Origin of the sequence: Nocardia cyriacigeorgica, from assembly GCF_029868385.1 — a bacterium.
In the GTDB taxonomy this organism is placed as follows: domain Bacteria; phylum Actinomycetota; class Actinomycetes; order Mycobacteriales; family Mycobacteriaceae; genus Nocardia; species Nocardia cyriacigeorgica_F.
On record NZ_JARWNX010000060.1, the window covers coordinates 57002 to 114672 of the forward strand.

The 57671-nt window shown below is 67.6% G+C and carries 51 protein-coding genes (2 of these 51 running past the window's edge); 20 read left to right on the plus strand and 31 right to left on the minus strand.

Going from position 1 to position 57671, the window contains the following annotated elements; genetic code table 11:
• From QH168_RS21025 to QH168_RS21035, 3 genes are all read right to left on the minus strand, one after another.
• Nucleotides 1-151, minus strand: the beginning of a protein-coding gene (locus QH168_RS21025; RefSeq protein ID WP_280236472.1) for a TetR/AcrR family transcriptional regulator. It extends 452 nt beyond the left edge of the window; the window shows 151 of its 603 coding nt (coding positions 1-151); the start codon lies at nt 149-151; the stop codon falls past the left edge of the window.
• Between the two features lie 382 nt (nt 152-533).
• Complete coding sequence (locus QH168_RS21030; protein ID WP_280236473.1) at nt 534-734, minus strand: hypothetical protein; 201 nt, start codon at nt 732-734, stop codon at nt 534-536.
• A 111-nt stretch (nt 735-845) separates the two neighbouring features.
• Complete coding sequence (locus tag QH168_RS21035) at nt 846-1817, minus strand: hypothetical protein (RefSeq protein WP_280236474.1); 972 nt, start codon at nt 1815-1817, stop codon at nt 846-848.
• 2445 nt (nt 1818-4262) lie between these two features.
• Between QH168_RS21035 and QH168_RS21040 the strand changes: the two genes are divergently transcribed.
• The 4 genes from QH168_RS21040 (at nt 4263) to QH168_RS21055 (ending at nt 8710) form a co-directional block, all read left to right on the plus strand.
• Nucleotides 4263-4724, plus strand: a complete 462-nt coding sequence (locus QH168_RS21040) for a hypothetical protein (protein ID WP_280236475.1) — start codon at nt 4263-4265, stop codon at nt 4722-4724.
• Between the two features lie 19 nt (nt 4725-4743).
• Nucleotides 4744-5862, plus strand: a complete 1119-nt coding sequence (locus tag QH168_RS21045) for a hypothetical protein (protein WP_280236476.1) — start codon at nt 4744-4746, stop codon at nt 5860-5862.
• A gap of 764 nt (nt 5863-6626) precedes the next feature.
• The gene (locus QH168_RS21050) at nt 6627-7436 is read left to right on the plus strand and encodes a hypothetical protein (protein WP_280236477.1); all 810 of its coding nucleotides are present in this window, start codon (nt 6627-6629) and stop codon (nt 7434-7436) included.
• A 176-nt stretch (nt 7437-7612) separates the two neighbouring features.
• Entirely contained in the window at nt 7613-8710 is a 1098-nt protein-coding gene (locus QH168_RS21055; RefSeq protein ID WP_280236478.1) for a hypothetical protein, read from the plus strand.
• Between the two features lie 18 nt (nt 8711-8728).
• Here QH168_RS21055 and QH168_RS21060 read toward each other — a convergent pair whose 3' ends face one another.
• Nucleotides 8729-9247: a hypothetical protein gene (locus tag QH168_RS21060; RefSeq protein WP_280236479.1), complete on the minus strand. Its 519-nt coding sequence runs from the start codon at nt 9245-9247 to the stop codon at nt 8729-8731.
• A 463-nt stretch (nt 9248-9710) separates the two neighbouring features.
• On the opposite strand from QH168_RS21060, the gene QH168_RS21065 reads away from it, so the two are divergent.
• Complete coding sequence (locus tag QH168_RS21065; protein WP_280236480.1) at nt 9711-9998, plus strand: hypothetical protein; 288 nt, start codon at nt 9711-9713, stop codon at nt 9996-9998.
• A 96-nt stretch (nt 9999-10094) separates the two neighbouring features.
• Here QH168_RS21065 and QH168_RS21070 read toward each other — a convergent pair whose 3' ends face one another.
• Nucleotides 10095-10961: an alpha/beta fold hydrolase gene (locus QH168_RS21070; RefSeq protein ID WP_280236481.1), complete on the minus strand. Its 867-nt coding sequence runs from the start codon at nt 10959-10961 to the stop codon at nt 10095-10097.
• A 164-nt stretch (nt 10962-11125) separates the two neighbouring features.
• Between QH168_RS21070 and QH168_RS21075 the strand changes: the two genes are divergently transcribed.
• A complete protein-coding gene (locus tag QH168_RS21075; protein ID WP_280236482.1) occupies nt 11126-12541 on the plus strand; it encodes an amidase in 1416 nt (471 codons plus the stop codon).
• A 204-nt stretch (nt 12542-12745) separates the two neighbouring features.
• On the opposite strand, the gene era is transcribed toward QH168_RS21075, so the two are convergent.
• The 8 genes from era to hrcA all read right to left on the minus strand — a co-directional run bounded on the left by era (nt 12746) and on the right by hrcA (nt 20569).
• On the minus strand, nt 12746-13672 hold the full coding sequence (gene era, locus QH168_RS21080) for a GTPase Era (RefSeq protein ID WP_280236483.1): 927 nt from the start codon (nt 13670-13672) through the stop codon (nt 12746-12748).
• On the minus strand, nt 13665-14015 hold the full coding sequence (locus tag QH168_RS21085; protein ID WP_280236484.1) for a cytidine deaminase: 351 nt from the start codon (nt 14013-14015) through the stop codon (nt 13665-13667). Before QH168_RS21085 ends, era begins: the two co-directional genes overlap by 8 nt.
• The gene (locus tag QH168_RS21090; protein ID WP_280236485.1) at nt 14008-15342 is read right to left on the minus strand and encodes a hemolysin family protein; all 1335 of its coding nucleotides are present in this window, start codon (nt 15340-15342) and stop codon (nt 14008-14010) included. The genes QH168_RS21085 and QH168_RS21090 overlap by 8 nt, the downstream gene beginning before the upstream one ends.
• On the minus strand, nt 15339-15887 hold the full coding sequence (ybeY, locus tag QH168_RS21095) for an rRNA maturation RNase YbeY (RefSeq protein WP_280236486.1): 549 nt from the start codon (nt 15885-15887) through the stop codon (nt 15339-15341). Before ybeY ends, QH168_RS21090 begins: the two co-directional genes overlap by 4 nt.
• Before the next feature lie 64 nt (nt 15888-15951).
• The gene (locus QH168_RS21100; RefSeq protein ID WP_280236581.1) at nt 15952-17040 is read right to left on the minus strand and encodes a PhoH family protein; all 1089 of its coding nucleotides are present in this window, start codon (nt 17038-17040) and stop codon (nt 15952-15954) included.
• A gap of 423 nt (nt 17041-17463) precedes the next feature.
• Nucleotides 17464-18207 carry a 16S rRNA (uracil(1498)-N(3))-methyltransferase gene (locus QH168_RS21105; RefSeq protein WP_280236487.1) on the minus strand — a complete coding sequence of 248 codons (744 nt, stop codon included), beginning with the start codon at nt 18205-18207 and terminating at the stop codon, nt 17464-17466.
• A complete protein-coding gene (gene dnaJ / locus QH168_RS21110; RefSeq protein ID WP_280236488.1) occupies nt 18208-19362 on the minus strand; it encodes a molecular chaperone DnaJ in 1155 nt (384 codons plus the stop codon).
• Nucleotides 19363-19537: 175 nt separating this feature from the next.
• A complete protein-coding gene (hrcA, locus tag QH168_RS21115) occupies nt 19538-20569 on the minus strand; it encodes a heat-inducible transcriptional repressor HrcA (RefSeq protein WP_280236489.1) in 1032 nt (343 codons plus the stop codon).
• 233 nt (nt 20570-20802) lie between these two features.
• On the opposite strand from hrcA, the gene QH168_RS21120 reads away from it, so the two are divergent.
• Nucleotides 20803-21270 (plus strand): YbaB/EbfC family nucleoid-associated protein, encoded by a 468-nt coding sequence (locus QH168_RS21120; RefSeq protein WP_280236490.1) that lies wholly within the window; start codon nt 20803-20805, stop codon nt 21268-21270.
• A gap of 75 nt (nt 21271-21345) precedes the next feature.
• On the opposite strand, the gene hemW is transcribed toward QH168_RS21120, so the two are convergent.
• The gene (gene hemW / locus QH168_RS21125; RefSeq protein ID WP_280236582.1) at nt 21346-22506 is read right to left on the minus strand and encodes a radical SAM family heme chaperone HemW; all 1161 of its coding nucleotides are present in this window, start codon (nt 22504-22506) and stop codon (nt 21346-21348) included.
• Between the two features lie 360 nt (nt 22507-22866).
• Nucleotides 22867-23295 (minus strand): SgcJ/EcaC family oxidoreductase, encoded by a 429-nt coding sequence (locus QH168_RS21130; RefSeq protein WP_280236491.1) that lies wholly within the window; start codon nt 23293-23295, stop codon nt 22867-22869.
• A 215-nt stretch (nt 23296-23510) separates the two neighbouring features.
• Here QH168_RS21130 and QH168_RS27745 point away from each other — a divergent pair, with 215 nt between their 5' ends.
• The 6 genes from QH168_RS27745 to QH168_RS21155 all read left to right on the plus strand — a co-directional run bounded on the left by QH168_RS27745 (nt 23511) and on the right by QH168_RS21155 (nt 29412).
• The gene (locus tag QH168_RS27745) at nt 23511-23603 is read left to right on the plus strand and encodes an Ms4527A family Cys-rich leader peptide (protein ID WP_369008998.1); all 93 of its coding nucleotides are present in this window, start codon (nt 23511-23513) and stop codon (nt 23601-23603) included.
• A gap of 152 nt (nt 23604-23755) precedes the next feature.
• Complete coding sequence (locus QH168_RS21135; RefSeq protein ID WP_280236492.1) at nt 23756-25531, plus strand: nitrite/sulfite reductase; 1776 nt, start codon at nt 23756-23758, stop codon at nt 25529-25531.
• A gap of 31 nt (nt 25532-25562) precedes the next feature.
• A complete protein-coding gene (locus tag QH168_RS21140; RefSeq protein ID WP_280236493.1) occupies nt 25563-26282 on the plus strand; it encodes a phosphoadenylyl-sulfate reductase in 720 nt (239 codons plus the stop codon).
• 73 nt (nt 26283-26355) lie between these two features.
• A complete protein-coding gene (gene cysD / locus QH168_RS21145) occupies nt 26356-27285 on the plus strand; it encodes a sulfate adenylyltransferase subunit CysD (protein ID WP_280236494.1) in 930 nt (309 codons plus the stop codon).
• A 1-nt stretch (nt 27286) separates the two neighbouring features.
• Nucleotides 27287-28582, plus strand: coding sequence for a sulfate adenylyltransferase subunit 1 (locus QH168_RS21150; RefSeq protein WP_280236495.1), 1296 nt, complete (start codon nt 27287-27289; stop codon nt 28580-28582).
• Entirely contained in the window at nt 28582-29412 is an 831-nt protein-coding gene (locus QH168_RS21155) for a sirohydrochlorin chelatase (protein WP_280236496.1), read from the plus strand. Before QH168_RS21150 ends, QH168_RS21155 begins: the two co-directional genes overlap by 1 nt.
• 40 nt (nt 29413-29452) lie before the next feature.
• Here the strand turns inward: QH168_RS21155 and QH168_RS21160 are convergent, their stop codons facing one another.
• Nucleotides 29453-30418, minus strand: coding sequence for a helix-turn-helix transcriptional regulator (locus QH168_RS21160; protein WP_280236497.1), 966 nt, complete (start codon nt 30416-30418; stop codon nt 29453-29455).
• Nucleotides 30419-30508: 90 nt separating this feature from the next.
• Here QH168_RS21160 and QH168_RS21165 point away from each other — a divergent pair, with 90 nt between their 5' ends.
• Complete coding sequence (locus QH168_RS21165; RefSeq protein WP_280236498.1) at nt 30509-30925, plus strand: VOC family protein; 417 nt, start codon at nt 30509-30511, stop codon at nt 30923-30925.
• A gap of 153 nt (nt 30926-31078) precedes the next feature.
• Here the strand turns inward: QH168_RS21165 and QH168_RS21170 are convergent, their stop codons facing one another.
• Nucleotides 31079-31882, minus strand: coding sequence for an HAD family hydrolase (locus QH168_RS21170; RefSeq protein WP_280236499.1), 804 nt, complete (start codon nt 31880-31882; stop codon nt 31079-31081).
• Nucleotides 31883-31984: 102 nt separating this feature from the next.
• On the minus strand, nt 31985-32551 hold the full coding sequence (locus QH168_RS21175) for a QsdR family transcriptional regulator (RefSeq protein WP_280236500.1): 567 nt from the start codon (nt 32549-32551) through the stop codon (nt 31985-31987).
• Nucleotides 32552-32719: 168 nt separating this feature from the next.
• Between QH168_RS21175 and QH168_RS21180 the strand changes: the two genes are divergently transcribed.
• From QH168_RS21180 to QH168_RS21190, 3 genes are read left to right on the plus strand one after another with little or no spacing between them, the layout of a single operon-like run.
• Nucleotides 32720-33691, plus strand: a complete 972-nt coding sequence (locus QH168_RS21180; RefSeq protein ID WP_280236501.1) for a phosphotriesterase family protein — start codon at nt 32720-32722, stop codon at nt 33689-33691.
• Nucleotides 33688-34746: a phosphotransferase family protein gene (locus QH168_RS21185; RefSeq protein ID WP_280236502.1), complete on the plus strand. Its 1059-nt coding sequence runs from the start codon at nt 33688-33690 to the stop codon at nt 34744-34746. Before QH168_RS21180 ends, QH168_RS21185 begins: the two co-directional genes overlap by 4 nt.
• Nucleotides 34747-34779: 33 nt before the next feature.
• Nucleotides 34780-36303 (plus strand): class I adenylate-forming enzyme family protein, encoded by a 1524-nt coding sequence (locus QH168_RS21190; RefSeq protein ID WP_280236583.1) that lies wholly within the window; start codon nt 34780-34782, stop codon nt 36301-36303.
• 761 nt (nt 36304-37064) lie between these two features.
• Here QH168_RS21190 and QH168_RS21195 read toward each other — a convergent pair.
• On the minus strand, nt 37065-39596 hold the full coding sequence (locus QH168_RS21195; RefSeq protein WP_280236503.1) for an Hsp70 family protein: 2532 nt from the start codon (nt 39594-39596) through the stop codon (nt 37065-37067).
• Between the two features lie 496 nt (nt 39597-40092).
• On the opposite strand from QH168_RS21195, the gene QH168_RS21200 reads away from it, so the two are divergent.
• Entirely contained in the window at nt 40093-40854 is a 762-nt protein-coding gene (locus QH168_RS21200; protein WP_280236504.1) for an SDR family NAD(P)-dependent oxidoreductase, read from the plus strand.
• A 136-nt stretch (nt 40855-40990) separates the two neighbouring features.
• Here QH168_RS21200 and QH168_RS21205 read toward each other — a convergent pair whose 3' ends face one another.
• The 8 genes from QH168_RS21205 to QH168_RS27600 all read right to left on the minus strand — a co-directional run bounded on the left by QH168_RS21205 (nt 40991) and on the right by QH168_RS27600 (nt 49306).
• The gene (locus QH168_RS21205; protein ID WP_280236505.1) at nt 40991-42577 is read right to left on the minus strand and encodes an FAD-dependent oxidoreductase; all 1587 of its coding nucleotides are present in this window, start codon (nt 42575-42577) and stop codon (nt 40991-40993) included.
• A 7-nt stretch (nt 42578-42584) separates the two neighbouring features.
• On the minus strand, nt 42585-43595 hold the full coding sequence (locus tag QH168_RS21210) for an AurF N-oxygenase family protein (RefSeq protein ID WP_280236506.1): 1011 nt from the start codon (nt 43593-43595) through the stop codon (nt 42585-42587).
• A 178-nt stretch (nt 43596-43773) separates the two neighbouring features.
• The gene (locus QH168_RS21215; protein WP_280236507.1) at nt 43774-44904 is read right to left on the minus strand and encodes an Hsp70 family protein; all 1131 of its coding nucleotides are present in this window, start codon (nt 44902-44904) and stop codon (nt 43774-43776) included.
• A 285-nt stretch (nt 44905-45189) separates the two neighbouring features.
• Complete coding sequence (locus QH168_RS21220) at nt 45190-46185, minus strand: sulfate/molybdate ABC transporter ATP-binding protein (RefSeq protein WP_280236508.1); 996 nt, start codon at nt 46183-46185, stop codon at nt 45190-45192.
• A 49-nt stretch (nt 46186-46234) separates the two neighbouring features.
• On the minus strand, nt 46235-47041 hold the full coding sequence (gene cysW / locus QH168_RS21225) for a sulfate ABC transporter permease subunit CysW (protein ID WP_280236509.1): 807 nt from the start codon (nt 47039-47041) through the stop codon (nt 46235-46237).
• Nucleotides 47038-47838, minus strand: a complete 801-nt coding sequence (gene cysT / locus QH168_RS21230; protein ID WP_280236584.1) for a sulfate ABC transporter permease subunit CysT — start codon at nt 47836-47838, stop codon at nt 47038-47040. The genes cysW and cysT overlap by 4 nt, the downstream gene beginning before the upstream one ends.
• A gap of 142 nt (nt 47839-47980) precedes the next feature.
• Nucleotides 47981-49027 (minus strand): sulfate ABC transporter substrate-binding protein, encoded by a 1047-nt coding sequence (locus QH168_RS21235; RefSeq protein ID WP_280236510.1) that lies wholly within the window; start codon nt 49025-49027, stop codon nt 47981-47983.
• Nucleotides 49028-49216: 189 nt separating this feature from the next.
• The gene (locus QH168_RS27600) at nt 49217-49306 is read right to left on the minus strand and encodes an Ms4533A family Cys-rich leader peptide (RefSeq protein WP_324192512.1); all 90 of its coding nucleotides are present in this window, start codon (nt 49304-49306) and stop codon (nt 49217-49219) included.
• Between the two features lie 70 nt (nt 49307-49376).
• On the opposite strand from QH168_RS27600, the gene QH168_RS21240 reads away from it, so the two are divergent.
• Nucleotides 49377-50435, plus strand: a complete 1059-nt coding sequence (locus QH168_RS21240; RefSeq protein WP_280236511.1) for a M48 family metallopeptidase — start codon at nt 49377-49379, stop codon at nt 50433-50435.
• Nucleotides 50436-50523: 88 nt separating this feature from the next.
• Here the strand turns inward: QH168_RS21240 and QH168_RS21245 are convergent, their stop codons facing one another.
• Nucleotides 50524-50802, minus strand: a complete 279-nt coding sequence (locus QH168_RS21245) for a hypothetical protein (RefSeq protein ID WP_280236512.1) — start codon at nt 50800-50802, stop codon at nt 50524-50526.
• 269 nt (nt 50803-51071) lie between these two features.
• Here QH168_RS21245 and QH168_RS21250 point away from each other — a divergent pair, with 269 nt between their 5' ends.
• On the plus strand, nt 51072-53045 hold the full coding sequence (locus QH168_RS21250; RefSeq protein ID WP_280236513.1) for a glycoside hydrolase family 15 protein: 1974 nt from the start codon (nt 51072-51074) through the stop codon (nt 53043-53045).
• Between the two features lie 4 nt (nt 53046-53049).
• On the opposite strand, the gene QH168_RS21255 is transcribed toward QH168_RS21250, so the two are convergent.
• The 3 genes from QH168_RS21255 to lepA all read right to left on the minus strand — a co-directional run.
• On the minus strand, nt 53050-54855 hold the full coding sequence (locus QH168_RS21255; RefSeq protein ID WP_280236514.1) for a dynamin family protein: 1806 nt from the start codon (nt 54853-54855) through the stop codon (nt 53050-53052).
• Nucleotides 54856-54984: 129 nt separating this feature from the next.
• On the minus strand, nt 54985-57402 hold the full coding sequence (locus tag QH168_RS21260) for a hypothetical protein (RefSeq protein WP_280236515.1): 2418 nt from the start codon (nt 57400-57402) through the stop codon (nt 54985-54987).
• A 223-nt stretch (nt 57403-57625) separates the two neighbouring features.
• Nucleotides 57626-57671, minus strand: partial view of a translation elongation factor 4 gene (gene lepA, locus QH168_RS21265; RefSeq protein WP_280236516.1) — the final stretch only. The gene runs 1832 nt beyond the window's last position; 46 of the gene's 1878 nt are visible here — the last part of the coding sequence; its start codon lies beyond the right edge, outside the window; it ends in the stop codon at nt 57626-57628.

Here is a 57671-nt window from a genome sequence, read left to right on the forward strand (position 1 = left end):
GATGCATCGCACCACGCGTCACTCCGGCCGCACCCACCAACTCCTCGGCCGATGTGCCCGCGAACCCGCGCTCGGTGAACAGCCGCAGCCCGGCCTCCTCCAGAGCCGTCCTGGTGGCCCTGGACCGATCCTCCTGACTGCGACGCGGCATGTTGCCGAGTGAACTCCAGATCGACCGCGATCGGCAACTCGCTCGCGATCGGATGGAACCGAAACCGGATTCGCCACGTCTATGTCTGTGTCGATAGGTTCTGACCGAAACGAGGACGGGAGGCGCCGGGGTGGGTATCGAGATTCCCGAGGCGTTGCAGTGGGCGGCGAAGTATGTGGTGGGGGCCGGTGATTGGCCCGAGGGTGATGAGACCGCGATGCGGCGTATCGCCGACGCCTACACCACCGCAGCCACGACTCTCGATGATCTCGGGGATGATGCCCAACGCCAAGTCAACCAACTCCTCGCCGCGTTGGATGGGCAGAGCGCTGATGCGATCGAGGCGTTCTGGCGCAGACTCGGCAACAACGACGGCGCCCTCTCAGCGTTGACCGGACTGTTGAACGACCAAGCGGGTGTGGTCGATGACGGCGCCAACGACATCGAACACACCAAACTGATGATCATCGCCCAACTGGTCATCTTCGCCGTCGAAATGGCCGCCGCACTCGCTGCGGCCGCCACCGGGGTCGGTGCCCCCGCCGGAGCCGCCGCCGGCGCCGCCGCCCGCGTCGCCACCCAAGCCGCGATCCGGTTGACGATGAAACAACTACTACAGCGGATCCTGTCCCGAGTCGTGAAAGAAGCCGCGCTCGGGGCATTGGAAGAAGGCGGCCTCGACCTCGGCATCCGGCTACTCCAGGCCGCCAAAGGCGACCGCGAACTGTCCCGCGATGATTTCACCTCGGTCTGGCAGTCCGCCGCCGGCGGCGCCATCGGTGGTGCTCTCTCCGGTGGGTTGGGCCGTGATGGGGGGCTCACCAACGGCGTCGGCGACAACGCCGGCGAAGGCCTCACCAACGCCCTCGGTAACCGGGCCAAACAATTCGCCACCGACTACACCACCGAAGTCGCCTCCGACATCGGTTCCCAAGCCGCCATGGCCGCGATCACCGGTGAAGAGTTCGAACTCACCGCCGACACCTTCACCAGCGCCGCCGCCGGAGCCGCCCAAAACCAACTCGACCGCGGCGACAACAACGACAGCACCGACAACGCAGACGACCCCGACAACAACGACGACGGGCCAGACAACAACAACGACGACGAGAGCGGCAACAACGACCGCGGCAACGACGACAACAGCAGCGGCGACAACGACGACCAGCCGAACAACAACCCCCAAAGCAACAACCCCGACCGCGGCGACAACAACGACCACGGCGGAAACAACCCACCCGACAACACCAACAACGACCAACCCGGCCAAACCACCCCGGCCAACGCCAACAGCAACAACGACTCCGGCAACGGCAACGGCAACGGCAACGGCAACGGCAACGAGCCTCCCGCCCGCACCCAACCGGCCGCGGCGGGTGACCCCAGCAACGGCCCGAACACCGGAAACGACAACAGCAACCAGCCGCCCGCCAACACCCAACCCGCCGCCTCCGCAAACGACCCCGATAACACCGGCGGCCAGAATCAAGGCAGCAACAACAACCCGCCACCGAGCCAGCAGCCCGCCCAGACCACGCCCGCCGGTCACGAAGGCAGCGGTAATCAGAGCAGCCAGAACGACGGCAATCAAGGCGGCAACACTCCCCCCGCCAACGAGCAGCCGCAGCCCGCCGCCAACACTCCTCCCGCCAACGAACAGCCGCAACCCTCTCCAACCACGACCGACAGCAACACCAACGGGGAGAACAGCTCCGGCGGCGACAACCAAGCACCTGGCCCCGCCGAGCAGGGCCACGCGGACGGCGACGGCGAGAACAGCGCCAGCAGCTCAGGCGGCAACAACCCACCTCCGCCGAACGACCCACCCGCACCGCCCACCAGTTCGTCCGCGGACGATGATGGTGATGACGCCCCCTCATCCCAGCCCACCGGAAGCGCCCAATCCCCCACCCCGACACAGCCATCCGAAACCGACGGCCCTGCGAGCCGACCCAACAACACGCCGACCCCGTCTAGTGACACCGGTACCGGCACGGGCAGCGGCGCAACCGCTGCCATTGGAACGGGTACCGGTGGTGACTCCACGCGCCCGAACACGCCTACCGACAACAACCAGCCGCCCAGTTCCCTCGATCTCCCCGACCAGGGCGCCCCCACCACCACGCAGAGCCCCGATCCGAGCGCCCCCGACCAATCCGATCAGACGAGTTCCTCACCCCAGGCCACGACACCGAGTCAAACCCCGCCCACCTCGCGCCCGAGCACCCTCGACCTCCCCGAACAAGACACCGCACCAACCCAAATCACACCCCCAACCCAGACTTCGCCGACAGGCCAGGGCCCCAGCACCCTCGACCTCCCTGAGCAAAACGACGCGCCGACCCAGGCCACCCCGCCCACTCAGACCACGCCACCGGCCCAGGGCCCCAGCACCCTCGATCTCCCCGAGCCGAACACCCCAACCCAAACCACACCGCCCGCACAGACCACACCGACCGGTCAAGACCCATCCACACTCGACCTTCCCGAGCAGAACAACGCGGCACCGACCGCGAGCCAACCGCCTGCCCAGACCCCTTCAACTACCGCTGCCCCCAGCTCCCCCGAGCACAGCAACTCCGCCCCCGCGGCGAACCAACCGCCTACGCAGAACCCGCCGACCACACCGGCTCCGAGCACTCTCGATCTCCCCGAGCAGGGCCCAGCCGCCCACCAGCCGCCCACCCGCGTCGATCCGCCCGAGCAGAATTCGACGGGTAATGCGGCACCGCCGACAACCCCGCAGGCACCGACCTCGCCCGGCGTCACCCACACCCCTACCCCTCCAACTGGCGCGCCCAACCAGAGCCCCAGCTCTTTGGACCTGCCGAGCCCGACGACGGGTCACACCCCGAACGCATCCCACCCCCAATCCACGACTCCGGGCACCGACCCCTCGGCATCACCCACCAACACGCACCAGAGCCCGACCGCTATCCCCACCGATACCTCGGCGGCCTCGACAGCCACAGCAACCCCACCGTCCACCGGCATCCCCACCCACACCACACCCACCGACTCCGCGCCCCGAACCACCGCACCCCCTGCCGACAACCCCACACCAGCACACGCACCAGCCACCCCTACCAATTCACGCCCAACACCGCAGGCCAACGGCAATCCACCGACGCCTTCACGGTCATTCGACAACCCCTCCCACAATCTGCCCCAGGCGCCGACAAACCCCACAGCCACGCGAACCACACCCTCCGATCCGTCACGAACCGCCCCGGCTCAGCGCGAGAACTCCCCCACCCGCACGGCTCAGGAAGGCCCTGCGGACACCAGAAACCCGGCTGTCACCCCACCTCGCTACGCACACCAGGACCCCGACTTCCACCGCCGCATGTCGCAACTGCCGGAGTGGTGGCCGCGGGCAGGCACACCCAGTCACGGAACGCCGCCGCATCGTTCGCCGAACACGAGCCCTGCCCCACACACGCCGCGTAACTCGCCTCCTCGCGGCGACGAACACATCACGCGTGCACCAGAATCCACGCCACCTTCGCGCCGGCCGCGGCCGGAGCCGACACAGCCCAGCCGCACACAACCGCCTACCCGCACCCCGCAGCAGCCGACACATCCAGCACAACACCAAGCAACTCGGCAGCCCCACCAGCCCAACCACACACCACCACCGGCTACCCGGACACCACAGCAGCCGACGCATACAGCGCAACACCAACCGAACCGGCCCCACCACCAGCCGCCCCATTCGCAGCAGGCTCCTGCACACACGCAGCAGTCGCGCCCCCACGGCCCGGGGCATCCAATGGCCCCGCAATCGGCTCACCCGCAGCGGCACCCGAGCCCACCGCACGTCCCGCACAACCCCGCGGCTCCCCATGACCCACAGAATCCGAACGGCAGACACACCCATGCCATGCCGGAGCAGCGTCAGCGCAGAGGGTTTCGCGACTGGTTCCGTCGCGCACCGGCGCGCCCCGACATTCCGCACCGGCCTGCGGGATCACCGGCGCATCAGGGGTTCCCGCCACCCGCGAATCGAACGGCCCAGGGTGGGAGGCCGGACGGCTCGCCTGACACCCAGCCCGATCCGTTCAACCAGACGCCACCGCCTCCCCATCAACCGACGTACGACACTCTCGGTATGCAAGCCGAGTACCACGGTGAGCATTTGCCGGGTAATGCTCGCTGGAGAAACTCGCATGTGGAGTACCACGACGAGCAAACTCGTCAACAATTCCGCCTCACTATTCACAATGGGCTGCTATACGACGCGAACGGCGTCCTTTTCGACACCAGGCGTGCGCATTCTGCGCACAGTGGTGGCGGCCGAGCCATATTCGTCATGGACAGTCAGGGAAACCTCTACGCCTCGCTGGAACACGCACCTGGCCATTTTCATCACTCCAGCTTTCTTGCGGGCGGTCCGGTCGCTGGCGCCGGCGAGCTCGTGGTCATCGACGGCGTGGTGCAGTTGGTCACTGACGCGAGTGGCCACTACCGTCCGCCGCAGCGGTACACCCACCAGGTCGTGATGAACTTGCGCAGCCGAGGAATCCCCATCGACAACAGCCAAGTGCACTGCATGGCACGTAACTGGGACTAACCGGAAAGGGCTTCGATCAATGAATACAACCCAGTGGCGAGATATTGCCAACGCGGTGCTGTACAGCGTGCAATTCGAGGACAGGCTCGACTCGAGGGTGGTCGCCCGGGTCGCGGACGGCTTGGTCGCACGGCCGCTCTGGAACCTGACACCGGAAGACGAGTACCAAGCCCTCACCGAGGCGGCGCGGGCCAGTGGCTCATTGACCCGCGACATACCCACCGAGCACACCGATTCGGAATTCCGGCGGTTCCTCGGCGCCGTCATCGACTACCTCGACTCGGCTCGCCCCTGGCCGGAACCGCCATTTCAGTTGCTTCCGGACGAACGCTTCGACGATTTCATGGATGGTTATGCGATCGCGGTCGCGGATCGCCCCGTCCCGACGCTAGAGGGGATACTCGGCAGGAGATTCGTGCGGCGCGAAGACATCTATCCCGATTTTCTCCTTCTCCGACTGAGCTCGGGCACCGAGATCGGATTCATCTGGCCCTACTGGCGTGAAACGAACGATGTCGCAATTGTTGCCACCGATCGCGATCGCCCGCCGTCGGAAATATTGAACGAGCTCGTCGAGCACACCAACCTGGAGTCGCACGAGATCATTCCGCTGCGCACTCCGTCCACGACAGGTGAGCACAATGCACAGCCCACCTACGAAACGATCCCTATCCAGGACGAGTTCGTCGGCGAAAACCTTCCCGGAAACTCGGTATGGAACGGCAGCCAGGTCGAATATCTCGACGAGCAGCAGCGGCAGCGCTACCGCCTGCACTTCCGTGACGGATTCGTGTACGACAGCGAGGGGCGCCCGTTCGACACAACGGCGTCGAAGACACTGTGGACACCACAGGGTGGCCGCGCGATATTCGCCATGGATGCCGACGGCGTACTGTACTCATCCCCACACCACATCCTCGGCCAGTTCCATCATTCGAGCCTGCTCGCTGGAGCTCCCGCGGCAGGCGCCGGTGAAATCGCCGCTGCGAACGGCGTCGTGCAGTTGATCTCGGACCACAGCACCCATTACCGCCCTCCGCGGTCCATCACCGAGCAAGTCATCGACAGCCTCCGCAGCCAAGGCGTCATGATCGACGACCATCAGGTCGAGTATCACTGGGACACCGGGCAATCCTGACCGTGCTCGATCGACATCATTGAGCGACCCGGTTCGGAAGCTGATCTATGGAAGGCAAATTGATGACCAGGAGCACCTGCCATGAACCAACAATCTCCTGGTTTCGAACCAGGTCCACCGGAGTTCGCCGACGAATACGACAGCTGGACCCGTCGACCTGTGGTGTATCTACCCGTGGTAAGTCGCGGCGACCTCATCGGCTACTTGTGGGCAGGTATAGGAAGCAACGCCGCAGGCTACATGCGACGGCTTGCGGCGGATCCGGACAACGCGACCTGCCCGGACTTCTGGCAGGACCGACTAGCCGAGAATTGCCGAAACAATCTGACTCCCGAACAGGTAATCCAGCATTGGATCGGCTGGCCTGAGGACCCTCGTTGCGGCGCAATACCACGGAATGACGGCAATCTCTTCGGGTATCTGTGGGCCTCGTCCGCAGAGCCGGCTGCCGACTATCTCCCCAGCCGCCGCAGGCGAGCATGCCAGAACCGCCGCAGGCCTTTGGCACCTTCGATTGTCCGACGCGTACGCGGTGGGAACGCCACCAGCGGAGGCGATACGCCAGTACCGGGAATACCCGCATGATTTCCTGTCCGGCCAGATCGCGCCTGGCGCAACTGAACTCGTCGCTGCCACACTGGATGAGCTGCGCTACCTCGCAAACCGGTGATCGGTGGCGCCGTGGTGCTAAGACACCGGTGGTGAATGGATTGGGTCACACCCGAGCTGACCGCAGTACACAATGTTTGTGAAAGGCACCTCACGTGAATTCGGACAGCCGATTCGCTCCCCCGCCGCCGCCACTGCCGATGCCCGACGACTACAGCCGATGGACCCGCAGGCCGCTGGTCTATCTGCCGGTGGTCTCCGGTGGCCAGTTGATCGGGTATCTGTGGGCCGGTGTCGGCAGCCGCGCCGCCGGCTATATGCGGCGGATGTCCGTCGACCCCGACAACATCACGCGTCCCGATTTCTGGCACCACCGTCTCACCACGAATTACCACAACGGGTTCACCCCGGAGCAGGCGATCCAGTCGTGGATCGGAGCGCCCGAAGATCCGCGCTGTGGTGGGATACCCGCCGACGCCACCCTGCTTCAGGCCACCAGCAAACAGGCCCTGTGGGACCAACTCAATCCAGAAGGCCCACCCATCGGCGAAGGCCCCTGGATCCAGGACGACGAGTTCCCCAGCGGCACATCGGCAGATCGATCGAAGGGCTGGTCCACCCCGGTCAGTGCCGCCGTTCCCACGTACGCCACCGACGCCGCGACACCGGTCCACTTCATTCCGATCACGAAGAACGGCGAGGTGGTCGCCTTCCTATGGGCCTCACCCACCGAGCACGCCGCCGACTACCTACCCCTCCGCTACGCAGGCAAGGACGGCATCGTCGGTCGCGGTCTGTGGATCGCACGGCTCAGCGGCTGCTTCGCGGCAGGACGCCCACCGATCGAAGCCATCCGATACTGCCGCAGATTCCCCTACGACGAGTACTCCGGCTGGATCGAACCGGACGCACCGGAAGGCATCGCGCCATCACTGGCCGAGCTACGCGAGGCCGCCGACGAGTGAGAGCCGCACACCGTCGAGAGCCTGAGGGGACGAGGTCTAGGCCGCCGATGATCACCGGGACAAGCTGTTCCGGAACAGGAGTTCAGCATCGGGCACGACCGTAACCCAGACCGGGCGAACGGCGTCCACGACCGGATGGGTAGGTTCTGGATGCTGTCGTAAGGGAGGGATTCGGGGTGGGTATCAAGGGCGTTGTCGATGCGGTGCTGTACAGCGTGCAGTTCGACGATCTCGATGCACCGAGCACTGTGCAGAAGATCGCGGCCACGATGGTGGCGCGGCCCTTTCTCGGGGTGAGCCCTGAGGAGGGCTACCAAGCGCTGGTGGATGCGTTGAAGTCCGGGGATCGGTTGACGGGTTCGATTCCGGCGGGGCACGGGGAGGTGGAGTTTCGGCGGTTTCTGGAGGTGGTCGTCGGGCGGCTGGATGGGATGCGGCCATGGCCGGAGCCGCCGTTTCTGTGCCTGCCCGAGAGCCGGTTCGACGAGTTCGCGAACGGGTCGGCGATCGGGGTGTCGAATCGGCCGGTGTGGCGGATCGAGCAGGTGCTGGGGCGATCGTTCCAGCGGCGCAATGATTCTCAGCAGGCATTTCTGCTGCTGCAATTGCGGTCGGGCGCCGAGGTCGGGTTCATTGCACCGTACTGGCCGGAGGCCAGCGGCATCGCGATTCTCACCACGAGTCGTGATCGTGCGGCCGCGGATGTGCTGCGCGAACTGATCGAAGGCACCGATCTCGAACCGCGCCAGGTCACTCCGTTGTTGCCGTCGGCCGATGGGCAACGCGGGCGGTATCGCACCACCCCGATCCAGCCCGAGTTCGTCGGCGAGCATCTGCCGGGGAACTCGCGCTGGAACGGCAGCCGGGTCACCTATCTCGACGAGCGGGAGCGGCAGCCGTATCGGCTGCACGTCCGGGACGGTCGCCTCTACGACGGCCGCGGGCAGCTGTTCGACACCGCGGCCGCACGCACCCTGTGGACCCCGCAGGGTGGCCGGGCGATCTTCTCCATGGACGCCGACGGCGTTCTCTACTCCTCCCCGCACCACATCCTCGGCCGGTTCCATCATTCGAGTTTTCTGGCTGGCGCACCGTCTGCCGGTGCAGGCGAACTCGCTGCGTCGTTCGGCGTCATCCGCGTCATCTCCGACCACAGCACCCACTACCGCCCACCCCGCCACATCACCGCCCAGGTGATCGACAGCCTGCGCCGTCAGGGAGTCGCGATCGACGATCAGCAGGTCGAATACCACTGGCCCGACGATCGTCGGTAGGCGCCGATTTGCCGTCGATCAGGCGACAACGTCCTGGTGCCGATCACGGCGACGGCTGATGGCGTAGCCGATCACCGCGATGACGAGGGCCGGGGGCCAGAGCAGCACGGCGAGGTAGCAGCCGGTGCAGACGCTGTTCCAGGCCGAGTCGGGTTCGCCCGCGAACGGATCCACATTCGACCAGTGGTGGATGCTCATCGCACACAGGGCGACCAGTATCGCGGCCCCCGTGAGCGCTATGCCGCACACCAGGGCGGTGGGCACGCGACGTCCGGCGAGGATCGGACTCCAGCGGGGCACGCGATCCCCGCCGGGGCGGACCATGCGCACCACGGCCAGCGCTGCGAGCAGTTGCAGAGCCGCGAGCCCGAGGACGTAGGCCGTGCCCGCGCCCGGGATCACTTGTTCCGCCCGCCACGCGTCCGGCGTGCCGAGGTCGAAACCCATTCCGAGAACGACGCGCCACAACACCGTCGGCAGCGCGGCCAGAAAGGCGATCCACGCAGCGACTACGCCCCACCTCGGCACGGTGGCCACGGTCGATTGCTCCCCCCGGCGACTTACCGAATCAGCATTTAGAATCATGTTTCTAGAAAGCATATTCTAGAAATACCGCTAACCTGAAGTGGTGGCAAGACCCAAGTTCACCCAGCAAGAGCTCTTGGACGGCGCCCGCGACGCGGTGTTGACGCACGGCCTGGACGCGTCCCTGACTCAGGTGTGCGCACTGATCGGAGCGCCGACGGGCTCGCTGTACTACCGCTTCGCATCACGCGATCACCTGATGATCTCCTTATGGCTGAGGTCGATCCGGCGTTTCCACGAGGGGTATCTAGCCGCCGCGGCGACCCCGGATGCGCGGGAGGCATTGCGCAGATGTGCAGTTCACATACCCCGCTACTGTCGCGATTTTCCCGCCGACGCTCGGGCGATGATGCTGTATCGGCACTCCGAGCTCGCAGCTACTGCCCCGGAGGACCTGCGAGCCGAGGTCCAGGCCGTGAATGATGAGGTGTGGGCCGCGCTGGACGATCTCGCCGGACGTCGCTACGCGACGGTCCACGACCCCGAGCGGGCAGCACTCGTGCAGATGGCAGTCAGCCAGGCACCATATGGCCTCGTGCGACCGCACGTCGGCGGGCCGGTCCCGCCGGAGCTGGACGCGATAGTCGTCGCGGCAGCCGAGGGAATCCTCGAACTCGGAGACTTCAGCAGTCCACAGGATCCGAACCCGTCGGCAATGGATCGCCGCCTACTGGATGTACAGGCACGGCCGGTGGGTCGATAGCGAGCGCCTCGGACCTACCGAGGCCGATCGAGGCTCCGCGACGCCGAACTCGGCGAATCGAGCGGGAACCGACGGCTGGATTCGATCCAGCTGCACTTATCGCACCGCGCGCTCATGGAGAAACTCGAGGATGTGCCGGGTCAGCTGTTCGGGCTGATCTTCCGGAAGGAACGTGTAGGCGTCGTCGACGAGTTTCAGGGTGGCGTCGGGTAGTTCGCGCACCATCCTGTCGGCGAGCGGGACCGGAAAGAGCTTTTCTTCGCGCGCCCAGACCAGCAGCACCGGGAAGGCGACCGACGGGAACCGGGTGGCGGCATCGAGGGTGTAGCGCGAGTTCGCGGACTTCAGGAAATGGCGCACATCTTTCCGAATCGCGGCCGAAGTTCGACTCGGGAGCAGATAGGAGTCGACGATATCGGCGGGGATCGGACGTTTGGCGACCCAGCCGAAGGCGAACGGGAGCCGGTGCAGGGCGCGGATGCGCAATAGTTCGGTGGCGGGGCGCATCGAGCCGGGCAGATGGGCAAGTGCGCCGAGCGAGGTGAACGGGGGCGGCAGGAATTTCTCGTAGCAGTCGACCGATGCGAGGACGACGCGGCCGATGCGCGCGGGGTTGCGGGTCATCAGGATCTGGGTGATGGCGCCGCCGGTGTCGTTGGCGACGATCGTGACGTCGGTGAGGTCGAGGCGTTCCAGGAACGAGGCGATGATGTCGGCCACGCCCGCGGGTGTGAGGTCGGCGCCCGGCATCGCGACGGTATGCGATCCGAGCGGCCAATCCGGGCTCAGGCAGCGATGCCCGGCCGCGGCGACCGCGGGCACGACATGGCGCCACAGATCGGCGTTGACCAGCAGACCGTGCACGAAGACGACCGGCGGACCGTCGCCGGTGTCGTGATAGCGGATACGCCCGGCAGGCACTTCGATCTCGTGCACCGGTCCGAGTGATGGACTGATTCCCATGATGGCCTCCCCTGTAGATCGGACACCGCCACTTTTACATACATGCTGTATGTATGTCTACAGTTCAATTCGGACCAGCAACCTGGACGTCTGACCAGATCCGCGCTACCGTCACAGCAGAGGAACGACGAGACGGGGCTCACATGGCCGTGCCAGACAACACGATGAACCGAACGGGATCGCCCGTACGCGATCTCGGCTTGGCCGAACTGGCCGAGGCCATCGCGGGTGCGGCGATCAGCTCGGTGGCCGCGACCACCGATGCGCTCGACCGCATCGACGCCAGCCAGCCGTCATTGAACGCGTTTCGGATCGTGCGCAGGGAGCGGGCACTCGCCGAGGCAGCGGAGGCGGACCGGCGGATCGCGGCGGGTGAGCGGCTGCCGCTGCTCGGTGTGCCGATCGCGGTCAAGGACGATACCGATATCGCGGGCGAACCGACCGCGTTCGGCGTCGGCGGGGATTTCGCACCGAAGACCGAGGACGCCGAGTCGGTACGCAGGCTGCGCGCGGCCGGTGCGGTGATCGTCGGCAAGACCAACACCTGCGAATACGGGCAGCTGCCGTTCACCAGCGGCGCGGCCTTCGGACATACCCGCAATCCATGGGGCCGGGAGCACACACCGGGCGGCTCCTCCGGCGGTTCGTCGGCCGCGGTGGCGGCGGGACTGGTTCCCGCGGCGCTCGGCTCCGATGGCGCGGGCTCGGTCCGCATCCCGGCCGCGTGGACGAATCTGGTCGGCATCAAACCGCAGCGTGGCCGGATCTCGACCTGGCCGCTGGCCGAGGCGTTCAACGGGCTCACCGTCAACGGCCCACTGGCGCGCACGGTGCGCGATGCGGCACTGCTGCTCGACGCCGCCGCCGGCCCGCACCCTGGCGATAAGCACACCCCGGCGCCGCTGACCCTCAGCGATGCCGTCGGCCGCGATCCGGGCCGATTGCGGATCGCATTGTCGTTGAACATCCCGTTCACCGCGACCAGGACCGAACTGCACCCCGAGGTGGAGGCCGGTGTGCACCGCATCGCGAGAACTCTGCGCGCGCTGGGTCATTCGGTCACCGTGACCGATCTGCACTACGGCATCATGATCGGCGCCTCGTTCCTGCCGCGCTCGATGGCCGGTATTCGCGCGGTGCACGATCGGATGCCCGGCGCTCGCGTCGACCCGCGCACCCTCGCCAATGTCCGCACCGGTCAGCTGCTGAGCGGGCCGGCATTGTTCGCGGCACGGCAGGCGGAGGGGCTGCTGCATCGGCGCATCGGGCGTTTCTTCGACGATTTCGATGTGGTGCTGGCCCCGACGACGGCCACTCCCCCGCCGCGCGCCGAGGAGATCGACGATATCGGTGTGGTCGCCACCAACAATCTGATCACCGCCGCATGTCCGTACACCTGGCCGTGGAATGTGCTCGGCTGGCCGAGCGTCAATGTGCCCGCCGGGTTCACCGCGAGCGGCCTGCCGGTCGGCGCCCAGCTGATGGGCACCGCCGATACCGAACCGATGCTGGTTTCGCTGGCCGCACAGCTGGAATCGGAGCTGCGCTGGGAGCGGAATCGTCCAGAACCCTGGTGGTGACTTGCCCGGTCACGTCAGGTCAGAGGGGAACCGCCGGGCCACGAGGTCTCGTGGAGTTCCTGCCCGGAGGACCCCACCCAAGACCAGTACCTGGCAGTTCCCCCGGCCGGGCCAGATCGGGCCCGATCAGCAGGGTGCCGGTCGGCGATCGGGATGTCGGCCGGCTGCACGTCCCGATGCAGCAGCCCGGCCCCCGGCCCGCGCTCAGAAACCGAGCTTGCCCAGCTGCTTCGGATCGCGCTGCCAGTCCTTGGCGACCTTCACGTGCAGGTTCAGATAGATGCGGGTACCGAGGATGTGCTCGATCTGTTTGCGGGCGTTGGTGCCGACTTCCTTGAGCCGGGAGCCGCCCTTACCGATGACGATCGCCTTCTGACTCGGTCGCTCCACATACAGCAGCGCGTGCACATCGAGCATGTCCTCGCGCTCCTCGTACGGCAGGACCTCCTCGATGACGACGGCCAGCGAATGCGGCAGCTCGTCACGTACCCCCTCCAGCGCGGCCTCGCGGATGAGTTCTGCCATCAGGGTTTCCTCGGGCTCATCGGTCAGCTCGCCGTCGGGATAGAACGCGGGGCCCTCCGGCATCTTCGAGGCGATCACATCGACGAGAACCTCGACCTGCTCGCCCTTGACCGCCGACACCGGAACCACATCGGCGTCGGGGCCGAGCAGCTGCGATACCGCGAGCAGTTGCGCGGCGACCTGGTCGCGGCTCACCTTGTCGATCTTGGTGACCACACCGAGCAGGGTCGTCTTCGGCGCCATCTGCTTGATCTGTTGCACGATCCAGCGGTCGCCTGGGCCGATCTTCTCATCGGCCGGGATGCACAGCGCGATCACGTCGACCTCGGAATAGGTGTCGCGCACCAGATCGTTGAGTCGCTGGCCGAGCAGGGTGCGCGGCCGGTGCAGGCCGGGGGTGTCCACCAGGATGAGCTGGGTGTGTTCCCGATGCACGATGCCGCGGATGGTGTGGCGGGTGGTCTGCGGCCGGGAGGAGGTGATCGCGATCTTCGCGCCGACCAGCGCATTGGTCAGCGTCGATTTACCGGTATTCGGCCTGCCGACGAAACAGACGAAGCCGGAACGGAATTCGCCGGATGTGGGAGAATCGGACCGGTCAGCCACCCTGCACCTCGAAACCTTCGGCGATATCGAATACCGCGCCCGCGCGGTCGGTGAACACGATCCGCGCCTGCGCCGACACCTCACGCACCGCGGTCACTCCCGAATCGGAGAACTTACCGCCGACCACCACAGCCGCTTCGAAGCCTTCCGCGCCGCTGGAGATCGCGGCGGCGACCGCCGCCTGCAATGCGGTGAGCCGCAAAGCCTCCAGTTTCACCTCACCGGCCGCGTAGGTGCGGCCGTCGGTATCGCGAACGGCGGCGCCGCTGGTGCCCTCGCTACGGGCCATGGCGCCGCGCGCCAGCACCAGCAGCTTGTTGTCCTCGGCGTCCAGTTCAGTCATGCGATGTCTCCTGTTCGTCTCGACCGGCCGGGACTTCCCGCACCGTGCCGTTGCCGTTCGATGCCGTATCGCCCTCGACCACCCGGCTGACCACCACGGTGTGCACGCGCACCCGGCCGCGGGTATCGGCTCCGCCTTCCCCACGCAGCCGCAGACCGTATGCGGTGATCTCGGAGCCGGGCAGCGGGACCCGGCCGAGTTCATGGGCGAGCAGTCCGCCGACGGTGTCGACGTCCTCCTCCTCGATATCGAGGCCGTACAGCTCGCCGAGATCCTCCACCGACAGCCGCGCCGAGACCCGGTAGTGGTCGTCGTCGAGCTTCTCGATGGGTGGAGTCTCGTCGGTGTCGTACTCGTCGGCGATCTCGCCGACGATCTCCTCCAGCACGTCCTCGATGGTGACCAGCCCGGCGATACCGCCGTATTCGTCGACCAACAGTGCCATATGGTTGCGGCGGCGCTGCATCTCGTCGAGCAGGGCGTCCAGCGGTTTGGAGTCGGGCATGAACACTGCGGGCCGCATCACCTCGCCGACCCGCACGCTGCGGCCGCGATCGCCGTACTGGACAAGGTCTTTGAGATAGACGACACCGAGGATGTCGTCGACGTTGGCGCCGATCACCGGAATCCGCGAATGCCCGCTGCGCACCGCGAGCGAGGTGGCCTGCGCGGCCGTCTTGTCCTGTTCGATCCACACCATCTCGGTACGCGGCACCATCACCGCCCTGGCCGCGGTGTCACCGAGTTCGAACACCGACTGGATCATCCGGCGTTCGTCGTCGGCGACCACGCCACGCTCGCGGGCCATATCGACCACCTCGCGCAGCTCGATCTCGGAGGCGAACGGCCCGTTGCGGAAGCCCTTACCGGGGGTGATCGCATTACCGATGAGGATCAGCAGCCTGCTGACCGGGCCGAGCAGCGCACCGATGAATTGCAGCGGCAGCGCGGCGGCCAAGGCGATCGAATAGGCGTGCTGACGGCCGAGCGTACGCGGCCCGACACCGATCACGACATAGTCGACCAGCACCATGATGACCGCCGTCAGCAGCAGTGCCGGACCATCGGACAGCATGGTGGCCAGCGCGGCCGCGAGCAGGACGGTCGCGGTGATCTCGCACAGGATGCGTAGCAGCACCATGAGATTCACATAGCGCGGCCGATCCTCGACGATACGACTCAGCCGGGCCGCGCCGGGCCGCTCGGCGCGCACCATATCGTCGAGGCGGGCGGGGGAAATCGTGTTCAACGCGGAGTCGACGGCGGCGAAGACACCGCCGACGGGAACCAGCAGGACGGCGAGGACGATCAGGGTCAGCGCGTTCACGCCCGGGAATCACCCGGCGTCGTGAAGCCCGCCTTCCCCAGCAGCCTGGCATCACGTTCGGCGAGTTCGGCGCGGCGTCTGGCCTCACGCAGGCTCTCGTACCACTCCTCGAGCAGCCTGCCCTGGAGCGCGAACATCTCCTTCTCCTCCTCCGGCTCGGCATGGTCGTAACCGAGCAGGTGCAGCACACCGTGCACGGTGAGCAGTGAGAGTTCGTGGTCGAGGGAATGACCGGCCTTACGCGCCTGTGCCAGCGCGAACTCGGGGCACAGCACGATATCGCCGAGCATCGAGGGGCCCGGTTCGGGGCTGTCGGGCCGCCCGCCCGGTTCGAGCTCGTCCATCGGGAACGACATCACATCGGTCGGGCCCGGCAGATCCATCCACCGCATATGCAGGTCGGCCATGGTGTCGAGATCCACGAGCACCATGGACAGCTCCGCGGCCGGGTGCACATCCATCCGCGCGATCACGAACCGCGCCACACCGACCAGATCTTCCTCGGGCACGTCCATACCCGACTCGTTGGCGATCTCGATACTCACCAGGTCAGCCTAATGGGTGCGGCCGGACATCGTCCGACCGCAACCCCGCCCCGACATGTCGGCGTTACCGCCGCCCGGTGCGGTTGGCGGCACGCCGCTGGGCGCGGTTGCCCGGCATATGGGGGCCGACCGGGCGGGTCTCGGCCTCGAAGCGGTCATACGCGTCGACGATGTCGGAGACCAGGCGGTGCCGGACGACGTCGCTGCTGGTGAGTTCGGCGAAGTGGATGTCCTCGATATCGGTGAGGATCTCACTGGCCGCCCGCAACCCCGACCGCGACCCGTTCGGCAGATCGACCTGCGTGACGTCACCGGTGACCACGATCTTCGACCCGAACCCCAGCCTGGTCAGAAACATCTTCATCTGCTCGGCCGTGGTGTTCTGCGCCTCGTCCAGGATGATGAACGAATCATTCAGCGTTCTACCACGCATATATGCCAGTGGAGCGACCTCGATGACGCCCGCGGCCATGAGCTTCGGGATGGCTTCCGGGTCCATCATGTCGTGCAGGGCGTCGTAGAGGGGGCGTAGGTAGGGGTCGATCTTTTCGTTGAGGGTGCCGGGCAGGAAGCCGAGGCGTTCGCCCGCTTCGACGGCGGGGCGGGTGAGGATGATGCGGTTGACCTGCTTGGACTGCAAGGCCTGCACGGCCTTGGCCATCGCCAGATAGGTCTTGCCGGTGCCCGCCGGGCCGATGCCGAACACGATGGTGTTGGCGTCGATGGCGTCGACGTAGCGTTTCTGGTTGAGCGTTTTGGGGCGGATGGTCTTGCCGCGCCGGGACAGGATGTCGAGGCTGAGCACCTCGGCGGGCGATTCGGCGGTGCCCTCGGTCAGCATGGAGACCGTATGGCGGACGGCCTCGGGGGTGACGACCCGATTGCGGCCGGTCAGCGCGACGAGCTGCTCGATGACACGCTCGGCGAGCGCCACGTCGGCGGCTTTACCGGTGAGGGTGACGGAGTTGCCACGCACATGGATGTCGGCGTCGAGCAGATCTTCGAGTTCGCGCAGATTCTGGTCGGCCGAGCCGAGGAACGGGAAGACGGACTCCGGTGCGAGTTCGATACTGGAACGTACGGTGCGTGCCGCGGGACCCGTATCGCTGCCGCCTGCACCATTGCCGGCCGCGGGTGTCGCCGGGTCGCCGATCTCACCTTGGGTTCTCACGTAGTGGCTATAGCCTGCTTTCCGGTCTCGAAGCCGCCGCATCACCCGCCCCCGCACCCATGGCGACTACCGCGTGTTCGGCGGCATCGGCCCTGCTCCGGCGCGGTGGAGATCATGCGCTGTGGATGCTCAAAGTTTAACGCGCGGCACCGACACCCGCCCACCGAATATGCGGTCAGCGCCTGCCTGCGAACGCCCTACCAGCAGATATGGCAATGCTCCCCGAGATTGGGTAGCCATGCTGCGGCCATCGAGAAGCGATCGCCAGTGCGGTGCAGGCACCGAGCCCGGCACTCACCCGCATCGGCGCCCTGGTCCAGCGGCCGATGTGCTCGCGATACTCGGCCGCGTCGAGGTGCGACGCGACACAGGCCCGCCGACAATCCGGTGACGGCTGGGCGTTCACTACGCCCAGCGCGCCGTCAACGCACCGAGCGCCCCCAACGCAACCGCTGCCGCGGTCGAGGTGCGCAGCACGGTCGGCCCGAGCAGTACGACTTCTGCACCGGCGTCGGCCAATGCCGACAGCTCGGCATCGTCGAGCCCGCCCTCCGGTCCCACGATCAGCATGACCGCGGGCGCGCTGCCCAGCGGCAGATCGGTGAACCGGGACCTACCGGATTCGTGCAGGGCCGCGACCACCGCGCCGGCGGCCGTCGCGGTGCGCACCGCCGTCAGCAGGTCGGCGGTGCGGTGCAGGCCGGTGACCTCGGGGATGTAGGCGCGCCGGGATTGCCGGGCCGCCGATCGGGCCGCGGCCCGCCATTTGCCGATGCCCTTGTCGGCCTTGGCTTCCCAGTTGGCTACGCAGCGCGCGGCCTGCCACGGCACGATGACGTCGGCACCCGCCTCGGTCATCAGCTCGACCGCCAGTTCGGAGCGATCGGATTTCGGCAGCGCCTGGACCACGGTGACGGGCGGGCGCACCGGTTCCGCGACCGCCGTGGCCCGCACCGCGAGTTCGAGCCGGTCACGCTGCGCGGCAACGACTTCGGATTCGGCGAGCAGCCCACGACCATCGGAGAGCGTGATCTGCTCGCCGACCCGGATGCGACGCACCGTCGCCGCATGTCTGCCCTCAGGACCGTCGAGCACGGCGATGCCCCCCGGCTCGGGGATCTCGTCGAGGTAGAAGACGGTCGCGGCCACCTAGCGTCCGCTGAAGGAGGCGCGCAGCCGGGCGAACAGGCCGCTGTTGTGCTCGGACTGCGCCGACATCACCTCGGCGCGTTCACGATCGCGCATGCCCTTGTACTTGCGCAGCAGATCGGTCTGCTTACCGTCGAGCTTGGTCGGGATGACGATATCGAGGTGGGCGAGCAGATCGCCGCGCGCGCCGGAACGCAGCCTCGGCATGCCGTGCCCGCGCAGCACCGATACCTCGCCGGGCTGGGTGCCCGCCGCGATGGTGAGTTCGGTGGGGCCGTCGAGGATGGTGTCGATGACGACGGTGGTGCCCAGCGCCGCGTCCACCATCGGCACCCGCACCGTGCAGTGCAGATCGTCGCCGTCGCGCACGAATACATCGTGCGGCTGCTCGACGATCTCCACATACAGATCGCCCGCGTGGCCGCCGCCGGGGCCGACCTCGCCCTGGGCGGCAAGTCGCACCCGCATCCCGTTCGCGACACCGGCCGGAATCGGCGCGGCGATCTCACGGCGGGCCCGGACGCGGCCGTCGCCACCGCATTTGTGGCACGGATCGGGAATGGTCTCGCCCGCGCCGCGGCAGGTCGGGCAGGGCCGTGAGGTCATCACCTGGCCGAGGAACGAACGCTGCACCGACTGCACTTCACCGGCGCCGCCGCAGGTCTCACAACGCACCGGCTTGGATTTGCCGTTGGTGCCAGCGCCCTGACAGATATCGCAGAGGATGGCGGTGTCGACGGTCAGATGTTTGGTGACGCCGACGGCGCATTCGGCGAGGCTGAGCCGGGTACGCACCAGCGAATCGGCGCCCGGTTGTACGCGCCCGCGCGGTTTGCGCGCACCGCCCGTTCCGCTCATCCCGCCGAAGAAGGCCTCGAACACATCGCCGAGGCCGCCGAAGCCCGCGCCGCTGAAGCCGCCACCGGGGCCGCCGCCGGATTCGAGCGGGTCGCCGCCCATATCGACGATGCGCCGCTTCTCCGGGTCCGTCAGCACCTCGTAGGCCGCCGAGACCTCTTTGAAGCGGGCCTGTGCCGCCTCATCGGGGTTGACGTCGGGATGCAGTTCGCGGGCCAGCTTGCGATAGGCGCGCTTGAGTTCCTGGTCGGTCGCGTTGTTCGCGACGCCGAGCAGTCCGTAGTAGTCCCGTGCCACTTGAGTTCTCTAGTCCTTGATCGCTGTCCACAGTTCCGACTGCGTACGGCCGGATGGGTGTTGGGCTCGTCCCTGGGCCGGTACCGCTCCAACCGCACAGCATTAGTCGGGTTCACTCAACTTTATCCGGCCGGAGATTCGAGGGTATCAGTGGAGGCGAGGACCGGCCGCACCGTCAGCGCTCGGCGAGGACCTCACCGATGTACCTGGCCACCGCGGCCACCGAGGCGATGGTGCCCGGATAGTCCATTCTGGTCGGCCCGAGCACGCCCATACCGCCGAGGATCGCGCCGGACGCGCCGTATCCGGTGGTGACCACCGAGGTGCCGCGCATCTGCTCGACCTGGGTTTCTTCACCGATCTGCACCGTGACGGTGCCCGGTTGCTGCGCGGCCGCCAGCAGCTTCAGGACGATGACCTGTTCCTCCAGCGCCTCGAGCACCGACCGCAGTGAGCCGGGGAATCCGAAGTCGGCGGCATTGCGGGTGAGATTGGCGGTGCCGCCGAGCACCAGCCGTTCCTCTGGATGTTCGACCAGGGTCTCGACGAGCACGGTCGACACCCGGACCAGGACGTCACGCAGCCGGGCCGGGGACTGCTCGGGCAATTCGGCCACCGCCGCCGACGCCGCGGCGAGCCGTTTGCCGTCCATCGCGCCGCCGAGCATGGCGCGTAGGGCGGCCAGATCCTCGTCGTCGACGAGGGCGCCGAGTTCGACGATGCGCTGATCGACGCGCCCGGTATCGGTGATGACCACCAGTAGCAGTCTGGCCGGATTCAACGCGACCACTTCGATATGCCGCACCGTCGACGCCGAGACGGTGGGGTACTGCACGACCGCCACCTGACGGGTCAGCTGGGCCAGCAACCGCACCCCGCGGCGGAGTACGTCGTCGAGATCGACGCCGGATTCCAGGAATTCCAGGATGGCGCGGCGCTCGGCGGGTGAGAGTGGCTTCACATCGGCGATCCGGTCGACGAACTGCCGGTAGCCCTTGTCGGTGGGAACGCGCCCGGAGCTGGTGTGCGGCTGGGTGATGTAGCCCTCGGCCTCCAGCACCGCCATATCGTTGCGCACCGTGGCGCTCGACACACCCAGATTGTGCCGCTCGACAAGTGTTTTCGAGCCGATCGGCTCCTTGGTCGAGACGTAGTCGGCGACGATCGCCCGCAGGACCTCGAAGCGTCTGTCCTCGGTGCTCGACATCGGCCCCACCTCCTCGCTCGCGTGGGCGCGCCGTCGCGGCCGTTGCGCGCGCCACCATACTCGGCCCCGCCGATTCCGGCCGGACCTCACCCATCCAGTTTAGTGGCCACCCGCGATCGGCCGCTGGCGCCGCTTCGGCGCGGCGGCCGGACACCGCCGCGGCAAACCCGGCCACCGTGATAGTTTCCCGGCGTCTTGGCATCGACAACGACGGAAACACGAGGGAGATCCGGATGTTCGACGACCCTGCCGGCGCGGCCGCCGATCTCGCCCGCCGGGCACAGGATCTGGAACGGAAGGCCGAGCAGTATCAGGCGTTGCACGGTCGGATGGCCGCGATCTCGGTCACCGAGACCTCCCAGGGCGGGCGCGTGACGGTGACCGTCGACAGCGACGGCCTACCGACCGATATCCGTTTCTCCGAGGGCATTCGCGGGTTGGGTCCGGCGGCGCTGTCGGCCGAGCTGATGACCTGTCTGCACCGCGCGCAGGCCCGACTGCGTCGCGAGGTCACCGCGACGGTGCGGGAGCTGGTCGGTGCGGACGAGGCGGGCGCGCACATCATCGGCCGGTACGCCGACCGCTTCGCCGATGAGGAGCCCGAACCGGCGCAAGCGCCGGCGAACCCGAAGGATCTCATCGGACCGGATTCCGATGACCCGGACGATCAGTACTACCGGGGCAAGACCTGGCTGGCGTGAGCACCACGATCCGAACCGGCACACGCGCCGCGCCCCGCAGTCGCCGCCGGGACGGTCGACGTGATGCCGGATCGCTCAGCCGAGCAGCTCACGCACCACGCCGTCGGCCAGCAGTCGCCCCTGGTCGGTGAGCACCAGCTGGTCACCGACCAGTTCGGCGCGACCATCCGCGACGATCTGTGTCGCCATCGCGATGCCCGCCGCGTCCAGATCACGCAGCGGTAGTCCGGTGCGCAACCGCACCGCCAACATCACCCGCTCCAGGTAGCGCTCCTCGTCGGTGAGCGATTCCCAGCCCGCCGCGGGCAACCCGCCCTCGGCCACGCGATCGGCGTAGCGCGCCGGATGTTTGACGTTCCACCAGCGCACCCCGCCGAGGTGGCTGTGTGCGCCGGGACCGGCGCCGAGCCAGTCTCCGCCGTCCCAGTAGCCGAGGTTGTGGCGGCAGCGGGCGGCGTCGGAGGATGCCCAGTTGGAAACCTCGTACCAGGTGAGGCCCGCGGCGGCCAGGCGGGCGTCGATACGTTCGTAGCGGGCGGCGAGGACGTCGTCGTCGGGGGCGGGCAGTTCGCCGCGGCGGACGCGACGGGCCAGCGCGGTACCGTCCTCGACGATGAGCGAATACGCCGAGACGTGGTCGACCCCGGCGTCGAGGACCGCGTCCAGGCTGGCGTCCAGATCGCTGTCCCGTTCACCGGGGGTGCCGTAGATCAGGTCGAGGTTGACGTGCTCGAAACCGGCCGCGCGGGCCTCCTTGGCGGCGGCGACGGCTCGACCGGGCGTATGCGTGCGGTCGAGGACGGCGAGTACGTGCTGGGCCGCGGACTGCATGCCGAGCGAGACGCGGGTGTAGCCCGCCGACCGGATCCGCTCGAAGAACACCGGTGAGGTCGACTCGGGATTGGATTCGGTGGTGACCTCGGCATCGGCGGCGAGGGTGAACTCCGCGCGGATCGCGTCGAGCACCTCGGCCAGCCCGTCACCGCCGAGCAGGGAGGGCGTGCCACCGCCGACGAACACCGTCGACACCTCGGGCGTCGCGCTCGGCAGTGCCGCGAACTGCCGGGCCGCGCTCGCCAGCTCACCGCGCAGCGCCGTGAGCCACGATTGCGGCGAGGACGAACTGCCCAGCTCACCGGCGGTGTAGGTGTTGAAGTCGCAGTATCCGCACCGGGTCGCGCAGAACGGAACGTGCACGTAGACGCCGAACGGTCCCCCACCGAAATCGCGCAGCACCGGAACGGAGGTATCGGCGTGCGGGGTGGTGACAGCGGGGGAACTCACCGTTCAAGTGTGCCCGTAGCGCCCTCGCCGTCGCACGGGACCTGGGTGTTCGCCGTCACGCCTGGCGATGCTGTCGCACCCACCGCGTGGACGGTGCCGCGGCTCGGCCGCCGTCGCGCGGACCCCGCGGCGATACGGGCACGCTCCGTCGCGTAGGTCGTGATCCCCGGTACCGCCTGCTGCTCGGGTGGGCGGTCCGCCGCGCGGCCCTGGATGCCGTTCGCTCACAGTGTGCTCATGGTCGCGGCCCTGCCGATCACGCAATGGTCCCGATGAGCGGCGTGCCGTACGGAAACACGGTGGGCCCGACCGCTACTCGGTGACGACCGGCGTGTTCTGGTTTGCCGTGAGCATCCAGCGCCCGCCCTCCTTGGTCATGACGTACATCGGTGTGCCCGCACTGTCCAGTTCGCCCTCGGTGGTGAAGTAGCGCTGCCTGACCTTCACCGCCGCGACATCGGGGCGGAGGAAGGTGATGTATTCCACCTCGTAGGTCGCCGATCCGTGCGCGGTGGCACCGGGCAGCACCTTCGCGGTGAATTCGGCGATCGCGGGGCGCCCGATCAGGAGTTTGCCGTGGCCGGTGGTCCAGATGGCGTCCTCGCGGAACAGGGCGACGAATTCGTCCACGAGTTCGTTCGCCTGGGCGTGGGCGACGGTGTCGACCACCGCGCGGATCGCGGCGATTTCGGCGTCGGTGTCGGCGGGCCGGTGAGGGGTCTGTGTGGTCTCGATGCTCATGCCGATGAGCGTGCAACCTCGAGTTCGCTCGAGGTCAACTGTGCGGTGCCGGCACTCACATCCGGCGAATCGGACGCATCACCGGCCGGATCCCGCACACGGACTATGACAGCGGTCACAAATCACCCCCGGAATCCAGGGAATTTCCCTCTGTTCTACGGGAAATACTGGCAGGGCGGTCGGAACATAGGTGCTGACATGGCACAATGAAGCCCATGCGCGAAATCGGAGTACGACTGGTGGCACGTCGCCACGTCGACTTCAAGCGCGTATGCAGCGCCTGTTGTCTGCCCGGTTCTTCCCGGTAGCTCAGCTGCGCCCGTTCCCGGACCCCCGGCCATCTCCCTTCTCCGGCCATTCCGATATCGAGGACTTCGGCCCGCTGACACCGCGGGCGTGAGCACAGCCCATCTCACGCCTTCAGCACGGACGTACGACATACCCAGCAGGAGCAGCCCCCATGACGTCGAGCACCGACGCCGATCAGCCCGAATCCGCCACGCGCCCCGCTCGTGAGCGCCGGGTCCGCCCGGACCGCCCACGGGCCGAGGCCGCTGCCGCCCCCCGCGCCCGCACCGGGAAGCCGGTGAAACGGCGCGCCGAGGGACAGTGGGCGCTCGGGTATCGCGAGCCACTGAACCCCAATGAACAGTCCAAGAAGGACGACAACCCGCTCAATGTGCGCGCGCGCATCGAGAACATCTACTCCAAGACCGGTTTCGACGGCATCGACAAGGGCGATCTGCGTGGCCGGTTCCGCTGGTGGGGCCTCTACACCCAGCGTGAGCAGGGCTACGACGGCACCTACACCGGCGACGAGAACATCGACCTGCTCGAGGCCAAATACTTCATGATGCGGGTGCGCTGCGACGGCGGTGCGCTCAACGTCGCGCAGCTGCGCACCATCGGCGAGCTGTCCACCGAATTCGGCCGCGACACCGCCGATCTGTCCGACCGCGAGAACGTCCAGTACCACTGGATCGAGGTGGAGAACGTCCCCGAGATCTGGCGGCGGCTCGAGCAGGTGGGCCTGCACACCACCGAGGCCTGCGGCGACTGCCCGCGCGTGATCCTCGGCTCCCCGCTCGCGGGTGAATCGTTCGACGAGATCATCGACCCGACGCCGGCGATCGATGAGATCGTGCGCCGCTACATCGGGAAGAAGGAGTACTCGAACCTTCCCCGCAAGTTCAAGACCGCGATCTCCGGCCAGCAGGATGTGGTGCACGAGATCAACGACGTCGCCTTCGTCGGCGTCGAACATCCCGAGCACGGGCCCGGCCTCGACCTGTGGGTCGGCGGCGGCCTGTCGACCAATCCGATGCTCGCCCAGCGGGTCGGTGCGTGGATTCCGCTGGATGAAGTGCCCGACGTCTGGGAAGCGGTCGTGTCGGTGTTCCGCGATTACGGCTACCGCCGGCTGCGCACCAAGGCCAGGCTGAAGTTCCTGATCAAGGATTGGGGCATCGAGAAGTTCCGTCAGGTGCTCGAGGACGAGTATCTGAAGCGCAAGCTGATCGACGGGCCCGCCCCGGAGCAGCCGGACAAGCCGATCGACCATGTGGGTGTGCAGAAGCTGCGCAACGGGCTCAACGCCGTCGGCTTCTCCCCCATCGCGGGCCGGGTGTCGGGCACGATCCTGACCAAGGTGTCCGAGGCCGTCGAGCGCGTCGGCTCCGACCGCATCCGCTTCACGCCGTATCAGAAGCTGATCGTGCTCGACGTGGCCGATGACAAGGTCGAGGAGCTGATCGCCGAACTGGAACCGCTCGGTTTGCAGGCCCGCCCGTCGATCTGGCGTAAGAACCTGCTGGCGTGCAGTGGTATCGAGTTCTGCAAGCTGTCGTTCGTCGAGACGCGGAAGCGTTCGCAGGTGCTCGCTCCCGAACTGGAGCAGCGGCTGGCCGATATCAACGCCGAACTCGATGTGCCGATCACGATCAATATCAATGGCTGCCCGAATTCCTGCGGCCGCTCCCAGATCGCCGATATCGGTTTCAAGGGCCAGCTGGTCGATGACGGCGAGGGGAATCAGGTCGAGGGCTATCAGGTTCATCTGGGTGGCAGCCTCGGCCTCGACAGCGGTTTCGGCCGCAAGCTGCGCCAGCACAAGGTGACCAGCGTCGAACTCGGCGACTACATCGAGCGTGTGGTGCGCAATTTCGTCAAGAACCGCGACGGGGGCGAGCGTTTCGCACAGTGGGCAGTGCGCGCCGACGAGGCCGATCTGCGATGAGCACGCCTGATCAGGTGACGGGAGATCAACAGTGACAACACAACTCGCCGACAAGCTGACCGAAGACGAGCTGCGGGCCATTGCCGAGCGCGGTGCGGCCGAACTCGGCCCCGACGCCTCGGCCACCGATCTGCTGCGCTGGACCGAGGAGACCTTCGGCACCGGCTATATCGTGGCCTCGAACATGCAGGACGGTGTGCTGGTCCATCTGGCCGCACAGGTCCGCTCCGGCGTCGACGTGCTGTTCCTCGACACCGGCTACCACTTCGCCGAGACCATCGGCACCCGTGACGCGGTGGAGGCCGTCTACGGGGTGAATGTGATCAACGTGCGCCCCGAACATTCGGTCACCGAACAGGATCAGCTGCTCGGCAAGGATCTGTTCGCCCGTGACGCCGCCGAATGCTGCCGGTTGCGCAAGGTGGTGCCGCTGAAGAAATCGCTGGCCGGCTATAACGCCTGGGTGACCGGTATCCGCCGGGTGGAGGCGCCGACCAGGGCCAACGCACCGCTCATCTCCTTCGACGAGGGTTTCGGCCTGGTGAAGATCAACCCGATCGCACCGTGGTCCGACGAGGAGATGCAGGCCTACATCGAACAGCACTCGATCCTCGTCAACCCTTTGGTGGAAGAGGGATATCCGTCCATCGGCTGCGCTCCGTGCACGCGGAAGCCGGAGCCGGGATCCGATCCGCGAAGCGGCCGCTGGGCGGGCCTGGCCAAGACCGAATGCGGGTTGCACACCGCCTGACCGAGTCAGGCCCGGAGGCGGCAGCGTGCGCACACCACGTAGGCCATCGGGCAGGCAGAATAGGACACAACTCATGACCAAGACAGTCAGCGAACGTTCTCTCGGGATCACCGATTTCGACACGCTCGCGGCACTCGAGTCGGAATCGATTCATATCTTCCGCGAGGTGGCAGGCGAATTCGAACGGCCGGTCATCCTGTTCTCCGGCGGTAAGGACTCCACGGTCCTGCTGCATCTGGCGCTCAAGGCATTCTGGCCCGCGCCGCTGCCGTTCGCGCTGCTGCACGTGGACACCGGACACAATCTGCCGGAGGTGCTCGAGTTCCGCGACAAGGTGGTCGAGCGCTACGGTCTGCGGCTGCATGTGGCGAACGTGGAGGACTATCTGGCCGACGGCAGGCTCACCGAACGCCCCGACGGTATCCGCAACCCGCTCCAGACGGTTCCGCTGCTGGACGCCATCGGCGACAACCGCTTCGATGCCGTTTTCGGCGGCGGCCGCCGCGATGAGGAGCGTTCGCGGGCCAAGGAGCGGATCTTCTCGCTGCGCAACGCTTTCGGCCAGTGGGATCCCAAGCGGCAGCGCCCCGAGCTGTGGAACCTCTACAACGGCAGGCACGCCCCCGGTGAGCATGTGCGGGTGTTCCCGCTGAGCAACTGGACCGAACTCGACATCTGGCGCTATATCGCCCGCGAGAACGTCGATCTGGCCAGCATCTACTACGCGCACGAGCGTCCGGTCTACCAGCGCGACGGCATGTGGATGACGCCCGGCGTCTGGGGTGGCCCGACCGGCGACGAGGTGCTCGAGACCCGTTCGGTGCGCTACCGCACCGTCGGCGACGGCTCCACCACCGGCGCCATCCTGTCCGATGCGGCCGATAACGAGGCGATCCTCGCCGAGGTGGCCGCCTCCCGACTGACCGAACGTGGCGCGACCCGAGGCGATGACCGGGTCTCCGAGGCCGCCATGGAAGACCGTAAGCGAGAGGGTTATTTCTGATATGTCCGACCTGTTGAGGCTGGCCACCGCCGGTTCTGTCGACGACGGTAAGTCCACCCTGGTCGGACGTCTGCTCTACGACACCAAATCCGTGCTGGCCGACCAGATCGACGCCGTCACCCGCGCGTCGGTGGACAAGGGTCTGTCCACCCCGGATCTCTCGCTGTTGGTCGACGGTCTGCGTGCCGAGCGTGAGCAGGGCATCACCATCGATGTCGCCTACCGCTATTTCGCGACGCCGAAGCGCTCGTTCGTACTCGCCGACACCCCCGGCCACGTCCAGTACACCCGCAACACGGTGTCCGGCGCTTCGACCGCACAGCTGGTGATCCTGCTGGTGGACGCGCGCAAGGGCGTCATCGAGCAGACCCGCCGCCATGCCGCGGTGCTCGCGCTGCTCGGTGTACCGAAGCTGGTGCTCGCGGTGAACAAGATCGACCTGGTCGACGATCCGGCGACGGTGTTCGCCGAGATCTCCGCCGAGTTCAACAAGCTCACCAGCACGCTGGGTTGGACGAGCGAGGATGTGCTGGAGATCCCGGTGTCGGCGCTGCACGGCGACAATATCGCCACCCGCTCCGACAACACTCCGTACTACAGCGGCCCCTCGCTGATCGAGCACCTGGAATCGGTGCCGGTCGACGCCGACAGCTCCGGAACGCATTCGCTCGGCCTGCGTTTCCCGGTGCAGTACGTCATCCGGCCGCGCACCGCCGAATACCCCGATTACCGCGGCTACGCCGGTCAGATCGCGGCCGGTTCGGTATCGCCCGGTGACGAGGTGGTCGTACTGCCCTCGGGTATCCGCACCACGGTCGAACGCATCGACACCCCCGACGGTGAGCTGGCGGTCGCACAGCCCGGACGCAGCGTCACGCTGATCCTGGCCGATGAGGTCGACATCTCCCGCGGCGACATCATCGCCTCCCCCGGCGACGCACCGGAACCGCTCGATACCTTCGACGCCACGGTGTGCTGGCTGGGCGACAAGCCGCTGCGTCCCGGCGCGCGACTGCTGCTCAAGCACGGCACCCGCACCACACAGGCGATCGTCGGTGAACTGATCGAACGGTTCGATGAGCAGCGACTGTCGGCGGCGCCGAATCCGGAATCGCTGGAACTCAACGACATCGGACGGATCTCGGTGCGGGTCGCCGAACCCGTCGCCGCCGATGATTACCGGGTCAACCGACACACCGGCAGCTTCCTGCTGATCGATCCGTCCGGTGGCAACACCCTCGCCGCCGGTCTGGTCGGTGACGCGCTGACGGCGGTCGAGGTCGGGACCGAGGTCTGATGGTGTCCGCGGCTTTCCGCGCACGGACCGCGCACAGTGCGGGCCGCGCGCCCGCACTGATCGCGGTCGCGCACGGCAGCCGCGACCCACGTTCGGCCGCCACCATGGCGGCGGTGACCGAGCAGATCGCAGCCGCACGCCCGGATCTGGATGTGCGGCTGGCATTCCTGGATCTGAACGCGCCGTCGGTCGACCAGGTGATCGACGCCGTCGCGGCGCGGGGGCATACCCGCGCGATCGTGGTCCCCTTGCTGCTGGGCAGCGCCTTTCACGCGCGGGTGGATCTGCCCGGACTGTTGGCGGGGGCTTCCGCGCGGCATCCTCTGCTGGAGCTGACCCAGGCCGAGGTCCTCGGTGCCGACGCGCGGTTGGTCTCGGCCTTGCGCGACCGGGTGATCGCCGCCGACCGGGAGGTGGCTCCGCTGGTCGACGCCTACTCCCGTGGAGACGCGAGTTCCGCTGGCACTGCTGCCGATCCCCGGCTCGGCATCGCCGTCGCGGCGGTGGGTTCCTCGTCGGCCGCGGCCAATGCCCGCACCGCCGGGGTCGCCCGGATGCTGGCGGCGGCGACCGGATGGACCACCGAGATCTGCTTCGCGACCACCGGGCCCTCGGTCACCGAGGCCGCGGCCCGGCTGCGGGCCCATGGCGCCGCACGGATTCTGGTGGCCCCGTGGTTCCTCGCGCCCGGTCTGCTCACCGACCGGCTGGCAAATCAGGCACCGGATCTGGCGCACGCACAGGTCCTCGGACCGCACCCCGCATTGACCGATATCGTGCTCGACCGCTACGACGCGGCGGTCGTCGACACGCTCTTGCGTTCGGCCTGAATCGGTTCCACACGATCGAACCGGGGTCCGCGGCTGCCGCTCACGACCCGGTATCGACGCCGGTCCCCGCATAACGGGCGACCAGCTCCGCGCCTATCCGCGCCAGCTCGCAGCACACGTCCGCGGGCCCGGTCACCTCGATGGAACGGCCCCAGCCCGCAAGCTGCTGGGCGACCATCCACGCCGTGGGCGCGGTGACCCGCACCTGCACGCGCCCGTCGTCGATCGGGCCGTCCACCACACAGTGCCGTCCCTGCTGGTTGCGCAGGACCGGCAGCAGCTGTGTACTGATGAGTACCGTGGCGGCGACGGTCGAACGCTGCCGCTCCACCTCGTCGACGACCTGCTGCCAGGCCTCGGCGAGATCGAAATCCTCGGGTCGGTCCGCCACCTCCGCGGTCACTTCCATCTCGTCGATGCGCTCGACCCGGAAGGTCCGCCTGCCGCGATCGGTACCGGCGACCAGATACCAGATGCCGTCCTTGTCCACGAGGCCGAGCGGGTCGACCAGCCGCCGCGACTGCTCACCTGTGCGGGTGCGGTAGCCGATGCGAACCTTGTTGCGCTGCACCACCGCCCGTTGCAGGGTGCGGACCTCTGCGGGTAGCTCACGTTCGGTGGCGCCCCACCGGGACGGATCGATGACGACGGCATCCGCGGCGGCCTCGGCCTCATCACGGAAGGTCTGCGGTAACGCGCGCACCAGTTTGCGCAGCGCCGCCTTCGCCTCGGGTTCGGCGCCCGCCGATGGACCCGCGAGCAGGAACAGCGCCCGCGCCTCCCCCGCGGTCAAACCACTCAGATCGGTGCGCGCGCCGCCGATCAGCTGCCAGCCACCACCACGACCCGGCTGCGGATACACCGGGATACCCGCCGCCGACAGCGCCTCGAGGTCGCGGCGCGCGGTGGCGATCGATACCTCGAGTTCGGTCGCGATCTCGGCAGCGGTGACCCGCCCCCGGCTCTGCATCAGCAGCAGGGTGGCCACCAGTCGATCAGCTCGCATGAATGTCATTCTGCCGATAAAAGTGATCATTTGGTGAGCACTTTGACCGCGAGGATGTATTCAGCACACAACGAAACGAAGGAGACAGTGATGCTGCGAGGAATGGCGACCGTGAACTTCTACGCCGACGATCTCGAGGCCGCGAAGGACTGGTACACCGAGGTACTCGGCATCCCGCCCTACTTCGCCGTGCCCGGCGGCTACTACGAGTTCCGGATCGGCGACTATCAGCAGGAATTCGGCATCATCGCCGGTGCCTACGCACCGAAGGGCCGTGAGACCGCGGGTGGGGCCATCGTGCACTGGCATGTCGACGATCTGCGCGCCACCTTCGATCGGCTGCTCGAACTCGGCGCCACCGAATACGACCCCATCACCGAGCGCGGCGAGGGCACCGGTTTCGTCACCGCCTCGGTGGTCGACCCGTTCGGCAATGTGCTCGGCATCATGTCGAACCCGCACTACCTCGAGGTGCTGGCCGAAACCGGCCCCGCGACGGCGGCCTGAACGCGCGACACGGCGCCGGCCGGTGGTGGCGCGGTCGCATCTGCGCTGGGACGCCGATGCCTGCCCCGACAGGCCGGCGTACTCCCAGGCGGCACCCCACCGGCCGCAGGACTCCGGCCGAGACGACCGGACCAGCTGCCGGAGCTCGAGCGGCTACGGACGGAACCAGCGCTCCAGTACCTGTGCGACACCGTCGGCGGTGACGTCGGCGGTGACTTCATCGGCCAGGTCACGGATTTCGGCCGGACCGTTCGCCATGGCCACCGAATGCGCCGCCCAGGTGAGCATTTCCCGGTCGTTGTAGCCGTCGCCGATGGCGAGGGTCGCGGCGGCCGGGACGCCGAGGGCGGTGCGCAGTCGTTCCAGCGCCCAGCCCTTGGACACACCGTGGCGCGACACCGTCAGCCAGGGGCCGTACTCGCCGTACACCCAGCTGGCATCGGGCACTCGGAGGTAGTTCAGCAGGCGACGTAGTTCTTCGGTGGAGCCTTCCGGCCACCAACCGTTGAGGCGTGGGGTCGGCGCGCTGCACAGGGTGCGATCGTCGACGACGAGGTATTCGCCGCCGACGTCGTACTCGCCCGGACTGAATCCGGTGGCCCAGGTGCCGATTCCGACGCGTTCGGCGGCGAGGATCATCTGGGGGAACAGATCGCGCAGCGCCCGGACCGCCGGCGCGGGATCGAAGGCGTGGACGGCCACCGGATCACCACCGGCGACGTCCATGTGTACGGCGCCGTTGGAGCACAGGGCGTGACCGTCGACCAGACCGAGTTCGGCCAGCACCGGGCGGGTCTTGAGTACCGTGCGGCCGGTGGTGACCACGACGTGTGCACCAGCGGCGACGGCGGCGCGCACCGCGGCGACGACCCGCTTGCTCATCGGCTCACCGGTGGGCATGAGGGTTCCGTCCACGTCCAGCGCGATCAGCTCAGGCGCTCCCCCGTTGTCTACCACTTCCCTATTGTGCCGTCCCCGTGGGGATCTGACATCGAATTTACTGGCCGCCACTGAAAATATCGGCACCGCAAGGGAATCTGCATCTCGTCCGGCGAACAGCTATGCGGGGGCGGTGTCGTGTCCGAGTAGCAGCGCGACGATATCGAGTGCTGTGCCGATCTGGGGGGCATCACCGCCGAGCAATGGCGCGTACAGGTGGACATCGCAGATGCGGACGATGGCATCGGCCAGCACGCGGCTCGGCATACGCAACCGCAGATGCCCCTGCCGCTGCTCGTCTTCGAGCATTTCCGCGATCAACCGTGCCGAGGTGGATTCGATGGCGCCGGGCAGCAGCGCCAGCCGGATGAACAGTTGCGGTTCGCGCCGGGTGAGCGCGCGCAGCGGTTCCGAGCCGGAGACCGCTGTCATCAATCGTTCGAGCACGTCGAGGATCAGCGCGGCGCCCGACCCCGACGCCGCCGCGATCGCCTTGCGGTAGGTGCGTTCGGTGGCCTCGGCCAGCACTGTCGCGATCAGTTCGTCACGGTTGCCGACGTGCCGGTACAGCGTGGCCCGACCGATGCCGAGGGTGCGGGCCAGCACCGACATGTCCAGCGGTTCGCCGGTCAGGTACAGCTTCGTGGCGGCATCGACCGCGCGACGCGCTTCGGAAGTAGCGATCACCCGTTCATCTCCTCATACCCGCAGGCGACTCGCATCCCGCCGCACCGTGCGGATACCCGGACGAGTTGACGGAATTCGACACGTGAGACACACTCCATAAGTGTCTCACAAACGGTGGTGTGCATCACAAATAATCACCGCCGACCGGCGCTAGCGCAGAGGAATCCGATGCCCACAGTTGAAACCGTCCGCGGCCCCGTCGACACCACAGCGCTGGGGAAGGTGCTGATGCACGAACACGTCTTCGTGCTCGGCACCGAACTCCAGCAGAACTACCCGGACTATCCGAACCACTGGGACGAGGACGCGCAGGTCGCCGACGCCGTCGAGAAGCTCGCGGAATGCAAGGCACGCGGCATCGATACGATCGTCGACCCGACGGTGATCGGGCTCGGCCGCTATCTGCCGCGCATTCAGCGCGTCAACGAGCAGGTCGACATCAATATCGTGGCCGCCACCGGCATTTACACCTACAACGAGGTCCCCTTCCAGTTCCACCACACCGGCCCCGGCCTGCTGTTCGACGTCCCCGAGCCGATGGTCGAATTGTTCGTCAAGGACATCCGCGAGGGCATCGCGGGCACCGGCGTCAAAGCCGCGTTCCTGAAGTGCGCGATCGAGGAGCCGGGTCTGACGCCCGGCGTGGAGCGGGTGATGCGCGCCGTCGCGCAGGCCCACGTCGAAACCGGTGTGCCGATCACGGTGCACACCAATCCGCATACTCATTCCGGTCTGGTGGCGCAGAAGATCCTCGTCGAGGAGGGCGCGGATCTCACCAAGGTCGTCATCGGGCATTCCGGCGACAGCACCGATCTGGACTATCTGTGCGAACTCGCCGACGCGGGTTCCTATCTCGGGATGGACCGTTTCGGTCTCGATGTGCTGCTGCCGTTCGAACAGCGGGTCGCCACGGTGGCCACCTTGGCCGAACGCGGGTACGCGGAGAAGATGGTCCTCGCCCACGACGCGGCCTGTTTCATCGACTGGTTCTCCGCCGAAGGCAAGGCCGCCGCCGTACCCAACTGGAACTTCACCCATATCAGCGATGACGTGCTGCCCGCCCTGCTCGCTCACGGTGTCACCCCCGAGCAGATCACGACCATGCTGGTCGATAATCCGCGCAGGTACTTCACCGCATGAACCACGAGGCGGACAGGACCGCGGATTCCGGCGCCGTCCCCGGTATCGATCCGGCGGCGGTCGGTCGCTGGCTGGATCATCTGGGCATCGAGCGGTCGGGCCCGTTGCGGTTCGACCGGATCGGTCTCGGCCAATCCAATCTGACGTATCTGGTGCGGGATTCGGCCGACCACCGCTGGGTGGTGCGGCGGCCACCACTGGGCCGGTTGCTCGCCTCCGCGCACGATGTGGCGCGGGAGGCGCGCATCCTGTCCTCCCTCACCGACACACCGGTTCCGACGCCTGTTGTGCTCGGCTGCACCCACGACCCGGCCTACGCCGAGGCCCCGATGGTGCTGATGGAGTTCGTCGACGGCCGTGTAGTGGACAGCATGCCGATCGCGCAGTCGCTGTCACCTACGCTGCGCGAGCGGATCGGCCATTCGATGGCCACGACGCTGGCGCAGATTCACGCCGTCGACATCCGCGCGGTCGGATTGGACGATCTGGCGAGTCACAAACCCTACGCGCAGCGGCAATTGGCACGGTGGACGCGGCAGTGGGAGCAGTCCAAAACCGCCGATCGTCCCGAACTCGACGATCTCACCCGTCGACTGACCGCCGCCGCACCCGAACAGCGGGAACTCACGCTGGTGCACGGCGATTTCCACGTGCGCAACATCATCACCGCGCCGGACAGCGGTGAGATCACGGCGGTCCTGGACTGGGAACTGTCCACACTCGGCGATCCCCTGGCGGATATGGGCAGCCTGCTCGCCTACTGGGTGCAGCCGGGTGAGGACACGGCCGGTGATTTCGCCGCCACCGCGCTGCCCGGTTTTCCTGATCGCACCAGGATGGCCGATATCTATCTGGCCGAGACCGGACGCGATCCGGCCGCGCTGCGCTACTGGCACGCGTTCGGGCTGTGGAAGCTCGCCATCATCGCCGACGGGGTGCTACGCCGCGGCATGGACGAGCCACGTAATAGGGCCGATGCCGGAGTGCCCACCGCGGAACGCATCGATGCGGTCGTCCGCCAGGCCCGCATCGTGGCCGACGAGGCCGGAATCTGAGTGGAAGGACCCACCGTGACCACAGATCATGCGGTGATCGAGATCCCGCGCGCCCACAACCCTTTCGACACCACCGGCACCTCGGTCGATGCGGACGGCATCCCCCGCTACGACGATCTGCCCGCCACCCTGATCGACCTGCTCCGAACCCGCGCCGACGCCCACCCCGGCGTGGAGGCGGTGGTCGAACCGGGAGCGCAGCGGTTGACCTACGCGCAGTTGTGGGACCGGGCCACCCGGATCGCCGGTGGGCTGCGGGCGGCGGGGGTGAGCCACGGTGACCGGGTCGCCATCCGGTATCCGGCGGGCGCCGACTGGGTGCTGGCCTTCTGGGGCATCGTGTTGGCGGGCGGTATCGCGGTCGCGGTGAACACTCGCTCGACACCGCCCGAGATCGACTTCGTCCTGGCGGATGCCGGTGTCGACGTGGATCTGGGACCGGACGCACCCCTTCCCGATGGGGAGCCCTACGTCGCGGATGGGCTCGGGCACAACGACATCGCCGCACTGTTCTACACCTCGGGCACCACCGGAAAACCGAAAGGCGTGCCGACCACCCATGAGGCGTTCTTGACCAATGCGGAGAACATGGTCCGCTGCCTCGGCCTGCCGCGAGATATCGGCGCCGAACTGCGGACCTTGATCTCGGTGCCGCTGTTCCACGTCACCGGCTGCAACTCGCAGCTCATGGTCGCGATATACCTCGGCGGCACCTCGGTGATCATGGCGGCGCGGGATGTGCCGGGAATGATCGCCGCCCTACCCGCCGAACGCATCTCGTTCGTCGTCACGGTTCCGGCCATGTACTCGCTGATGCTGCGGCATGCGGACTTCGCTGGCACGGACGTGTCCGGGGTGCGCTGGGTCGGCTACGGCGGCGCGCCGATCGCCCCGGCCCTGGTGCGCGCAGTGCGGGCGGCGTTCGCCGCCGCGACCGTCTTCAACGGCTACGGCATGACCGAAACCGCCTCGCTCATGACGCTGCTCCCCGACGCCGATGCCGTCGACCACGCCGATTCGGTCGGCTACGCGGTGCCGTCGGTACGGCTCGCGGTGGCACCGATCGATGACGATCCGACCGTCGGGGAGCTGCTGGCGCGTGGTGCGAATGTCACCGCCGGGTACTGGAATCGGCCGGAGGCCACCGCGGCGGCCCGCACCGACGGCTGGTTGCGGACCGGGGATGTCGTCCGGGTCGATGCGGCGGGCCGCGTCCACGTGATCGACCGGATCAAGGACATCATCAATCGCGGCGGGGAGAACGTTTCCAGCGTCGAGGTGGAGGCCGCGCTACTCGCCGCGCCTGGCGTCGCGGACGCGGCCGTGCTCGCCGTACCGGACGAGGTCATGGGCGAGAAGGTCGGCGCGGTCCTGTTCGGCGACGGCGACCATATCGATCTCGACGTCGTCCTCACCCATTGCCGAAACCAGCTGGCCGACTTCAAGATTCCGCAGTACATCACCGTCACCGACGAGGCACTTCCCCGCAATGCCGGTGGAAAATTGCTCAAGGCCACACTGCGTGAGCAGGTCCGATGGGGTGAGCCATTGCGCTGACCGATGCGGTCAGCCCTGGTCCGCCGCAACGCGCCCGACCCGACCCGCTCGCCACACGATGGGCCCATGGTCGCGAACCACCCCGCGAAGCGCAACTCCCGGACCACCACCGCCTGCCCGCTTGCCACACAGTAGGTCCATGGTCGCGACCCACCCCGCGAAGCGCACCCGGACCACCACCGCCTGCACACTCGCCACACAGTAGGCCCGTGGTCGCGAACCACCCGGAAAACGCAACTCACAGACCTTCACGGCACCACGCCTCCGACGGACCCACATGGTGGGTCGGCGGTCACGAACCGCTGAAGGGTCGGTGATGGAGCACGGCACAACCAGAACCTGTCAGCGGTGCCGGGGAGTACAGCAGCCGGATGACCGAACTGGCACGGCCCGACTCATCGCCATGTGGTGAGCCCACGGTCGCGAATTACCCGAAAACGCAGCACCGTACCGACGAAACGCCACCGCACCGGACCCCTGTCCGCATGGTGAGCCGCTGACCCGAATCGCCGTGGAAGTGATTTCTCGGTGCGGGGCTGACATGTCTGTGCACCCGAAGGTCGATGGTCGGCGCCGCAAGCGGATTCGTTGTCCGCTTGCGGCGTCGCCTGACCTGAGAAGGGCTCTGCTTCCCCGCTGTGGCGGTGTATACCGGCTGCCACAACCAGAACCCCTCGACGCTGGAGCCGGAGCCAGCGGCCGATCTGCGCCACCGGATATCGGCGGCGGCACCATCGGCGCCTGCTGCGGGCGATCAGGACTCAGCGGCCGCCCGAGCCACCACCCGAACCACCGGACCCGCCCGATCCGCCGGAACCCCCGGACCCACCCGAGCCCCCGGACCCGCCGCGGGAGCCGCTCGAGCCGCCCTTCGAACCACCCCCGCGGGAACCGCCCGACGAATCGCTGCTCGAACCCCCACGTGAACCCCCGCTGGACGAGCGCCCGCCAGAACTGGAATCCGATCCACCGCCCGACGACGATCGGCCCGAGCCGCCACCGGACGAGCTTCCGCCCGACGAATTCCCGCCCGACGCACTGTTCCCGGATGTAGTCCCACCGGACGTTTTTCCGCCCGACGCGCTGCCCCCGGACGTACTCCCACCGGACGTATTTCCGGCGGACGCGCCACCACCCGACGCGCTTCCACCTGGCGAGCCGCCACGGGACGCGCTACCGCCTGACGTACTACCACCCGACGCGCTTCCGCCCGACGCGCCTCCGTTGGACGCGCTGCCACCGGATGTACTTCCGCCCGAAGCACTTCTGCCGGACGTACTACCGCCCGATGCGCCTCCGTTGGACGCGCTACCGCCGGATGTGCCGCCACCCGATGCGCTGCCACCAGACGCACCACCACCCGATGTATTACCGCCAGAGGAGGTTCCCCCCGAGGTGGACCCACCCGACGACGACCCACCGGACGCCGAACCATCCGAACCCGAACCACCCGACACACCACCGGAGGCCGAACCACCCGGAGCGCCACCGGTGCCCGCACCGGTCGACCCGCCCACCGAACCGCCCGATGCGCCGCCACCGGCCGCGCCTCCTGTCGAGTCTCCGCCAGGCGCATCACCACCGGCCGTCCCCGAGCCGCCACCCACGGATGTCCCGTCGCCCGGACCGCCGGTCGAGTCTCCACCAGGCGCTCCGCCGCCCACGGTCCCGGTCGAACCGTCCGGGATTCCCACACCACCCGGCGAGGTGCTGCCTGCGGGAATTCCGCCGGTCGACGTGCCCGGACCCACGCCGCCGGGCACCGGAGTATCGATCGGCCCGGACGGAACATCCGGGGTCGCACCGCCGCCGGTGCCGGGCGTCGTACCACTGGGCGCTCCGGGCACCGGGCTCGACCCGTCACCGACGCCGGGCACCGACGGCGCGCCCTCACCTGGAGCGCTCGGCGGACGCACCGAACCGTTCGGCTGGGTAAAGGGCATCGGATTGCGGAAGCGTGCGGGATCGGCGTAGGTCCCCGATCGCTCATCGGGCCGGTGCCGCCACTGCCGGGTGTCGGAATGGGTATCGGTACCGGAATTTCCACGGCTTTCGGCCATGGTCGGCCCCTGCGGCCGTGCGTACGCCGACGGCGAGACCATCGCGGCGTATCCGGTCATACGGGTGGGCACACCGGCGACGGTGCGGACCATTCCGGCGGCCGCGTGACCGACCGCGCCGATATGGCCGACGAGGCCACTCCCGTCCACCGCGCTGCCGTCGAGTTCGACCAGCAGGGCATCGTTCGGGAGGTCGAGGCGCGGGAAGCGGTCGAGCACCGGGGAGAGCTGGGTCTCCACCGCTCCGCCACCGAACATGGTGGCGGCCGACATCGCGATCGCGGAAAAGATTGCCGCACCGGAGAACACCGGTGGATGGAAGCTCGCGCCTGGTGCGGCGGGTGCGGCGTCGCGCGCCGCCAGATAGGCGGCTCCGGCCGCGACGGTCTGCCCCGGATCGGCGGACATGACGACGGGGCGGCCGAGTTCGGCCAGGGTCCGCGCCACTTCGGGTGGCCGGGCCGCGCCGCCGACGACGAGTATCCGCCCGATATCGGACATGGTGATGCCGGCCGCGCGCACCGCGGCCCGCACCACCTCGAGCGAATCGCGGATCTGCTCCACCCGCAAGCTGTCGGTATCGACGAACGATGTCATCGCGACGGCACCGGGAGTCGGCGACACCTTGCCGCCCGCGTACCGGGCGATCATCGCACCCAGTGGGCGGCCACCGAAGTCGTAGCAGCGCACCGGTGTGCCGACCATGGGATGGTCGGGCCATTCGGGGCCGACCCGGACCACGGTGATGTCGAGACTGTTTCCGCCGAGGTCGTAGACGAGCACGAATTCCGATGGCAGCGGACCTTGTTCACGCTCGAGCCATTCGGCGGCGGCCACCGGTTCCGGCACCAGATCCACATGCCCGATCCCGGACAGTTCCAGCGCCTGCCGCAGCAGGGCGACCTGTTTGGTCGAGTAGGCCGCCGGATAGGTGGTGACCACGCCGGCGCAGGGTTCGGCCGAGACCAGCAGGCTGTGCACCACCGCGGCGATCATATTGGCGGGCGACCAGATTCGTCCGCCGATGGTCACCGAATCCGGGTCGCGGGCGAGATCGGCGAAATCGGTGACCGCGACGGCGAATTCGGGGATGCTGCCGAGCCGCAGGCCGCTGGTGCCGTCGAACGCGGCGGTGGTGCGCCTGGTTCGCACCGATGGCCGTGGTTGCTCGGCGGTCGCCACCGCCGCTATGGAGTTCACTGTGCCGATGCTGAAGCCCAGCCCTGTAGTCATTCGCTATCCCGTCAACGCACCGTGACCACGTCCCTCATGTGAAGAACCATGGGCCGCGGTCGTCTTCCAAACAGCCCCCACAGGTTAGCTGTTTCGACTCCATCCGGATGCCGATTTGATATGAAAGGTTCAACCAATTGCGATAATTCGCCGAAGACCCAGGTCATGGCTTCGCGGTCGAATGATCCAGGCCCCTGGATCGATGCGATTCGGAGATCCGGCGCCCGTCTCCGCAATCATTCGGCGATCGATCCACCGCTCGCGACACTTCCGGCCGAATCCGCCGACCACTCGCGCGCCACACACCTACCAGTCGGTAACCAAACCTTTGCTACATCGACATAATTCGACCGAGCGGTCGCTTCCGGACGATTAGGTGACACGTCAACGCGCCGACCGATTTCCGCCAGCACACCGGTCCCGCACCGGGTTGACTTGGCATCACGACGTCGTAGCGCTTACCAAAACTCAAGTACCAGAAGGGAAACCGACTTCCATGGCACAACGATTCGCCGAGCAGGTCGTCTTGATCACCGGAGCCACCTCGGGTGTGGGCGAGGCGGTCGCCCGGCGGGTGGCCGCCGAAGGGGCCGCCGTCGTCCTCGGTGCACGCGGAAAAGAAGCCGGCGTACGGATCGCCGACGAGATTCGTGCCGACGGCGGTCGCGCGGTGTTCGTATCCACCGATGTACGCAACGAGGAAGAGGTGGCCGCGCTGACCCAGGCGGCACTCGACGAGTTCGGGCGCCTCGACGCCGCGTTCAACAATGCCGGCGCGATCACCGCGTCCGGCCCCGTCACCGAGATCGATGACGCGTCCTGGCGTGGCGAACTCGACCTCAACCTGACCAGCGTCTTCTACGGTATGCGCCACCAGGTTCCGGCGCTGGTCGCCTCCGGTGGCGGTGCCATCCTGAACAATGCCTCCAACCTCGGCGTGGTCGGGATGGCCTCGGTCGCACCGTATGTCGCGGCCAAGCACGGCGTGGTCGGGTTGTCGCGCGCGGTCGCGTTGGAAGCGGCGGATCAGGGCATCCGGGTGAACGCGCTGGTCTCCGGCGCGGTCGATACACCGGCCTTCCGCAACTCGATGGGCACCACACCGGAGGGCGAGGCCGCCGTCGCGGCATTGCATCCGCTGGGTCGCATCAGCAAGCCGGCCGAGATCGCCTCGTTGTGTGCGTATCTACTGAGCCCGGAGTCGAGTTTCGTCACCGGTGCGGCGCTCGCGATCGACGGCGGTTTCACCGCACGCTGAGCACGATCGGCACACCGCACGCACCGGCCCCTCATCGGCCGATGCGTGCGGCGTTGCGTCGAGGCCGATGGATACCGGCCGCCATACGACGATCGCGCCGGAGTCGGATGACTCCGGCGCGATCGTCAGAACCGATTCAGATCCGGTCGAGCAGGCGCCGAACCGGTCCGGTCGGACGCAATACCGCCCCACCGGGCCGCAGCTCGGGCTGCCTGCTGCGGACCAGGCGGTCGAACCCGGCCGCACCGCCCGAGGGCGCGCGTAGCCTGCCCGCGTTGAAATCGTCGGCCAGCTGCTGCACCGTCTGTTGGGCGCAGGACTTGTTGGTGCCGATGAATCCGGTGGGACCGCGCTTGATCCAGCCGGTCACATAGGTTCCCGACAGCACCGAGCCACCGGGCTGTTCGAGGACACGACCGTCCAGGTTCGGGATCACACCCGCACGCTCGTCGAACGGAAGACCGGGCAGCGGCACACCGCGGTAGCCCACCGAGGTGAGCACCAGACCCGCGTCGAGCCGTTCGGTCCGATCGGTCGGGACCGCACGCATCGTGCCGTCGCCGTCGGCGACCAGTTCGTTGCGGACCATCTCGATACCGGTCACCTGGTCCGGTCCGAGGATCTCGGTCGGCGAGGACAGATAGCGGAACACGATCCGGCGACGCTGCCCGAACGGACGATTGCGCACGCTGTGCAGCAGCCGCAGCTTCTGCTCCACCTGATAGGGCAGATCGTCGGTGATCTCGGGCAGTTCGCCCTCGATGACGATATCGATATCGGAGCCGAGCAGGCCGACGAACTCCGGCACCGTGAACGCCGACTCGGCCGGACCGCGCCGACCGAGAATGACGACCTCTTCGATCCTGCTGTCGCGCAGGGCGTCCAGCGCGGTCTGCGAGATATCGGTGCCGACGAGCGATTCGGGGTCGACGGTCAGGATGCGCGCCACATCCAGCGCCACATTGCCGTTGCCGACGATCACCGCGCGCTCATGCGAGAGGTCGAAGGTGCGGCCGACGTGGTCGGGATGGCCGTTGTACCAGGCGACGAAATCGGTGGCCGACACATTGCCCGCCAAACCCTCGCCCGCGATACCGAGCTTGCGATCGGAGGACGCGCCGACGGCGTAGATCACCGCATGGTGGTAGGCCAGCAGCTCCTCGTGCGAGATGTGCTTGCCCACCTCGACGTTCAGGTACGAGCCGAAACCCGGCTGCGCCGACATCACATCGAAGAGGCGGCTCACCTGACGCGTCTTGGCATGGTCGGGCGCCACACCGTGGCGAGCGAGGCCGTAGGGCACTGGCAGCCGTTCGAACATGGTCACCGCGACGTCGGGCTGGGTGAGCAGCTCGTCGGCGGCGTACATGGCCGAGGGGCCGGAGCCGACGATCGCCACCCGAAGGGGTTCGCGTTCGGTCCTGATCTCCGGTGCGGGCACCGGCTGCGCCAGGATCGGGCGCGGCCGGGACTGCCGGTAGAAATCGGCGTTGATCTCGATGAAGGGCTTCTGCTCTTCGGTCAGCTTCTTCGACGAGGTGATCGCGTCCACCGGGCAGGCCGAGGCGCAGGCGCCGCAGTCCACACACGCCTGCGGGTCGACGTAGAGCATCTCCGCGGTGCGGAAATCGGGCTCGTCGGGCGTGGGATGGATGCAGTTGACCGGGCAGGCGTAGACGCAGGACGCGTCGCTACAGCAGGACTGCGTGACAACGTAGGGCATGGGTACCTCAGGCGGCCTTGCCGACCACGCGCAGCGGCTCGGAGCGGTAGCGGGTGGAGTGACCGTTGATACCGAGCAGCTTCCATACGCGCTTGGAGATCGGGTTCATCAGACCGAGTTCCTTGGCCAGCGAACGGACGTCGGCGAAGTAATCGCTGAAGACCTGCTTGGCTTCCTTGGAACCGTAGAACAGCTCCTTGCGCACCGAGTCCGGGATGTCGAATTCGTCGAAGAAGGTGCGCGGCGGGGTCGCGATGGAGCGGCCGAGGATCCACATGACGATCGGCATGGCGATCGAGAGGATGAAGCGGTTGGCCGCGTTGCCCTCCGGCACGTGCTGCTTGAGGAACTCGTGCGCGAAGGAGATGTGGCGCGCCTCTTCGGCGACGTGGATGGCCATGACACCGCGCATGATGGGGTGCACATCGTCACCCGAGCGCAGGATGTCCTTCTGGATGTGGTCGATCGGCTCTTCACCGGCCAGCACGGCCATGAAGAACAGGTTCGGCGTCAGCACCGCGACCGGGACGGCCAGATGCCGCAGCTGCCGCACCAGCGGACCCATACCGGGTACATCGATGCCGATGCGGTTGACCATCTCCTGGAACATCAGGGTGTGGTTGTGCTCCTCGATCATCTCGTGGGAGCAGTAGCGGAATTCCGGCGAACCGTTGGGCAGGCCGAAGATGTGCTGCATCATGCCGCTGATCAGGATGGCCTCGAACTGGAGACCGACCTTGGCGACATTGGCCTGGCGGTACTTGCCGAGCGCGATCTTCTGCTCGTCCGAAAGCGCGAGGTACCAGGGGTGGCGGCCGAGCGGATCGGCCGACTGCGGCAGGATCCAGCGCTCGGGCTTGGTCTCGGCGTCGAAGTCCGGGTTCTCCCAGTCGATGTCCTCGAAAGGATCGAAGTGCCGGTTCACCGAGCCCTCCGACAGCAGCAGCAACTTCTGCGCGTACTCCTGGGCCTGCGCGACAACAGGGTCGATGTCAGGTGTCGTGGTGGCTGCGGACATCGTCGTCACTGCCTCTCGGTCGGGAATACCTAATAACTGTTCCCAATAGTTACACCAACTGTGGGCCACGTCAACACAGGCACCTTCCCAGCGGCGGGTCGGCGAACGCACGCCGGGCGCATCCGGACTCTCGGTCCGAATGCGCCCGGATACTTCCTCGGCGTGCGCGCGGGTGCCGCTACCAGGCCCCGAACTGCGATAACGCGGTGAACACGGCGTCACCGGGGACCATGAGCGTCGCCGCGACGGCCACCGTGGACACCCCCGCCGCGACCGCAGCCTGGAGGGCACGGCGGCGTTTACGCCGGGAGAAGTCCCATGCCCGGGTGGCAGGGCGGCGCCGATGCTCCGCCGCTGCCGCGGATGAGGCGGAGCGCCGGGCCATGATCGCGGCCCCGGTGGCGATGGTGCGCTCGGGATCGGGCGCGGTGATCACCGGACGGGCCAGCTCCTCGCCGAGCACCCGCGCGACCTCCGCCGGACGGGCGGCACCGCCGACCACCAGCACCCGGTCGACATCGGCCATCGTCATATCGGCCAGTCGCAGGCACCGATAGACCAGTTCCAACGAGCCACGCACATGCTCGCCACGCAACACACTCGCGCGGTCGCGGGTCGGATCGTCGGAACCCGCGTCCGAGGAGCGCCCCCGCGCGGTCTGCGTGGTCACCAGCGCCCCGAATGCGCGCCCACCGAAATCATGTGAACGCACCGTGCCGATCACCGGATTGTCCGGACATCCGGCGCCGACCCGCACCAGCGTCACATCCAAGCTGGCCCCACCGAGGTCGTAGACCAGCGCCAGGCCCGGCATGAGCGGTCCGTGTTCGGCCTCCAGCCAGGCGGCCGCGGCCACCGGTTCGGCCACCAGCGACACCCGTTCCAGTCCGGCCGCGTCGAGGGCCGTGCGCAGTGCGCCGATCTGGTCATCGCTGTAGCCGACCGGATGGGTGAGGGTGATGCCCGTATCGTCGCCCGCGGCGCGCGGGTCGTCGCGGACCTCCGCGATCAGGCAGTCGGCGACGACCGCCACCAGATCGGCGGGTGTGAGAGCGCGGTTGCCGACGCGCGCGGACGTCGCGCCGCGCTGGGTCAGATCCGCGAACTCGGTGACCACCCGACCGTGCCGTGGGATGGTGCCGAGCCGGGCCATGCCCGTGCTGTCGAAGGTGAGCGTGGTGCGGTGGGTGACGGCCGGTGGCCGGCCGGCCCGGCGCCGTCGCCCCGGCGGCGACTTCACCGAATCCCCCTCCGCTACTGCCGAAACCGTGTTCACCGTGCCGATGCTCAATCCGAGACCTGACGCCATCGAACTCCACCTGATCGCCGAGCGGACATGCTTCGAACGCCCATCAGGCAATCATTCCGCGATCGATGTGCCAACCACCGGACATCGGGTTGTCCGCCATCGCCTCTCCCCCGTTCTGGCGAACCGGGCAGCGGCCGACGCGCTCACCAGCCCTGTTGTCCTGTTCGGGTGGACACGGCGACCTCGCCACCCGTCGGGAAAGGACACGCCCGATGACCTGATCCGGTTTGCGGGTCGGGCGCTGTCCACGGCTCCGCGACGGCGCCGCCGAGCGCCGAGATGCGGTCAGCTCGTGGGCAATTCCGGGATCCGGGTGGCCCTGGCGTACACCGTCTCACCGTCGGAGAGGCGAAGCGCTTCGGCGTCACCGCGGGTCACCTGGGCGGCGAACAGATCGCCGGTGGCGGCATTGCGCATCTCCACCCGCACCTCGAAACCGAGATGCACCACCCGCTCCACCGTGGCGCGGGTGACGCCCGCCGATTCCGCGGTGCCCTCGTGCTCGGCCATCGCCATACTCGGATCGCGGCCGACCCGGATGTCGTGCGGGCGCACCAGATGACCGTTGAGCCGGGCCACCGCACCGAGGAAGGACATGACGAACTCGTTGGCGGGCCGGTCGTAGACGTCCTCGGGCGAGCCGACCTGTTCGATCCGGCCCGCGTTCATCACCGCGATCCGGTCGGCCACGTCGAGGGCCTCTTCCTGATCATGGGTCACCAGCACGGTGGTCACATGGACCTCGTCGTGCAGGCGTCGCAGCCAGGTCCGCAGATCGGCGCGCACCTTGGCGTCCAACGCGCCGAATGGCTCGTCCAGCAACAGCACCTGCGGATCCACGGCCAGTGCGCGCGCCAGCGCCATACGCTGACGCTGACCACCCGACAGCTGCGCCGGATAACGATGCTGGAAACCGTCGAGGCCGACGATGCCGAGCAGTTCGTCGACCCGCTTGGCGATCTCGGCTTTCGGCCGCTTGCGGATCTGGAGCCCGAAGGCCACATTGTCGCGCACGGTCATATGTTTGAACGCCGCGTAATGCTGAAAGACGAAGCCGATATCGCGCTTCTGCGGTGGCACCCGGGTGACATCGCGATCGGAGATCACCACCACCCCGGAGTCCAGCGTCTCCAATCCGGCGATCGAACGCAGCAGCGTCGACTTGCCCGAACCGGACGGGCCGAGCAGCGCGGTCAACTCGCCGGACGGGATATCGATGCTGACATCGTCCAGCGCGGCGAACGAACCATAGTTCTTGCGCGCGTTGGTCACGGTGATCATTGGTTGCCTCCGGCAGTCGACATCGGCGCCCTGCGCACGGCAGTGCCGATCATTTGTTGCCCCGCTTACGTTCGAGGAGGGTCATCAGCAGGAGCGTGACCAGGGCGATGCCCATCAGCAGGGTGGCGGCGCTGTAGGCGCCGAAGGTGTTGTGGTCGTCCACGTATCTGGCGTGCACCAGCAGCGTCAGGGTCTGCGAGACCCCGGCGAAACCGGAGGACACCATGATCACCGCGCCGAACTCGCCGAGCGAGCGGGCCACGGTGAGCACGACACCGTAGGTCAGGCCCCAGCGGATCGCGGGCAGGGTGATCCGCCAGAAGGTCTGCCAGCGCGAGGCGCCGAGCGTGGCCGCCGCCTGCTCCTGATCGTCGCCGATCTCGTGCAGCACCGGCTCGACCTCGCGCACCACGAACGGCAGCGTGACGAAGATCGTCGCGATCACCATGCCCGGCAGTCCGAAGATCACCTTGAACCCGAGCGAATCGAGTCCGCCGAACCAGCCACCCGCGCCCCACAGCATGATCAGCGCGACACCGACCACCACCGGCGACACCGCGAACGGCAGATCGACGATGCCCTGGACCAGGCTGCGGCCGGGGAACCTGCCGCGCACCAGCGCGAGCGCGGTCACGATGCCGAACACCACGTTCACCGGGACCACGATCGCCACGATGATCATCGACAGGTTGAACGCCGAGATCGCGGCGGGCGTGCTGATGGAATCGATGAACGCGCCGATACCGTCACCGAAGGTGCGGAACAGGATCACCCCGAGCGGCAGCACGAGCAGGACGAACAGGTACCCGAGTGCGACCACGCGCAGCGAGAGCCGGACCGGAGTCGAAAGTTTCATCGCGCCTCCTGCTCCTTCCTGGCCGAACGCTCGGCGAACAACCGCAGCACCAGCAGCGAAACGAAGGCGATGGCGAGCAGCGCCACCGAGACCGCCGCCGCGGCCACCGGCCGGTCGATCTCGATCTGCTGCTGAATGTATTGCGAAGCCATCTGGGTCTCGCGCGGGATATTGCCGCCGATCAGCACGACCGAGCCGTACTCACCGATGGCGCGGGCGAAGGCGAGACCGCCGCCGCTGATGATCGCCGGGGTCAGGGTGGGCAGCACGATGCGCCGGAACGTGGTCCAGTTGTCCGCACCGAGTGACAGTGCGGCCTGTTCCACTTCCTTGTCCACTTCGATCAGCACCGGCTGCATCGACCGCACCACGAACGGCAGCGTGACGAAGGCCAGCGCCACCACCAGACCGGGCTGGGTGGCGTTGAGGTGGATGTCGATCGGACTCTCCGGGCCGTACAGCGACAGCAGCACGATGCTGGCCACGATGGTCGGCAGCGCGAACGGCAGATCGATCAGTGCGTTGACCACGCCCTTACCGGGGAAGTCGTCACGCACCAGCACCCAGGCAATGAGCGTGCCCATCACCACGTTGATCAGCGCGACGACCACCGAGACCAACACGGTGACCCGCAGCGAGGCCAGGGCGACCGGTGAGGTGACCGCGTCCCAGAAGCCCGCCCAGCCCTCGTCGAAGGCGCTGACGGTGAGCGCGGCCAGCGGCAGCAGCACGATGATGCTCAGCCACAGCACCGCCGTGGCGATGCCGAGCGGGCCCACCGAGCCCGTCACCCGCAGCCACGACCAGTTCGGTCCCCGCGATCCCGCGGCCGCGGAGGTGCCCGAAGGGGAGGCGACGGAACCGGACGCGGGTGCGGCCCCGTCGCTGTTACTACTGTCTGTCACGGTGTCGAGTATCGCGTGTGCGCCGGATCACCGACTACTTGGTGGCGTTGTCGTAGATGACGGCGATCTTGCCGGTACCCTGCGCGAACAGTTCGGCATCGACCGTCTTCCAGCCGCCGAGATCGGCGATCGTGTACAGCTTCTCCGGTTGCGGGAAGTCGGAAGCGAACTCGGCGGCGACACCCGGATCGACCGGACGGAAACCGGCCTCGGCCCAGGCCCGCTGACCCTCGGGGGTGAACAGGAAGTCGCGGAAGGCCACCGCCTTGTCCTGGTTCTTGCTGTTCTTCAGCACCGCGACCGGGTTCTCGATCTTGAAGGTGTCGGTCGGGACGACGTGCTCGATCGGATCACCGTTGCGTTCGACGAACAGCGCTTCGTTCTCGTAGCTCAGCAGGACGTCGCCGGTGCCCTGGAGGAAGGTCTCGGTGGCGTCGCGGCCGGATTTGGGCTGGACGCGCATGTGGTCGGGCGAGATCAGCTGCGACAGGTAGTCCAGACCCGCCTGCGGGTTCTTGCCGCCCTCACTCTTGGCCGCGTACGGCGCCAGCAGGTTCCACTTGGCCGAACCGGAGCTGAACGGGTTCGGGGTCACCACCTCGACACCGGGCTTCAGCAGATCGTCCCAGGTCTTGATGCCCTTGGGGTTGCCCTCGCGGACCACGATCGCGACGACCGAACCGAACGGAATGCCCTTGGTGGCGTCGGCATTCCAGTTCTGATCGACCAGTCCGGCATCGACGAGGCGGGTGACGTCGGGCTCGACCGAGAAGTTCACCACATCGGCCTCGGCGCCGTCCTTGACCTTGCGCGACTGGTCACCCGAGGCACCGTAGGACTGCTGGACCTGCACACCCTTGCCTGCCTCGGTCGCGTTGAAGGCGGGGATCACCTTGTCGAAACCAGGCTTGGGCACGGCGTAGGCGAACAGATTGATGGTGCCGCCACTGCCGTCGGCGACCTGACCGTCGACCGAATCGCTGGCGCCGCCGCTGCACGCGCTGAGCGCGAACGCCGCGATCGCGGTGAGGGCGATGGCGGCGCGGCGTCGACGCGAGGTGAGCCGGCTGGTGCGTGACATGGGATGGACCTTTCTCGGGGCCGCCATCAGCTCGGGCGTGAACGGCGGTGACACATCGGGATCGAACGAAAGACCTGCCAACGGCAGTGGCGCGACTTACCGGCCGGAACGGCCGCCGGGTTCGGACAACGCTGCGAAAAAGGTGCGCACCAGTCTAGGAGGGAACGCGCAGAACTGCCCGGATTCCGATCACCGACAGTGAATATCCGCGACGACGAGGCAGCCGACCGCGATCAACGCCAGTTCATGGCGGACCTGCGGCACAACACTCGACGACACCCGGCAGACTGTAGCAGAGCACTCGAGCCGATTCGAATCGACGAATACCAGATCGACGGGGGTAACAACCATGACGACCAGCCCGGACCGCCTGCGCACCCGGCTGCCCGAAATCAGCACGCGCGCCTGGGAGCATCCGGCCGACCGCACCGCACTGGTGGCGTTGCGTTCGCTGAGCGGGTTCGATCTGGTCCTGCGCACCCTGTCAGGGCTGCTGCGCGAACGGCAGTATCGGCTGATGTATCTGGCGACCGCCGTCCGGGTCGATGAGCGTCAGTTCCGGTCACTGCACCAACTGCGCCAGGACTGCGTCGAGATCCTGGACGCACCGGCGATCCCGGAGATGTTCGTGGTACAGAGCCCGCAGGTGAACGCCTTCACCATCGGTATGGACGCCCCGTTCATCGTGCTGACCACCGGTCTGGTCGATCTGCTCGATCACGAGGAGATGCGGTTCACCATCGGCCACGAACTCGGCCATGCGATGTCCGGGCACGCGGTCTACCGCACCATGCTGATGCATCTGCTGCGGATGGCCGCCGGTATCGGGTGGATGCCGATCGGCGGCTGGGCGCTGCGGGCCATCGTCGCCGCGCTGATGGAATGGAGCCGTAAATCCGAACTGTCCGGCGACCGGGCCGGTCTGCTGTGCGGGCAGGATGTGGAGGCCTCGGTGCGGGTGCATATGAAGCTGGCGGGTGGGGCGCGGGTCGAGGAGATGAATCTCGGCGCGTTCCTGGCCCAGGCCGATGATTACGAGCGTTCCGGTGATCTGCGCGACGGTGTGCTCAAACTGCTGAACCTGGAATTACAGAGCCACCCGTTCTCGGTGCTGCGGGCCGCGGAACTGCGGCGCTGGATCCAGAGCGGCGAGTACGATCGGATCCTCGGCGGGGACTATCCGCGGCGCGCACACGATAAGAACGCCAAGCTCAGCGACGAGATCAAACAGGCGGCGCGCAGCTACCGCGATACTTTCGATCAGTCCGAGGATCCGCTGATCCGCACGGTGCGCACCATGGGCCGCGATATGGGAGCGGCGGTCGGCACCGTCGGCCAGGAAGTCGGCGACACCGTCGCCAAGGTCGGTAAGCGATTCACCGACTGGCGCCGCGGCTCCGACGCGTGAGAAGGACTCGTTCAGCGCGTGAAGAACCAGGCGACGAGCACCAGTACGAGCAGGGCGACCAGGGCGAGCTGAACCCGTGAGCGTGGCATCAGCGGACTCCGCTCTGCGCGTGCTCGCGGGTCTGCACCAGCGGTTCCACCGGTGCGGCGGCCTGCGTCAGCCGCGCCGAGCGGTAGCGCGCGGCGCGGAGGCGGTGCTGGGCGAGTGACACGCGGTGCCGGACCACCTTCAGCGCGCGGTCGAGCAGGTAGGCGATGGCGAAACTGATCGGCACCATGCCCACCAGCACCACCAGGAACTGCGGGATGAACGGAAGACCCGCTACCCACAGTTCGAAGCCGTCCCACCAACCCGCTATGCGATCCACGATCACCAGCCTAATCGACGCCATCTACCGGCCCCCTGGGTCGGCACGCACGCATCGTTGACCTGAACCGTGGTTGAGAGTGCACCCTGGTCTCATGACCCGAGCCGCCGAGGAACTCGCCCGCCTCGGACTGCCGCAGGACGGCCCCATCGAGGCCGCCGCCTGGCTGGCCCGCATCCGCAGGCTCTGAGCCACGACCCGCGCCGGTGGGCCGCATCCACCGGCGCGGTGCGGTGGACGCATCCGGGGTGCGGGGCGATCATGAGGTCATGGCGATCTCTGAGGATCACGACGTCCAGCCGACGGCGCATTCGCTCATCGAATCCCGCCGCCGCTCGAACTTCCCGCCGATCGACGACTACGCCTTCCTGTCCGATTGCGAGACCAACTGTCTGATCGCCAGCAACGGTTCGGTCGAGTGGATGTGTGTGCCGCGACCGGATTCGCCGAGCGTGTTCGGCGCCGTGCTCGACCGCAATGCGGGCCATTTCCGCATCGGCCCCTACGGCCGCAATGTGCCGGCGGCGCGCCGCTATCTGCCCGGCGGCATGATCCTGGAAACCACCTGGCAGACCGCCACCGGCTGGCTGATCGTGCGCGATGCGCTGGTACTCGGACCGTGGCACAACAACTTTCAGCGCAGCAAGACCCATCGGCGCACCCCGATGGACTGGGATGCCGAACACATGCTGCTGCGCACGGTGAAATGCGTCAGCGGCACGGTGGAACTCGAGATGAGCTGCGAACCCTCCTTCGACTACCACCGCGAGACCGCGCTGTGGGAGTACACCGGCAAGGTGTACGAGGAGGCCACCGCCCAATGCGCCGCGGATCCGACTTCGGGTCCGACACTGGTGCTGACCACCGATCTGCGGATCGGGCTCGAAGGCCGGGAGGCGCGCGCCCGCACCAGGATGCAGGAGGGCGATGAGGTGTACGCGGCGCTGACCTGGTCGGAGCTACCAGCACCGCAGTCCTTCGCCGAGGCCGCGCAGAAGATGTGGACGACGGCCGAATGCTGGCGTCAGTGGATCACCCTCGGCAAGTTCCCCGATCACCCGTGGCGCAGCTACCTCCAGCGCAGCGCCCTCACCCTCAAGGGCCTGACCTACGCGCCGACCGGCGCGCTGATGGCCGCCGCCACCACCTCGCTACCGGAAACACCCGGCGGTGAACGCAATTGGGACTACCGCTACAGCTGGGTGCGGGATTCGACCTTCGCCCTGTGGGGTCTGTACACCCTCGGACTCGACCGCGAGGCCGACGATTTCTTCGCCTTCCTCAACGACGCCACCACCGGCCCCGACGGCGAACCCGTTCCGTTGCAGGTGCTCTACGGGCTCGGCGGCGAACGCAAACTCACCGAAACCACACTCGACCATCTGTCCGGCTACGACTCGGCCCGGCCGGTGCGCATCGGCAACGGCGCCTACGACCAGGACCAGCACGATATCTGGGGCACGATGCTCGATTCGGTCTACCTGCACGTCAAGTCCCGCCAACATGTACCCGAAACGCTGTGGCCGCTGCTGGAACGTCAGGTGGGTGCGGCGATCCGGCATTGGCGTGAACCCGACCGCGGTATCTGGGAGGTGCGCGGTGAACCGCAGCATTTCACCTCGTCGAAGATCATGTGCTGGGTGGCGTTGGATCGCGGCGCGAAACTGGCCGAGCTGCACGGTGAGCTGGAGATCGCGGCGCGCTGGTACGACATCGCCGAAGAGATCAAGGGCGACGTCCTCGCCCACGGCGTGGATGCCGACGGCGTGCTCACCCAGACCTACGGCGGCACCACACTCGACGCGTCACTGCTGCTGGCGGTGCTGACTCGTTTCCTGCCGCCCGACGATCACCGCATCCGTGCGACGGTGCTCGCCATCGCCGACCGCCTCACCGAGAACGGCCTTGTACTGCGCTACCGCACCGAGACCACCGACGACGGCCTGTCGGGAGCCGAGGGCACCTTCACCATCTGCTCGTTCTGGCTGGTGTCGGCGCTCGTGGAGATCGGTGAGCTACCGCGCGCCCGGCAGATGTGCCAACGGCTGCTCGGCTACGCCAGCCCGCTGCGGCTCTACGCCGAGGAGATCGAACCGCACAGCGGCCGCCATCTGGGCAACTTCCCGCAGGCGTTCACCCATCTGGCGCTGATCAACGCGGTCACGCACGTGATCCGGGCCGAGGAAGCCGGTGAGGCGGGACAGTTCCGGCCCGCGCACACCCCCGCCACCCAGCACGGGTGACAGATCAGGCGGGTATCAGAGTGTCGGCGCGTTCGCGGACCGCGCGCAACGTCGCCATATCGGTGTCGATGCGATCGAGTCGATCCCGGCCGCGATCCCCGTACTTCTCCCCCGCCTCCTCGGCGATCCGCAACGCTTCGTCGGCGCTGCGCAGCACGTCGGTGGCGATATCGGTGAAATGGTCGCGCAACGCACGCTGGGTGGCGCGCAGCCGGTTCCTTGACTCCTTGCCGACCTGGAAGACCACATCATCCATCAGTCGGGCGACCGCCACCTTGGCCTCGGCCTGACGACGCTGCTTACGCGTCCTGCGGTCGTCCCACAGCGCATGCGCGCCGAGCAGGACACCCGCGCCGACGGAATACCAGTTCACCAGCGACATCTTCAGCAGACTCGTCACCAAGCCGACCATCAAGATACCGCCGTAGGATCCGCGCAGCGCCGAGAGGAACTGTGCGGTCACGCTCGTCTTCGCGCTCTCCAGCGGTTCCAGCGGCGCCACCTGCTCGAGGACGTCGGCCGGTTTCTCCAACCGCACATCCGGTAGCGGTGGGGCGCGGTGATCGGCCGGGAATTTGGCCGCCACCTGCTCCGACAGCTCCACCGAACGGTAGTGGGCCATCACGAAGTTCTCCTCGACGGCCTCGCAGATCCGGGCGTCGAGGTCGGTGCCGAAATCGTTCCAGCGGCGCGCCGGATCGGTCTGGGCGATCTCGGCCTCGGCGTCGCGGACCAGACTGCGCAGCCGGTGTCGCAGATCGTGCTCGATATCGGCCATCAGTTCGGCGCTGCCGTCGGCGAGGGTGATCTGCCAGTTCGCGGTGCGCTGACGCAGCTGATCGGCCTCGTCGCGGGCCGCGGCCAGCTGCGCGGTGATCTCCGAGCGACGCCGCGGATCACGCAGTGTCTCCGCCTCGGTGCGCAGCGACGCCGCCAGATGATCACAGATCAGGCGGATATCGCCCGCCGCGGCCTCGATGGCCACCTCATCGGCCCGGTTGATGATGAAATCGCGCAGATGATCGACCAGCTGCGGCAACCCGGATTCGATATCGCGCTGATAATTGCCCACCAGACCGGCTTGCCGATGCATCTCCGCCGACACCGGCGCGACCGCGAAGCCGAGTCCGGCGGCATCGAGCAGCTCCCGATTGCGCTGCTGGGTGTGCGCCCAGTGCGGATGCATGTCGATCTTGTTCAGCACGCAGACCACCGTCGGGCAGATCTGCTTGATGCGCTGGAGATGACCGATCTGCTCGGGCGTCAGCTCGGTGGCGGCGTCGCCGACGTAGAGCACGGCGTCGGCGGCGGCGATCATCGACCAGGTGGTGTTGTCCTCGCGCGTGGCGCCCGGCGCGTCCATCAGCACCACGCCCTCGGCCAGCAGCGGGCTCGGCTGGGTGAACTCGGCCCGGATGACGCCCTTGGCATTGAGCGCGGGCGCCGGGTCGAGTGGGTCGACAGGCTGACGTTCGATCCGCCCGCCGCCCACCGAACGCACCAGGGTGGCCGTCGGCTCGGGGCCGTGTTCGATGATGACCGGCACGCCGATCGGGATATCGGTGGCACTGATCTTCGCCCCGACCAGGGCGTTGACCAGGCTGCTCATACCGCTCTTGGCGTCACCGACCACCACGAGCCGAACCCGTGGATCGTTCACCCTGGCCCGGACCATGCTCAGCCGACCGCCGAGATCATCGCGCCCGGCCGACCGGGTCAACTCCCGCAGTTCGTCGGTGATCCGGATGAGCGGGGCCATGGCGTCCGGATGTTTCACCGTCGCGGCCTCCAGTCCGGCTGCGGCAGACAACCCTGCTCCTCCCTATCGTCGCTGGCGTCGAAGAACCTCGCGCGCGCTATCGGCTCTCATTCGATCATGGCGCCCGCGAGCGCCGTCAACCCGTCCCGATTCCTCTCGTCACAACACGACGGACTCTGGTCACAACACGACGGAGTCGACGTGCGCCACCATGTGATGGGTCTGTGCCATGGCCGTCTCCGGCATCAGCGCACCGCTCAGCTCACCACCCGACAGACCGAGCGGGCCGTGATCGACGAATGAGGCCGCGGCCAGCAGCGCCGGATCGTGCTGTCCGGTGTCGTATTCGGCGATCGGCTTCACGCCGACCTGCGGCTGGATCGTCGGCGCCGGGTTGTTGGGCTGGATGTCGACCGTCGGCGCCGTGGACGGCGGATCGTAGGTCGGCGCCGTCGGCCGCGGCGCGGTCACCGTCGGGACGTCGGCAGTGGGAACATCCGCGGTGGGGACATCCGCGGTGGGGACGTCGGCGGTCGGCCGGTCCACCGTCGACGGCATATCGGCCGTGGTCGGAGTATCGACCGTCGGCTGCGGCCGGGTGGTCGGATCCGGTGCGTCGGTCGTCGGCGGACGGGTGGTGGCGCCACCGGAGTTGCCGGGGGTGGTGACGTCATCGTCCGGGTCCGTGGTGGTCGGGCGGGTACTCGGCCCGGACGGGGTGGCGTTACCACCCGGCGTCTTGGTGATCGGGTCGTCGGTGGTCGAGCCGCCCGGCCGGGTGGTGCCCGGCACACCGGGCAGTGTGGTGACGCTTCCGTCGGGTGTGGAGGTGGTCCCACCCGGTGTGGTGATCCCGCCCGGCGTGGTCGGCGTCGGCACCGTCGAGGTGACGGTGGTCGGCGCACCGGGGGTGGTGGTCGTGGTCTGTGTCGGATCGTCGATACCGGTACCGATCGAGCCGGGACGTTCGGCGGGCACGGAACGCTCGAAGATCCCGGGAACCGCCGCGGCGGGGGCGGTGAGCGGCGACGCGCCGGGCGGCGGCGCGATCACATTCGCGATCGGGGAGGTCGCGGCGTCGGGCTGGATCGTGGTCTGCAACGGCGTCGCCACCACCGGCTGAGCGGCCGCCATCGGGGCCACCGCCGGTGCGGCGGCCGCGGGAACCGGAGCGATCGCGGCGGGCGCGACCGAGGGGGCGGGCGCCACCGGAGCGGGAGCCGGAGCGGGAGCGGGCGCGACCGGGGCGATCGGAGCCGCGGCCGCAGGAGCGACCGGCGCCGAGTGCGAGGCGGTGGTCGGTGCGGTCTGGCCCGTCGCGGCACCGGCGGCGGCCGAACTCGCGCCACCCGCCTGCGGCATGGTGACGCCGCCGACCAGGCCCTGATGGGCGCCACCGGATTCACCGGGCTCCACACCGGGGTGCGCGCCGTCCGGCACGCGGATGCCGTCGGCGAGCCAGTCGGTGTATTCGTCGAGCTGGTCGCCGACCCTGCCGACGCCGAAGTCGACCTCCATCGCGGTGGTCAGGTAGATACCGTCCGGCCCGATCCCGAAATCGACGCTGAGCTGAGTGCCGAGGAAAACGCCGAGACCATCGCCACTGCCGATGCCGTCGAACGGGTCGGTACCCGCGGGAGCGGTGGTCGCGTCCTGCGCCACCGGCGAGAGTCCCGGTACGGCGAACCCTTCCGAGCCGGGGGCGACGAATCCGTTGGCGCCGGGCAGGCCGAAACCGTGCCCGGCCTGGCCGAGCCCGTGTCCCGGCAGACCGAATCCCTGACCGCCCGGTTCATCCAACCCACCAGGCACGCCGCCGGTGCCGGGCTGGCCGATACCGCCGGATTGTCCACCGATACCGGGGATTCCGTTGAAACCGGGAATACCTCCATCGGGAGCGCCGGGAATACCGCCGAGCCCGGGCACGCCGCCGCTGGTCGAACCGGGGATACCGTCGAGGTCGGGTATATCGCCCTCGTCGAAACCCGGGATACGGCTGAAACCCGGCGCACTGTCGCCATTCGAACCGGGGATGCCGCCGATACCGGGGACTCCCGCACCGTCCGACCCCGGAATACCACCGATTCCCGGAACACCGTCGCCGCCCGAACCGGGCGGACGCATACCGTCGGATCCGTTGCCGGGCAGCGAAGGCAGCTCGAAACGGGATCCGCCCCCGGAGTCGGGGCCCGCACCGCCGCCGCCCATGCTGCCGTCCAGCCGTGGCAACGGCATGGTGACCCATGGGTCGACGCCGGGGAGGTCGGCATCGGGTGTCTGGTCGGCATCGGGTGTCTGGTCGGCGATCGGGGTCGGCACGTAATCGTCCGGGTTCGGGTCCGGGAAGGTGAGCACCGGGCTCGGCACATCGGGATCGGGATCGGTATTGCGCGCCCAGCCCGCATTCCAGCTGTCGAGGTGGTGCTCGTTGCCTGGTTGCGCCGGAACGCCACCGCCATTGGCGGCCACCAGTGCGCCACCGGTGACGTAGGCGCCACCTCTGGCTACTCGCGCGACCCCGCTCGCTACACGATAGGCAGTGTCGCCGCCACGCTCGTCGGCATCGAAGTCGCCGTCGAAGGGCAGGTCACGCGTCATACGAAACTCCACTCTCAGGTCTATCCAGCATCCTCACCACGCCGGACCGACCGAGAGTGAAGATCAGGTACCACCATATTTGTGCGGAACCCAGCTGTCACATCCTCCGGGACGTCCAAAAAGTTAACAACGCCACGCATATTGCGACAGACCCCGGTATCGGGTGGCAGCGCCGACACCGGGCCGACGCGCCATTATCCCTGGACAGGCGTGAGATCGCCCGTTATTTCTTGTCTTTCGGCTTATCCGACTGCGCGTCCGAGGACAGG

What these genes read in the sequence shown, in the direction of transcription:
- QH168_RS21070 (WP_280236481.1), bottom strand. Translation starts at nt 10,961, where the DNA reads ATGGGAATCAGTCCATCACTCGGACCGGTGCACGAGATCGAAGTGCCT.
- QH168_RS21235 (WP_280236510.1), bottom strand. Translation starts at nt 49,027, where the DNA reads ATGTCACGCACCAGCCGGCTCACCTCGCGTCGACGCCGCGCCGCCATC.
- QH168_RS21130 (WP_280236491.1), bottom strand. Translation starts at nt 23,295, where the DNA reads ATGAGCATCGAGACCACACAGACCCCTCACCGGCCCGCCGACACCGAC.
- QH168_RS21215 (WP_280236507.1), bottom strand. Translation starts at nt 44,904, where the DNA reads ATGGCGTCAGGTCTCGGATTGAGCATCGGCACGGTGAACACGGTTTCG.
- QH168_RS21240 (WP_280236511.1), top strand. Translation starts at nt 49,377, where the DNA reads ATGACGACCAGCCCGGACCGCCTGCGCACCCGGCTGCCCGAAATCAGC.
- QH168_RS21040 (WP_280236475.1), top strand. Translation starts at nt 4,263, where the DNA reads ATGCAAGCCGAGTACCACGGTGAGCATTTGCCGGGTAATGCTCGCTGG.
- QH168_RS21165 (WP_280236498.1), top strand. Translation starts at nt 30,509, where the DNA reads ATGCTGCGAGGAATGGCGACCGTGAACTTCTACGCCGACGATCTCGAG.
- QH168_RS21120 (WP_280236490.1), top strand. Translation starts at nt 20,803, where the DNA reads ATGTTCGACGACCCTGCCGGCGCGGCCGCCGATCTCGCCCGCCGGGCA.
- QH168_RS21200 (WP_280236504.1), top strand. Translation starts at nt 40,093, where the DNA reads ATGGCACAACGATTCGCCGAGCAGGTCGTCTTGATCACCGGAGCCACC.
- QH168_RS21210 (WP_280236506.1), bottom strand. Translation starts at nt 43,595, where the DNA reads ATGTCCGCAGCCACCACGACACCTGACATCGACCCTGTTGTCGCGCAG.
- QH168_RS21085 (WP_280236484.1), bottom strand. Translation starts at nt 14,015, where the DNA reads ATGACTGAACTGGACGCCGAGGACAACAAGCTGCTGGTGCTGGCGCGC.
- QH168_RS21160 (WP_280236497.1), bottom strand. Translation starts at nt 30,418, where the DNA reads ATGCGAGCTGATCGACTGGTGGCCACCCTGCTGCTGATGCAGAGCCGG.
- QH168_RS21135 (WP_280236492.1), top strand. Translation starts at nt 23,756, where the DNA reads ATGACGTCGAGCACCGACGCCGATCAGCCCGAATCCGCCACGCGCCCC.
- QH168_RS27745 (WP_369008998.1), top strand. Translation starts at nt 23,511, where the DNA reads ATGCGCGAAATCGGAGTACGACTGGTGGCACGTCGCCACGTCGACTTC.
- cysW (WP_280236509.1), bottom strand. Translation starts at nt 47,041, where the DNA reads ATGAAACTTTCGACTCCGGTCCGGCTCTCGCTGCGCGTGGTCGCACTC.
- QH168_RS21185 (WP_280236502.1), top strand. Translation starts at nt 33,688, where the DNA reads ATGAACCACGAGGCGGACAGGACCGCGGATTCCGGCGCCGTCCCCGGT.
- QH168_RS21220 (WP_280236508.1), bottom strand. Translation starts at nt 46,185, where the DNA reads ATGATCACCGTGACCAACGCGCGCAAGAACTATGGTTCGTTCGCCGCG.
- QH168_RS21205 (WP_280236505.1), bottom strand. Translation starts at nt 42,577, where the DNA reads ATGCCCTACGTTGTCACGCAGTCCTGCTGTAGCGACGCGTCCTGCGTC.
- QH168_RS21045 (WP_280236476.1), top strand. Translation starts at nt 4,744, where the DNA reads ATGAATACAACCCAGTGGCGAGATATTGCCAACGCGGTGCTGTACAGC.
- cysD (WP_280236494.1), top strand. Translation starts at nt 26,356, where the DNA reads ATGACCAAGACAGTCAGCGAACGTTCTCTCGGGATCACCGATTTCGAC.
- QH168_RS21150 (WP_280236495.1), top strand. Translation starts at nt 27,287, where the DNA reads ATGTCCGACCTGTTGAGGCTGGCCACCGCCGGTTCTGTCGACGACGGT.
- QH168_RS21180 (WP_280236501.1), top strand. Translation starts at nt 32,720, where the DNA reads ATGCCCACAGTTGAAACCGTCCGCGGCCCCGTCGACACCACAGCGCTG.
- QH168_RS21250 (WP_280236513.1), top strand. Translation starts at nt 51,072, where the DNA reads ATGGCGATCTCTGAGGATCACGACGTCCAGCCGACGGCGCATTCGCTC.
- hrcA (WP_280236489.1), bottom strand. Translation starts at nt 20,569, where the DNA reads ATGTCGAGCACCGAGGACAGACGCTTCGAGGTCCTGCGGGCGATCGTC.
- QH168_RS21260 (WP_280236515.1), bottom strand. Translation starts at nt 57,402, where the DNA reads ATGACGCGTGACCTGCCCTTCGACGGCGACTTCGATGCCGACGAGCGT.
- QH168_RS21195 (WP_280236503.1), bottom strand. Translation starts at nt 39,596, where the DNA reads ATGACTACAGGGCTGGGCTTCAGCATCGGCACAGTGAACTCCATAGCG.
- QH168_RS21155 (WP_280236496.1), top strand. Translation starts at nt 28,582, where the DNA reads ATGGTGTCCGCGGCTTTCCGCGCACGGACCGCGCACAGTGCGGGCCGC.
- QH168_RS21075 (WP_280236482.1), top strand. Translation starts at nt 11,126, where the DNA reads ATGAACCGAACGGGATCGCCCGTACGCGATCTCGGCTTGGCCGAACTG.